We start from the raw sequence: 44,686 nt of genomic DNA, 5'->3' as shown, positions 1-44,686 counted from the left end.
GCCACGTCACCCTCACCTCCCTCGCCCAGGCCTTCTGCACCCTGCTCAGACTCGACCCAAAAGCCCCTGCGCCGGCCTGACCCTCTACGCGGTCCCCCGCGAACTCCAGGCCCTCCTGGCCACCTGGACCGGCGCCTGCTCGATATGCGGCCAACCCGCACCAACCCCCGAACCCCACCACAGGACCTAACAAAGCCCTACTAGAAGACTGCTGAAGATCTCGAAATCGAGCCCGGCTCGTACCTGTTCGACCCGATTGACATGCACCAGCATTCCGGGGTGAGCCGAACGGCCCGGGCAAGATCTTCAGGGCTCTTCCAGGGTCTGTCCGGCGGGTCAGGGCCGGACAGACCCTGGAGACCTGTCCGGCCAGGGGCCCTTCGGCCTCGGGATGCGTCGGGCCCCGCTCCGATGCAGGCTGGGGAGATGGACCACCGGCCCGTGGAGGTGACCTCGTGAGGCCCCACGACGAGCCAAAGGGCTGGGGAGCACTCCAGCCGCCGCCCGGCTACTACTCGGCCGACGGGCTGCCGCCCGACGCCATGCAGCGCGGGCTGATCCTCGACTGGGCGGTCAACCAGCGGATCGCGAGCGGCTGGCGAGTGGAATCACGCTCCGAGACACAGGTCGTCATGGTCCGGGGCCGGCCGTTGAACCATGTACTGCACGCCATCCTGACGGCGTTCACCTGCTTTCTCTGGGGCGCCGTGTGGCTGGTGCTGGCCGTGACCAACAAGGTTGAGAGGGTCTCGCTCACCGTCGACGCCCAGGGCAACATCGTCTCCGTGAACGGCCCCGGATAGTCCGGCCGGTCTCCGGGCTCACGGCCTGGAGCGACCGGTGGACTCGTTGGATTCGGCGGGTGGGGCAACCACCGGAGCCGCCGCACCCCTCGCAGCGGCCGGCCCGCCCCGGTGGCGCCTCCGGAGCGATCGCACCCCTTCGAAGGCGCAGAACACGGCCAGCACCGCCGACGCCCCGTGCACCGGCCAGTCGCCCAGCCGTACGTAGAGCGTCGTACCGGACGCCAGCGGTACATCGAACACGGCCGCGCCGCTGCTATCCGTACCGAGCGGGGCCCCGATGCGCTCGCCCTGCGGGCCGTACACCGCACTGACGCCGGTGAGCGTCGCATGGACCATCGGGCGGCCGTTCTCGGCGGCCCGCAGCGCCCCGAGCGAGGCGTGCTGTTCGGGAGCCCAGCTGTGCTGGAACGTCGCGGTCGACGACTGGGCGATCAGCAGCTGCGCACCGTCCAGGGTCAGCCGTCGGCTCATGTCGGGGAACGCGGTCTCGAAGCAGATCAGCGGCCCGATGCGCAGACCCTTCCCTCCGGCGGCTCCGGGGAGCCACATCGTTACCGGGTGGGTGCCCCGCAGCCGGTCCTCGCCCGCTGCCTTGCCGAGCGACGTGGCCCACCCGAGCACCGAACGGGCCGGGATGTACTCGCCGAACGGCACCAGCCGCATCTTGTCGTACCGGTCCCCGGTCAGTCCGTCCGGACCCACCAGTACCGCGGACTTGAAGATCCCCGTCCGACCCGATCCGCCGGTCTGCCGGGCGTCCATGTTGACCAGCACATCCGCGCCCACCCGACGCGAGAGGGCCGCGATCCGGGCGGTGATGTCCGGGTGCCGGGAGAGATCCACACCGACACTGCTCTCGCCCCACACCACCAGATCGAGATCGCGTCCCGCCAGTTCGCCGGTCAGCCGCTCACTGACGGCGAGCCGACGCTCCACGCTGTGGGGACCCGCGATCACACCCGGCTGCACGACGGCGATCCTGGCCACGCCCGACCGCCCGGGCTGCGGTGCCCACTGCGCCATCGCCCCCACGGCCAGGGCGCACACCACGATGCCGGCGATGGCGACCGTACGGGCGGTGGCGGCCACGAACAGCAGGGCGACGGCGGTGTTCACCGTGACTACCAGAAGGCTCACCAGCCACACTCCGCCGACGGATGCCACGCGGAGTGCCGGAGCCACCTCCCACTGGCTCGCGCCGAGCAGCCCCCAGGGGCCGCCGAGGCCCTCCCAGGAGCGGGCCAGCTCGATCATCAGCCAGCCGCACGGCACGACGACGACCGCGGCCATGGCTGCTGCGACGGAAACCGGCGCGCGCAGTACCCGGAAGGCCAGCAGACCCCACGGCGCCCACAGCAGACCGAGCAGGGCCGCCAGGACCACGATGAAAACATGGAGGCTCGGCATCAGCCAGTGATGCACGGCCAGCAGGTAGCCGACCCCGCCGAGCCAGCCGTCGAGTGCCGCCCGGCGTCCCGTACCGGCGGACCGGATCAGCAGCAGCCACGGCACCAGACCGACATAGGCGAGCCACCACAGGGAAGGAGCCGGGAACGCGAGCGCGGGCAGCGCACCGGCGAGCAGTGCGACGCAGCCGCGCCACCGGCCGGACCGCAGCATCCGCTCCCACTGCTCGCGCCGACCGGCCGGAATCCGCATGCCGAGCCTCCTCGTCCCGCTGATCAGCAGTGTCCCCCCTGGGCACGCGTTCCGCAGTTCTTTCCCGGCGAGGGAGGGCGGAAGCGCCGGTGGGCGGGCTCAGGAGGGGGTGAGCGAGTCAGCTGTGCCGCGCCATTTCTCGTGCACGGTCACGGTCCGGATCCGCCAGCCGTTCCCCGTACGCGACAGCGTGAAGGCGTACCGCCCGCCGGAGACGAAGTTCGGCGCGGTCGCCCCCGCCCCGGAGCTGTCTTGGCCGCCCGCCGTGCTGTCCAGCCGCATCGGGTTGAGGTAGTCGGCCCGCACTTCGGCCCGGTCGCCCGGGTAGCCGCCCAGGTCCTGGATGTCGAGCCGGCGGTTGACGATCAGGTGCTGGCGTACGGGGAAGAGCCGCATGGTCTCCGCGAGCCACTGGGCGACCTCGGCGGCAGGTCCTTCGATACCGCCCGCGCTGCGGTAGTCGGCGCGGCCGTCCGGGGTGAACAGGGCCCGGTAGTCCACCCATTCGCCGTCGTCCACCGCCATCGCATAGCCGGTGATCACTGCATCGATGGAAAGCTGGTCCATCACGGTCGAGAGATCCACGCGCTGCGTCATCGGGTCAGTCTCTGCCCGCCGGCGTCCGAGGCCAAGGGGTGTGCACGCACGACGGGCCGGTACAACCGTCAGCAGGGCACCACGGCCACCGGGCCGAGCGCATGCGTGAGCGTGGTCTGTGCGACGGGGGAGAGCCCGAGCCCGAGGGACTCACCGCCCTTGCGCCGCCCGATCACGGTCAGCGCCGCGGTTGCCGAGGCCGTGACCAGAGTACGTGCGGCGGAGCCGCCGACCGGTTCCCTGACGACCTCGACCTGCGGGTACTTCTCCCGCCAGCCGGCGGTGAGTTCTGCGAGGGTCCGCTCGGCCGCACCTGCCGCCGCGGCCCGGTCGAAGACCGGGCCGCCGGACAGCATCGAGGAGAACATCGTCCAGCCGTGCACGATCCGCAGTCGCGCACCGGGCCGGGAAGCGGCCGTCGCGAAGGCGAATTCCAGCACCGCTTCACTGCTCTCGTCGGCGGCCACGCCCGCGACAATGTCGGGAAACGCTTCGGCAGCCTCCCCTTCGTCCTCGTCCGACGGTCCGTTGTGGATGACGACGACGGGGCACTGGGCCATTGAGGCGGTCGCCAGACTGTTGGAGCCGAGCATCAGGGACCGGAAACCGCCCAGACCGCGCGAGCCGACGACCACCAGCGACGCATCACGGCTCAGCGAGGTGAGTGCCGCCGAGGGGAAGTCCAGCGGTGCGAGCGTCGACGGGTGAAGATCCGGAACGATCTCGGACACCCTTCGTACGGACTGTGTGAGCAGTTCCTCGGCCTCGCGCTGCTGTGTCTCCTGACCGCTGCGCCGGTTCGGCGTCCGGGCGTGCACGATCACCAGCGGGAGTCCCCGGCGGACGGCCTCGCGGGCGGCCCAGTCGAGTGCCTCACGGCTGTGCGACGAGCCGTCGACGGCTGCGATCACGGGAAGCTCGGTGATGGTCATCATTTCCCTCCGGGTTCAGGCTGTACATGTCCCAGGCTGGTACGCGCACACGTCTTGTGGCAGGGCCTTTCGGCCTCATCTGCCCGGGAAGATCCGGGCAGATGCCACGCGTAACATGCCGCGCCCTGACGCACTTCCACACAGGCGTCGATCGCTCGGCCGACCGCCCGGTCGACCGGATCACCGGACAGGCGGCGACCTGCGCGTTCGCGGTGCCCGAGTTCGTCATCTCCGTGGGCCTGCTGCTCGTCCTGTCCCTGTGGACGGGCCGGCTGCCCGCCGTCACGCTCACCGGCGCCGATGGCGACCCCGCCACCTGGACCATGCTGATCATGCCGGTCCTGGCCCTCGTCATCCCACAAACGGGTTGGAACACCTGCATCGTGCGCGGTGCGCTAGCCGACCAGGCTGCCATCCCGCACGTGGAGGCCGCCCACTTCGACGGCCTTCCGATTCGCCCCCCAGCCCGGCCATCGCCGCTCTCACCATCAGCGCCAACCTCGCCTCGGCTTCCCTCGTCCCTCGCTCCGCACCCAAGGAGGTGACCAGCTCATGAGCCAGACCCCTCACGCGGCCGCCCCCCGGGACTCCGGGTGGGCAGACGAACCGGGTACAGCCCGGAGCCGACGTGCCCCTGGCGAGCGTCACCGACCTCGAAATACGCGTCCCCGACGGCCCGTCCTGCTCCGGTCCGCCAGCCCGAACATCCGCGCCGGGCAGACCACAGCTCTGACGGGGGCCTCGGGGTCGGGCAAGGCGACGCTGCTACGCGCTCCTCGGCCACCTTCCGGCCGGTGCCGCCATCACCGCCGGAACCCTGAACATCCTTGGCCACCACGGTCGTACGGGCTGCCGCGGCGTGCTGTGCGGCGCTCGTCGTCGGGGCACCGGCGTGGGCGGTCGTCCCGTACTGACCGATGGGGGTGCGCCACCCGCTCCTTGACGTTCCCCTCCGGGCAAGCCCCAGCGTGTGCCTGCGGAATCACCGGGACGTACACACGTCCCGTCCCCAGGAGCGGAAGAGGCCCGGATGGAATCGCGTTGTGTCGTCCTCGACATCGGTGGAGTGCTGGAGATGACTCCGCCAACGGGATGGGACGTGGCGTGGGAGCAGCGGCTCGGCCTCGCGCCCGGGTCCATGCATCAGCGGCTGGGAGGCGTCTGGGATGCGGGGAGCACAGGAGCGATCACCGAGCACGAGGTACGTGCACGGGTCGCGGCGGACCTCGGTCTGGGGCCGGCGCAGACCGAGGCATTGATGGCCGACTTGTGGGACGAGTACCTCGGCAGCCCCAACGAAGAGCTGATCGACCATGTGCGGACCCTCGCCTCCCGCTGCAGGCTCGGCATCCTGAGCAACAGCTTTGTCGGAGCCAGGGAACGGGAGGAGAAGCTGTACGGCTTCGGTGATCTGGTGGACGACATCGTCTACTCGCACGAGATCGGCATCTGCAAGCCCGAAGCGGGCGCGTTCGAAGTGACGTGTGCCCGCTTGGGGGTGAAGCCCGCGGACTGTCTCTTCATCGACGATTTCGCGGTCAACGTCACCGCGGCGGAAGCGGCCGGTATGCGGGGGCTCCTGTTCGAGTCCAACGCGCGGACGATCAAAGGCATAGAGACGCACCTGACGCACCGGTGCGGGCAGTGAGGCTTCCGGCCCGCTGCGATTGTCAGTGCCGGATGCGATCCTGCTCCCATGGACGAGCTGATGCGGCAGCGGCGCGTGTACGGCGCCGACCACGACGATCCCGACCCGGGGCCCCAGCCGGGTCACTCCTACCGGGAATTGGTGGGCGGCCCGCTCGACGGGCTGCTCCTCGATGTGACCGGCTGGACGGAGACGGCACTGCGCGAGGGGGCAGCGCTGAACACGGAGATCGGGCGGTTCGGCCCGGGCGGCCGAGCGGAGTACGGCCCCAGGGACGGCGACTTCGACCGGTGGGACTGGCAGGGCGACACACCCTGACCCTCACCGCACGCCACCTTGTCGAGGTGGTGTGGCGGTGGCCGGCGCCGAGCGCGCTGCACGGAGCGCGATGAATGAGACCTGCCAGGACTAATCGCGTGAATCGCTCGATACTGGAACCATGGCACAGAAGACGTCTCGACCGCATGCCCCGCCGACCCTCTCCGTCAAGGGCCGGGACGTACGGATACGCACCATCGGGATCGTGGTACTGATCGGTATTGCGATCTGGTTCATCGCCGCGAACACCGAATCGGTCGGCATCCGGCTGTGGGTACCCACCATCACCCTGCCGCTCTGGGCGGTACTGACCGTGACCCTGCTGGTCGGGCTGGTGATAGGCGGGCTGCTGGCCCACCGCAGGGCGAAGCGCTGAGCCGGCGGACGGGGCGCCGGGCCTCGCGGGCACGCGCACGTAGCGCCAGCCCGCAGACTTGTCCGCGTGCGGGCTCAGCACCCCTGCCGCCACCAGCGCGAACAGGAGCAGCCCGAGAAGCACGCGGTGGATGACGAACGGCATCCGTCGTCGGCCGACCGGGGCCGCAGGGCGATCAGGGCGAGCCAGGTCCGATCGGCCCGACTGGCCCCGCGTGGACCCGAGCGGCAGCTCTCGTGCCGACGGTGAAGACGGCGTCGGCTCGCGAGGCCCCACGGGTGCCCCGGGCACGGACGGCCAGTCCGTCATCGGCCCGAAGGGAGACACCGGTCCTGCCGGCCCGTCAGGCACGGACGGCAAGAGCGGTATGGACGGCGCCGACAGGCAGACCGCTCCGGACGGTTACTCTCTCCAGGCCCCACCGGATGATCCGGATGCCCTGGTATGCCGCCGGACTGGTGCCGAGACACCGTCCCCGGACCAGTCGCGCGACCTGCTCGGCCTGGGGGCTCTCACAGCTACCGCCATGTACAGGAGACTTGATGGCTGATATTCCGCCGCGGCAGACAGAGCGGCGCCTCGACGACAGCGCCGCCGACATGGGGACGCTCGTCGGCCTCGGACTCGTCGAGGAGCAGCCGAAGCCGCAGTACGCCGGGCTGTTCCTCGAACCCGACATCCCGCCGGCCGCAGAGGACGCCGCCTGAGCACGGATGCCCCCGCCGCCCATTCTGGGTGGCGGGGGCATCGTCGTGTCCGAGGCCAGCGGCTGCAGCAGCGCTGACTACGGACCGGTCTCCTCAAATTTGACCGCGGTGAATTCGACCGGCTGTCCGCGCAGCGCCACCCCTGGGCTCGGGGACTGGGCGCAGACCTGCCAGTTGCTCTCCATCAGCACGATGCGGTCTCCGGCCGCGTCGGTCACTGTGATCGAGGTACCCGAGTCGAGGGCGCCGCGGGCCGCCTTCACGGACTTGCCGGCCAGGTTCGGCATCTTGCCGTCCTCGACCTCTGGCTCCCTCTGATCTTTTGCTGGGCAGTTCTCTTCAAGCTCGACGGCCCCGAAGCCGAGCTCGGTGTCGACCGGGATGTTCTTTCCTGGCGCGTAGTTCTGGGAGCACACCTTCCAGTTCCGGTCTTCGGTGGCCGGGATGGGCTGGACAGGCGGCTCCATGTCCGCGAGCAGTTCCAGGAGGTAGGCGCGTCGCTGGATGCAGGGGAGGCTTCGGCAGTCTCCGATCACGGGGTCCGGGTGTTGCAGAACGTCCCGGCAGGAAGCGCGCAGGTTCGCGGATTCTCGGACGGGGGGAAGCCGGAACCCGCGCGTCGGATGGCTGTTGAGGGCCTTCGGCGCGCGGGTCGGGTGGCGCGGGGCTGCCGCTATTCGTCGTGGAGTTCGGCTCGAACGCGGCGTGAGGGTTGGAAGCTGTAGAGGCCGAGGACGTCTGGTGGTTCGGCCAAGCCGGGGCCGCCGTTGCTGACCCAGGTGGTGATGTCTGCGGCGGCGCCGGGGTCGTTGACCTGGCCGAGCCAGACCGGGCGGCCTCCGGCCTTTCGTCCTTCGGCGGAGGGCTGGACGACGATGACGTTGGCGCGCTCGCACGCGTCGAGGCAGTCGGTGCGGCGGACCATGGCCACTGTGGCCAGCGCGGAGCGCAGGTCGGTGAGTTGGGCTTCGTGGTCGAGGTGGGGGACCTTGGCGGGGGTGCCGCAGCAGCATCCGCGGCAGACGGTGACGGTGCAGCGGGCACCGGTCGCCCTGGTTGCGGCGGCGGTGCGGCGGGTGCGTTTACTCAAGGGACGTCCTTACGGAGGGCGTTGGTCCAAGCCTGCTCGCGCAGGAGGCGCAGACCGTTGAGGCCGACGATGACGGTGGAGCCTTCGTGGCCGGCGACGCCGAGCGGCAGCGGGAGGGTGGCGATCAGGTCCCAGGCCACCAGTGCGGTGATGAAGATCCCGGCGATGACCAGATTCTGCACGACGAGGCGGCGGGCCTTGCGTGAGAGGGACACGATCGCGGGGATGGTGGCGAGTTCGTCGCGGACCACGACGGCGTCGGCGGTCTCCAGCGCAAGGTCGGAGCCTGCCTTGCCCATCGCGATGCCGGTGTGTGCGGCGGCCAGCGCGGGTGCGTCGTTGACGCCGTCGCCGATCATCAGTACCCGTCGGCCCTCCGCTTCCCACGCCTGGACAGCGCTCACCTTGTCTTGCGGGAGCAGCCCGGCGCGGACATCGGTGATGCCGACCTCGGCAGCGAGATGACGTGCGCCGCGTTCGTTGTCGCCGGTCAGCAAGACCGGGGCCCGGCCGGTCAGTTCGGTAAGCGCGGCCACCGTCGCCTTCGCGTCCGGGCGGAGCCGGTCGGCGATGCCCAGCACCCCGACCGGGTTGCTGTCGCGCAGGACGAGGACCGCGGTGCGGCCCTCGTCTTCGAGCGCCTGCACCGCGATGCCGATGTCCAGGCCGCCTGTAGGGGCGAGGCGGGTCGGGGAACCGACCTGGATGGTGCGTCCGTCGATGGTGGCGGTGACGCCTGCGCCGGGGGCAGAGGTGAAATCGCTTGCCTCGGCGAGGGTGAGGCTCCGCTCGCGGGCGGCCTGGACGACGGCGCGCGCCAGCGGGTGCTCGCTGGGGTGCTCGGCCGCTGCCGCCAGCGCCAGCAGCCCCTCATCGTCCAGGCCCGAACCGGGCTGGGGACGGATGTTGGTGACACGAGGGGTGCCCTCGGTCAGGGTGCCGGTCTTGTCCAGCGCCACCGCGTCGACCTGGCCCAGGCGCTCCATCACGACCGCCGACTTCGTCAGCACGCCGTGGCGGCCCCCGTTCGCGATCGCGGACAGCAGCGGCGGCATCGTGGACAGCACCACCGCGCACGGTGAAGCGACGATCATGAACGTCATCGCGCGCAGAAGGGCGGGCTGAAGAGCGGAGCCGAACGCGAGCGGGATCGCGAAGACGGCCAGCGTGGCGATGACCATGCCGATCGAGTACCGCTGCTCGATCTTCTCGATGAACAGCTGTGTGGGGGCCTTGGTCTCGGAGGCTTCCTCGACCATCTTCACGATCCGGGCGATCGCCGAGTCCGCCGGGTCACGCTCGACGCGGACCCGCAGGGCGCCGGTGCCATTGACGGTGCCGGCGAACACCTCGTCCCCCACCTGCTTGGCCACCGGGAGCGGTTCGCCGGTGATGGTGGCCTGGTCGACGTCGCTGGCCCCATCGAGGACCTGGCCGTCGGCGCCGACCCGCTCGCCAGGCCGCACCAGGATGGTGTCGCCCACTGTGAGGGAGTCGGCCGGGATGCTCTCCTCCCCGCCGCCGGGCAGGAGCCGGGTCGCGGTGGTCGGCGCGAGGTCGAGCAGGCCGCGCACCGAGTCGGCGGTGCGGGTGGTCGCGACGGCCTCCAGGGCTCCGGAGGTGGCGAAGATGACGATCAGGAGTGCGCCGTCGAGGACCTGGCCGATGGCGGCGGCGCCGAGCGCCGCGACGACCATGAGCAGATCCACGTCCAAGGTCTTGTCCCTGAGGGTCTTCAGGCCCTCCCAACCCGGCTCCCAGCCGCCGGCGACGTAGACGGCCGCATACAGCGGGATCCACAGCCAGGCCGGGGCACCGACAAGATCCAGCGGAAGAGCGATCAGGAACAGCACCAGAGCGACCAGCGCCCACCGGGACTCCGGTAGCGCCAGGATGCGCGTACGCCGCTTCGGCGCCGCCGGACGCGGCCCGGCAGCGGCCGGTGCGGGCCGCTGGTCCAGGATTGAAGACATGACAAAACAACCCTTCACGGGCGGACGGGGCAACACATTCACCATACAGGAACATCTGAACAGATCTTCATGTGTCGCCGGTATGATGGCTCCATGGGCCATGGAACCGACACCGCCAGCAGCGCCACCACCCGCGAGCGCCTTGATGCCGTCGGTACCGCCGACGTCGCCGCCACCCTCCAGGCCCTCGCCACACCCTCCCGGCTCCACATCCTGGCCCACCTCCAGGAAGGCCCCTGCTCGGTCGGCGACCTCGCCGCCGCCGTCGACATGGAACCCTCCGCCTGCTCCCACCAGCTCCGCCTGCTGCGCAACCTCGGCCTGGTCTCCGGCGAACGCCACGGCCGCTCGATCATCTACGCCCTCTACGACAACCACGTCGCCGAACTCCTCGACCAGGCCCTCTACCACGTAGAACACCTGCGCATGGGAATCCGCGACACCCCTGCCGCTGTCGCCGACGAGACGTCGGCCGGGCTGTAGCGGACCGGCGCCGCAGCTGGATGCCCTCGCCGAACAAGGGGGTCTCGCAGGGCGCCAGGTCGGTGCGTACCCGGATGAGGCGGACCGGGTGCCTCCACCGTCCCGATGGATCCAAGGACACGTCCACAGCGACCTCGGCGACGATGACTGGTTCGCCCAGCCGCACTTGGAGCTGCTGTCGCGAGCCCCACCAGGCAGGGAAGGTCCATCCGGTCCACGGATGAGCCGGGTGGCCGGGCTGGAGTTCGGCTGCCAGGGCTTGGCGGGGGGCCCGGTTCAAAAAACGGTGGTGCGGCCGGCGAACCGCAACTGGCCGTTTGTGTCGAAGCGTCCGAGCAGAGCCGTGGTCTGGGCGGACACTGTGCCGGTGACCGCGCCGGTGACGGTTTCGGTGCTGTGCCGGGAACACTGGTGGAGCGTTCGTATTCGACAGACGCAGTGTTCGGGCAACCAGGCGGTGACAGGATCGCCAACGGCTACCGCCCGGCCCGCTACGACTCGGCCGTGGCCCGCCTGCAGGAGAGCCCGTCGGAGGGCCACGAAGTGGTCGACGAGGATGTCGCCGAGCTCTGCCTGTTCTGGCATGTCGACCTCAAAGTCCTGGGCCGCTACGCCTTTTGTGCCTCCGATCCGGCCGGGGCCCTGCGGCCCCGGCGCGATCCGGCTGCTTCCGGCCTGGACGAAGATGACCAGGCGTCGGAGAGCCTGGGGCGCCGGTGATGAGCACGCTCTGCCCGCTCTGGAAGCGTGCACGGGTGAGGGCGCCGTGTTCGGTGAGCAGGCTAGTGGGCAGGGCGGAGGCTTCGTCGTATCCGAGGCTTTCGGGGATGGGCATGACGTGCCGGTGGTCGGCCAGGATGTACTGGGCGAAGGCTCCCCGGGTGGTGCCCATGACACGGTCGCCGATGCGGACGTTCTCGGCGCCTGGCCCGGTGGCGGCGATGTCGTCGGCGAATTCGTAGCCGGCCAGGTACTCGGTTCTCTGGCCGGCGGCCGGGGCGAAGGAGCTGTCGAGCTGCTGCACGCCGGCGTTGTTGAGGGAGACAGCGTGGGCGCGGACCAGAACCTGGCCCGGGCCGGGTTCTGGTACGGGCACCTCACGGGTCTCCTGGTGCGGGGCGGTGCCGCCGAAGAGTGCGGCCATCATCGGGGTCACGTCTCGGTGAACTCGTCACCCGCAGCGAGGAATTCCGCACCGCCTGGGCCAAGCACACGTGCGCCTCCACCACACCGGCCGCAAGTCCTTCCGCCACCCCGCCGTCGGCGTCCTCACCCTGGACTTCAACGCCATGGAACCGCCCGCGCAGCCCGGCATGACCCTCACCGCATACACCGCTGCGCCTGGCACCCCCGACCGCGACGCCCTGCAGCTCCTCGCCGGCTGGGCCGCCACCGAGAACACTTCGCCCACGGGCAGCCACGGCACCGGCGACCGGCAGAACCGCTGAACACGGTGCTGTGATCGCCCAGCGCCTGATGCGCGAGTTCTGCGGGAGACCCCGGGCTGATCACGTTTCCCCAGGTCGCCGTTGGCTCGTTCAAGATCCAGTGGAGTTCCCGTTGCCGAGTGCCCAAGCCTCGATGTCGCGGTAGTGGATCGGTCCGCGGCTGCGGCCGACGTTGCTGCCGACCAGGTGCAGACGTTCGGCAGGCCATCGGCGGCCGGTGAATCCGGCGAACCCTTCGGCGATATCTGCTGCCGAGGACCGATCTCCTCGGCGGGCACGGGCCAATGTCAGATGGGGGCGCAGGGGTCGGTCCTCGAAGGCGACACCGCAGCTCTTGACTACGGCACGCACATCGGCGGCGAGCATGTGCAGGTCATCGAGGTCTCCGTCGATTCCGCTCCACAGCACCCGGTCGTCGAAGTTTCCGCTGCCGCGCAGCGCCAAAGAGAATGGTTGGTGGTCCGCTGCGAGTCTGGCGAGAGGCGGGCGCAGGAGCGGGACGGTCTCGGCCGGTAGCTCCCCGAGGAACGCCAGGGTGATGTGCCAGTCCTCGATGCGGTTCCACCGCATGTGAGGGTGTGTTTCATAGGCGGGGCGCAGCTCCCGGGCCAGTTCTTCTTTCGCGTGGTCGGGCGGGGCGAGGGCGATGAACACGCGAACGGTCGCGGGCTGAGTCTGTTCGTTCACACCGGACTTCGTACCGCATCCGGGTGGTTGACGCGAAGGCCCAGGTAATGCGGGAGAGGCGCTCGCGGTCGCGATGGACCCGGAAAGACCAGCGGCAACCTACGACGCCCTCAAAGCAGCGCTTCCAGCCCGAGAGGGCTGGAAATGTCGGTCAGAAGCAGAAACGCCTGGACGCTGCTCCAGGTCTACCCGCAACTGACCATGATGGCGCCGGCACACCACGTCGCGGCCGCGTGAGCCGTTCGGGCCGGGTTCAGCAGTCGTAGCGGTGGGTGTACGGGGTGTCCGGGCAGGTGCGGCAGACGAAGAAGTACATGCCGCCGATGTCGCCCAGGCCCATGTCGTGTCCGAACGCGTCGAGGGCGGCGGGATACGCCTCGGCCCGCCAGGACGGGGTCGCGGCCTGGTCCTGGCGGGGGTTCCGGTCGTCCAGGGGGAGCCAGCGACCCATGCCCGGTTCGGTCGCGGTGACGCTGAGCAGGTGTTCCATGCGTGTGCCGCAGCCCGCGCAGTCGGGCCAGTCCGGCGGCTGGGTCCACCCCGGGTAGCCGCCGACCTTGCTCTGCTGTCCTGCTGCATGTGCCCTGACGGCATGGGGTCTCCTGCTGCTGGTGGTCGTACGTCACCGACCCTGGCCCTCGCCCCCGACAGCGGTCCCGCCCGCGCCTCCCGCCGCCCTGCATCCGGCCCGTGGGCGACGGGCTGAATCCACTTCGGCTTCGAGAGGCCCGACACCATCCGCACGGCGGACATGCCGCTCCTTGCGTCACGGCAGATCGCCGCCTGCAGATCGCCTTTGAACTTGGGCAGGACCTGGGCACCTCGTCGTGCAGTGCACAACCATGGTTCCGAAGCAAGCACCGAGGAACGGCGCCACTGACGATCAGCCGGAGCCGCGCGGGTCAAGCCGCTGCGACAACATCTGCCCGGACTACGGCCGCCCACTCCACCAGCAGCTCCCGGTACCGGCCCTCACCCTCCGGCGACAGGGGGCCGGCCGCCCACAGCGCGCGGATGTCCGCGTTCACCGCGGTGGGGGAGCGCACAGGGGTGGCAGGCGAGGGGCTGATCGGCATGGGAACAGGCTACGGGGCAGGACTGACAGCGCCATAGGATCGCCGCATGATCCGTGCGGTAGCCCTCGACATCGGTGAAACCCTCGTCCGCGATGACCGCTACTGGGCATCATGGGCCGACTGGCTCGACATCCCGCGGCACACCGTCTCGGCGCTCGTCGGCGCCGTCGTCGCCACCGGGCAGGACAACACCGAAGCCTTGCGGCTCATCCGCCCCGGAATCGACGTCGCCGCCGAATATGCGGCACGGGAAGCAGCCGGCCGCGGAGAGCGGCTCGATGAGACGGACCTGTACCCGGACGTCCGGCCCGCCCTCGCCGCTCTACGCAAGCAGGGCGTTCGTGTCGTCATCGCCGGAAATCAGACCGTTAAGGCTGGGAAGCTGCTGCGGGAACTCGACCTGCCGTGCGACGCACTCGCCACGTCAGGAGAGTGGGGCGCGGCCAAGCCGTCCGCCGAGTTCTTCGCACGAGTCCTTGAGGCTGCCCAGGCCGACGCCATGGAAACTCTGTACGTCGGCGACCACCCCGCCAACGACGTGATTCCCGCTGCTGCAGCCGGATTGCGGACCGCGCATCTGCGCCGCGGCCCATGGGGTTACCTGTGGGCGGAGAGCCCCGAGGCGGCAGCGGCTGACTGGCGCATCTCCAGCCTCCACGACCTGCTCGACATCACCCGCGGCTGACGGCTGACCGCAGTGGCCTCACCCGTAGTTGTGGGGGTGAGGCCGTTCTCGTACCGACACCACGAGCGCCGGGTACGGTTCCAGGTATTGCCTTGAACGGAGCCGCACGCTCGTTGCCCGCGACTGGACGCCGCCGGGCACGATGCCGGCAGGTGTCGCGTGTCGCTGTCATTCGTTGATCGGTCTGACCAGGGCCCGGCCGCAGTCCACCCCTCCAGGTGACGGCCTCGCCCTGGTTCAGTCATGTAGGAGATCGAATGGGGGGCGAGTGGGGGACGATCACGTCGAGCGGGTTCGAAATGCCTCTGACTCGCTCTAGTAATCTCCGGTTCGAAGCCAGTGCTGAGGCCTGCAATGAGCTCCGGCTAGCCCGCCGACTCGCCCGCGTGCGGGCTCAGTACCCCTGCCGTCACCAGCGCGAACAGGAGCAGCCCGAGAAGCACGCGGTAGATGACGAACGGCATGAAGCTCTTGGTCGTGATGAACTTCATGAACCAGGCGATAACGGCATAGCCCACGCCGAATGCGATGAACGTCGCGAAGATCGTCGGACCCCACGACACATGCCCCTCGCCCGCGTCCTTGAGCTCGAAGACACCCGAGGCGAGCACCGCCGGGATCGCGAGCAGGAAGGAGTAACGGGCCGCCGCCTCGCGGGTGTACCCCATCAGCAGACCGCCACTGATGGTGGCGCCGGAGCGGGAGACACCCGGGATCAGGGCCATCGCCTGGCAGAAGCCGAAGATCAGGCCGTCCTTGACGCCGAGCTCCTTCAGCGTCTTGCGTTCCTTGGCGGCCCGGTGCCTGCCACCTGCCTCGTCGCGGGCGGCGAGACGGTCGGCGATGCCGAGGACGATGCCCATGACGATCAGGGTGGTGGCGATCAGTCGCAGATCGCGGAAAGGCCCCTCGATCTGGTCCTTGAACGTCACGCCGAGCACACCGATGGGGATGGAGCCGACGATGACCAGCCAGCCCATCTGCGCGTCGTGGTCGCTGCGCATCGACCGGTTGGTCAGCGAGCGGAACCAGGCCGAGACGATCCGGACGATGTCCTTGCGGAAGTAGATGAGGACTGCCGCCTCCGTGCCGATCTGGGTGATGGCGGTGAACGCCGCACCCGGGTCGTGCCAGCCGGCGAACGCTGCGGTGAGCCGCAGATGTGCGCTGGAGGAGATCGGCAGGAACTCGGTCAGTCCCTGAACGAGGCCCAGGACGAACGATTCGAACCAGCTCATGGGGCTTTGGCCATCCCGGAGGTGATCGTGCATCGACCGACGGCAGTAAGGCTGTCGGCAACGTGCGCATTGCGGTCAAATGAGGGCAGGGCCGTGCCTGGCCCGGAGATCTTCGGTCGGTCGCGGGCAGGGTATCGCCCTCAGATGAACAGCGATACGCGTACCCCCGCGCCCGCCCACCGCCCCGGTGTCCGCTCCCACGCGTACCGGATCACTCGGCGGCGAGGCGGTGGCGCTTGCGCCAGGCGACGACGGCCGCGCCGAGCCCCGTCAGCACGATGAAGCCCATCGCGGCCAGGAACGCGGGCGACGTCGGTGACGAGGCCTCGCTGCCCGCGACGACATACGCGGCGGTGTTCGGGACCGAGCCGAGCCCGGTGGCCATCAGGAACGGCGGATACCCCATGCGCGAGACGGCCGCGCAGTAGTTGGCCGCCGCGAACGGCACACCGGGGAACAGCCGCAGCGCCAGCATCGAGCGGAAACCGTGCCGGCTCAGCTGACCGTCCGCCGCCTTGAGCCAGCGCCCGCGCAGCAGCGTACGGAGCGCGTCCTGCCCGAGCACCCTGCCCAGCCCGAACGAGATGCCCGCGCCGAGCACCGTACCCGCCAGCGCGGCGGCCAGCCCCGCCTGCGAACCGAAGAGCGCACCGGCGGCGAGATTGAGCAGTGGCCGCGGTACGAAGGCCACGGTGCACACGCCGTACACGACACCGAACAGCACGACTGCGGCGGCGCCACCGCTCAGCTGGGCAGGCCGGCCGGTGGCGAGCAACCGTTGGGGTTCGAGGAACAGCGTCGTCGCCGCGGCGGCCACCAGCACGGCCACGAGCAGCGAGAACCGGGACCAGGGCGAGAGCAGCGCCCTCGTGCAGCGCACGGCGAGGCCGCCTGTGGGCCGGGCGGCGGGGACGGGGTCGAGCATGCGGGGAGACTAACCGACGTCCGGGTGTGATCGCCGTAATGTGCACGGTACGAGCCAGGCGGCCGATATCGCTCCCGCGTGCTGCCGGCGTCCCGCGGACCAGGCATCTGTGACGGCGGGGAGGAACCCGGACTCCCGTGTCCGGCTTGAGGTGCCCGCCGGAAAACCGTTCGACGTGGCCGTGCCGGTCGGCCATGATCGGACCCATGTTCCGGTACGCCTTCCTCGCAGCGCAGTCCGCAGTCGCGGACGCGCCGAAGGCTGCCGTGAACCCCGTCACCGCAGCGGCACTTGTCGCAGCGGCAGCGTTCTTTGCTGCCGCAGCGCCCATCGGCGGCGCACGAAGCTGACCCTCCCCCGACAGTCCGGCGGACCCCGTAAGGGGAGGGTCGGCGAGGCCCTGGGGTCTTCTCTCTCAGCTTCGAATTCCAAGGAATGAGCCATGCCCAAGACGGCATACGTGCGCACCAAGCCGCACCTCAACATCGGCACCATGGGCCACGTCGACCACGGCAAGACCACCCTGACCGCCGCCATCACCAAGGTCCTCAGCGACCGCGGAACCGGCACGTTCGTCCCGTTCGACCGGATCGACCGTGCGCCGGAGGAGACCCGGCGCGGCATCACCATCAACATCGCGCACGTCGAGTACGAGACCGACACCCGTCACTACGCGCATGTCGACATGCCGGGACACGCCGACTACATCAAGAACATGGTCACCGGAGCCGCCCAGCTCGACGGGGCGATCCTCGTCGTCTCCGCGCTCGACGGGATCATGCCGCAGACCGCCGAGCACGTTCTGCTCGCCCGTCAGGTGGGCGTCGACCACATCGTCGTCGCCCTCAACAAGGCGGACGCCGTCGACGACGGCGAGGACACGGTGCTGACCGACCTGGTCGAGCTGGAGGTCCGCGAGCTGCTCTCCGCGCACGGCTACGGCGGCGACGGTGTCCCCGTCGTACGGGTGTCGGGCCTGAAGGCCCTGGAGGGCGACCCGCGGTGGACCGCGGCCGTCGAGGCGCTGCTGGACGCCGTCGACACGTATGTGCCGATGCCGGTCCGCTACACCGACGCTCCGTTCCTGCTGTCGGTGGAGAACATCCTGACCATCACCGGCCGGGGCACCGTCGTCACCGGAGCCGTCGAGCGCGGCACTGTGCGGGTCGGTGACCGGGTGTCGGTGCTGGGCCCGGACATCGAAACGGTCGTCATCGGACTGGAGACCTTCGGGAAGCCGATGGAGTCGGCGGAGGCCGGCGACAACGTGGCCCTGCTGCTGCGTGGGGTGGAGCGCGACCGAGTGCGTCGCGGCCATGTGGTCGCGGCGCCCGGCAGCGTGACGCCGAGCCGCCGTTTCACCGCGCAGGTGTATGTCCTGTCGGCGCGGGAGGGCGGCCGGACCACCCCGGTGACCACCGGCTACCGGCCGCAGTTCTACATCCGCACCGCGGACGTCGTGGGCGACGTCGACCTCGGTGCGGTGGCGGTGGCTCGACCCGGGGACACGGTCGACGTGACCGTCGAGCTGGGTCGTGACGTCCCGCTGGAGACCGGACTCGGCTTCGCGATCCGCGAGGGCGGCCGCACCGTCGGCGCGGGCACCGTCACCGGACTGCTCTGAGCCGTGTCGCACCAGGGGCCCGCCTCCCGTACCCCACGGGAGGCGGGCCCGGTGCCGTGAGCGAGACTGACGGTATGACAGAAACTGCACTGGTGCTCGGTGCCGGCGGCGTCACGGGCGGCGCCTGGGAGACCGGAATTCTGTACGGGCTCGCAAAGGCGGGCGTGGACCTGTCCACCGCCGACCTGATCATCGGCAGTTCGGCGGGCGCGGTGGTCGGCGCGCAGTTGGCCTCCGGACTGCTCGGCCTTCCGGAACTGTACGAACTCCAGCTCGCCGATCCGCAGGGCATGACCGGCGGCAAACTCGGCGCGCTGACCCTTCTGCGCTATGCGGGGGCCGTGCTGTCCGCACGTACTCCCGAGGCATACGGGCGGAAGCTGGCCCGGATCGCGAAGGACGCCCACCTCCGCATCACGGCGGAGGAACGGCGCGCGGCGATCGCCGGGCGTCTCCTGTCGCCCGACTGGCCCGGGCGTCCCCTGCGCATCACCGCGGTCGACGCGGCCACCGGTGAGCTCCACACGTTCGACAAGGACAGCGGAGTGCCGCTCGTGGACGCCGTCACCGCGAGCTCCGCCGTCCCGGCCGTATGGCCCGTCGCCACCTTCCAGGAACGGTCCTGGATCGACGGCGGGGTGCACTCCCCGGCCAACGCCCATCTCGCCGCAGGCTGCGGGCGCGTCGTCGTCCTCGCTCCGACGGCCAGTGGCAACAACGTCATCGTCTCGCCGCGCTCGCAGGCGGCCGAGCTGGCTGCGAAGGGCGCCCGTGTGGAGGTCATCACCCCGGATGCGGCGGCGAAGAAGGCATTCGGCCGCAACTCCCTCGACCCCAGCCGCCGGGCCGCGGCGGCCCGTGCCGGGCTCGCCCAGTCGGCGGCGCACACCGAAGCCGTCGCCGCGGTCGTGAGCAGCTGATCGGGCACCCCACAATGGGGGAGTGAACGAGTCAATACCTGTCATCCGGGACGTGGACCAGGGCACCGCCAGACTCCTGCCCGACGTGGACCGGGACAGGGCCTGGCTGCTCACCGTCGACGGTGCACCCCAGTCGTACGTCGATCTCGACGCGCCGGACCACCTCGAATTCGAGTACGCGCGACGGCTCGCCCATGTCGTGGACTGCGCCGCGGCACCGGGCGTACCGCTGGACGTACTCCATCTCGGCGGTGGTGCGCTCACCCTGCCCCGCTATGTCGCCGCGGCCAGGCCGGGCTCCCGCCAGGACGTCGCCGAGGCCGACCTCGGGCTCCTCGCCCTGGTCACCGAGCATCTGCCGGTCCCCGACGGCAGCGGGATCACCGTGCACGGCGCGGACGCGCGCAGCCGGCTGGAGCAGACCCCGCCCGGCTCCGTCGACGTCCTGATCGCGGATGTCTTCGGCGGCTCGCGAGTGCCCGCCCACCTCACCACCTTCGAGTACGCACAGGCTGCCCGCCGGGCGCTGCGCGACGGCGGAATCTACGCCGCCAACCTCGCGGACGGCGCACCCTTCGGCTTCCTCCGCTCCCAACTGGCCACCTTCGCGGGCGTCTTCGAGGAGCTCGCACTGATCGCCGAACCGGCGGTGCTGCGCGGCCGGCGCTTCGGCAACGTCGTCCTTGTCGCGTCCCGAAGGCCCATCGACACGGCCACGCTGACCCGCCGCTGCGCCGCCGACGCCTTTCCCGCCAGGGTCGAGCACGGGCCCGCGCTGGACCGGCTCGTCAAAGCCGCCCGGCCGGTCAGGGACGGCGAGGCGGTCGCCTCACCCGAGCCGCCCGACGGAGCCTTCAGCATCGGCTGAGGCCGGCCCCTGCGCCTTGGCCGTCACCACCTCGGTGGTGACGGTGGCACGGGTCAGATTGCGTACCTCGGGTACGAACAGCACGGCGCCGGTGACCAGTACGATCAGCCCCGCGCAGCCCCACAGGGCCTCACCGCGCCCGACCAGGGCCTCCACCGGACCGGCGAGCGCGGTGGCGACCGGCATCATCGCCACCGAGCCGAACCAGTCGTACGCCGAGACGCGCGACAGCTTCTCCTCCGGGATCTCCTGATGCATGGCCGTCATCCACGAGACCCCGAACACCTCGATGGCGACCCCGCTGACGAACATCACCACGCAGAGCCCGGCCACCGGCAGCGGCACCGCGAGTCCCGCCGACGGCAGGGCCAGCGGGAAGACACAGAGGGTTCCGGCCAGCAGCAGCCGGCGGGGCTTCCAGCGCATCATCAAGAACGCCCCGCCCAGCGTGCCGACCCCGAACGCGGCGAGCGCGAAGCCCCAGGGGCGGGCGCCACCGAGCTCGTCCCTGGCGACCAGCGGCCCGTACACCGACTCGGCGGCCCCCACAGCGGCGACCACGACCGAGAACTGCGCCACGATGCTCCACAGCCAGGGGCGGCCGATGAACTCCTTCCAGCCGTCCCGCAGATCGGCGAGCAGGCCGCCGCCCGGTGCGCGCGACGGAATGTGGCTGACATCCAGGAAGGCGCGCAGCGCACCCGCCACCGCGAAGGACGCGGCATCGATGGCCAGCACCCAGCCCGGGTCCATCGCCGCGATCATGGCGCCGCCGAGCGCCGCCCCGCCGATCGCCGCGCCCTGCATGGACATCCGGAAGAGGGCGAAGGCGCGGCTCGCCTGCTCACGGCTGACGCTCGACATCAGCATGCCCTCGGCCGCCGGGTTGAAGAACGCCTGCCCGGTGCCGCACAACGCGGTGAGCAGCATCATCTGCCACAGCTTCGGATCGCCGGCCAGGACCAGCCAGGCGAAGGCGGCCTGCGAGACGCAGTTGAGGGCGTTCGCCGCGACCATCACCCGGTGGCGCGGCAGCCGGTCCGCGATCGCCCCTCCGATCAGCAGGAAGAGCACCAGCGGTGCGGTCCTGGCGGCGGCCACCAGACCGACGTCGCCGCCGTCACCGCCCGACTCCAGAACCGCGAACGCCGCCGCGATCAGCGCGCCATGGGTGCCCAGGCCCGTGATGATCGCGGCGGCGGTCAGCAGACGGTAATTGCGGCCGGGGCGGCTCATCAGGGGTGCGGGGGCGGAAGCGGCAGTCACCAAGGGACTATCGCCGCTGCGACCCCGCCCTGCCAAATGCTTTCCCGGAGGCGGTGAGGACGGTCAGGATGACGGGGCGACGTCCACCAGCCGCACGGTGCTCAGGATCTGCTGAATCGTCGTGTCCGGCAACTCGTCCTTGACGGAATCGGCTCCGTACAGGACCCAGGACGCGAAGTCGCCCTTCTTGTTCTTGAAGGTGAAGGCGATCGTCTTGCCGTCGCTGTCACACTTCTTCCGCTTCGTGACATTGGGAGCGGTGGCCGTGACGACTTGGCCGGTCAGACCCGACTTGGTGGTGTACTGCTTGGCCGGCGTGAACTTGATGGTGCTCTGCGGCATGTGCTGCGCGTACGCGGCCCACGCCCAGGTGCCTGCCTCGCTGTGGGCGTTCTTGGCGGCGTCGGTGGCGCCCTGGGCTCCCCTGGTACCGGCACTGGCGAGGCTTACGTCTTCCGCGATGCCGTTCTTGTCGGGCTCTTTCACGCACCACTTCTTCTGGTAGAACGACGGCGCGGAGAAGCCGATGAGGGGCGAGCCGTCACCCTTCTTTTCGTCCTTGAAGAACGAGGCATGGCCCGGGCTGCCGACCTCCCAGTCGCCGGGCACGTCGAACTGTGTGCCCCACTTGGGATTGGTGACGACCTTCCAGCCCGCGATCAGGGGTTTGGCGTCCCCGTCGGTGCCGCGCGTGTTCTCCTCGGGCGAGGACGCGGAACCGGACGGTTTGGCGGGCGCCGACGAGTTCTTGTCGTCGGCGACGCCCTTGCCCTTGTTGCCGTCCTTGTTCATCACGACGACACCGGTGACCACGGCAGCCACGACGACGGCGGTGGCCGCGACGATCGCGATGGCGGTGGTCTTCGTCTTGCTGCCGTCGGGCTGCGGACCACCGGACGGACCGGGGACCGCGTACTGCGACACGGTCGGCTGCTGGTACGGGTTCGGCTGCGGGTAGCCGGGCTGCTGGCCCTGCTGCTGATACCCCGGCTGCTGTCCGGGCTGTCCCTGCTGCTGATATCCCGGCTGCTGATAGGGATTCGGCTGTTGGTACCCCGGCTGCTGATACGGGTTCTGATTCTGGTCCTGCGGGTTCTGCTCGCCCCCGGGCGGCTGCTGTCCTGGCCACATGGCGAGTAACGATAGAGGGGCGGTGGCCGGTCTGCTACGCCCGCCCCCGTGAGCGGACGGTGAAGGAAGCGACCAGTGGACGAAGCATGGGGATCCGGAGATGGCCAAACCGATCTACTCGTGAGTAACATTTCGTCATGAGCGCTGAACAGATGACCGTCGGCGAGATGCTCGCCGCGACGGTTCCGATGGCCCGGACCCTCAAGCTCGAGTTCCTGGAGACGACCGCCGAGCGTGCGGTGGTCCGTCTGCCGGACCAGGCCGACTACCACAACCACATCGGCGGACCCCACGCCGGCGCGATGTTCACGCTCGCGGAATCGGCGAGCGGCGCGATCGTCATCGCCGCCTTCGGCGACCAGCTGTCGCGTGCCGTGCCGCTGGCGGTGAGGGCGGAGATCGGTTACAAGAAGCTGGCCATGGGCGTCGTCACCGCGACGGCGACCCTCGGCCGCCCGGTGGCCGATGTCGTCGCCGAGCTCGACGAGGGCAAGCGGCCCGAGTTCCCCGTGATCATCGAGATCCAGCGTGCGGACGGTGCGGTGACCGGTGAGATGACGGTCATCTGGACGCTGCGTCCGAACGCCTGATACAGGACGGTTCCGTGAAGGGCCGCCGCGCACCCCATGAGGGGGCGTGGCGGCTTTTCGCGCTGTTCGGGCAGTTGGCGGGACAGGTAGCATTCCCGCCGTGCGCCGAGGAGTTGGCCGGCGGGCAACGGGACATCAGTACGGGAGGAACCGGCGTTGCACATCCAGGAATGGCTGGAGACCGTCCCCGCGGTCAGCGTTTACGTCCTGGTGGGCGTCGTCATCGGGCTGGAGAGCCTCGGAATTCCGCTGCCTGGCGAGATCGTCCTGGTCAGCGCGGCGCTGCTGGCCGCCGGGCACGACGGAATCAACCCCTGGATCCTCGGGGCCTGGGCCTCGGCGGGCGCGGTCATCGGCGACTCGATCGGATACGCCATCGGCCGCAAGGGCGGACGGCCGCTGCTCGCCCGGCTCGGCGGGAAGTTCCCCAAGCACTTCGGCGAGAGTCAGATCGCAACGGCGGAGCGGTCGTTCCAGAAGTGGGGCATGTGGGCGGTGTTCTTCGGCCGCTTCGTCGCACTGCTGCGGATCTTCGCGGGACCGCTGGCCGGCGTCCTGCACATGCCGTACTGGAAGTTCCTGATCGCCAACCTGCTCGGCGGCATTGTCTGGGCCGGTGGTACCACGGCCGTCGTCTACTCGGTGGGAGTCGTCGCCGAGGACTGGCTCAAGCGGTTCTCCTACCTCGGCCTGGTCGTCGCGGTGCTGATCGGTGTGACCTCGATGCTGGTGCTGAAGAACCGGGCCAAGAAGGCGGCGGCACAGGGGCCGGTCGTCTCCGCGCCCGACACGGGGACGGTACCGGTGGCGGACTGACCGGTCGTACCGCCGCGACCGACTGACCGGGGACGGTGCGGGCGCGCGGAAACGGCCGACGCTTCCGTTCGTCCGACCGCCCCAGCCCCTTTGGTTCCGTCGCGTTCCGCTCAGCTCTCGTGTGCCTGGCGGTGTGCCTTGGCCAGCTCCACATAGCCCACCGCGTTGAACTTGATCCCTTCCAGCTCCTCCTCGGTCAGCTGCCGCTTGACCTTGGCGGGTACGCCGGCGACGAGCGAGCCCGGGGGCACCTGCATCCCCTGCGGGACCAGCGCCTGTGTCGCGATCAGTGAACCGGCACCGATGCGGGCACCGTTGAGAACGGTGGACCCCATGCCGACCAGAACGTCGTCCTCGATGGTGCAGCCGTGGAGTACGGCGTTGTGCCCGACCGAGACGCGCTCGCCGACCGTGACGGGGAACCCGGGGTCGACATGGACGCTGCAGTTGTCCTGGATGTTGCTGTCGGCGCCGATGGCGATGGGACCGCAGTCGGCACGCAGTACTGCGTGGTACCAGACGCTGGAACCCGCGGCCATCGTGATCTCACCGATCACGACCGATGTCGGTGCGGTGAAGGCCTCCGCATCGATGTCCGGCTCCTTGCCGCCCATTCCCGTGATCAACGCCTGCTCTGCCATCGCCCGTTCCTCCGTGCCCCGGTGCTGTGCGGTCGCGGTCGTCCGATCGCAGCAGCTCGCTCGCCGCTGTTCGATCGCGTCAGGGGAACGGTATGCGACGGGCGGTGGAGCGCCGCCGAGTGGGGTGAACATCACAGGCCGCCGCGGTGATCACGCCGGGCGCCGCCGACTACCGTGTGCGAGTGCCCAAGAACAGGAACGCGTTCTCTTCCCTCGCCGCCTGGCGGCGGCGCGCCCTGTCCCGGGCGGTCCACCGCGGCTGGCGCTGGGTGCAGGAGTCGGGTGCGGTCACTGCTGAACACCCCGGCCGGCTGCGCTTCGGCCGGATCGGCGCAGGCACCCGCCTGGCCTTCCCGCAGGGCACGGTCTTCGGGGAGTCGTGGATCGAGCTCGGTGCCCACTGCGTGATCGGTGAACAGGTCACGCTGACGGCCGGACTCATGCCCGGCCTGGACCTCGGATCCGAGCCGATCCTGACCCTGGGGGACGGAGTGGTGCTCGGCCGCGGCAGCCATGTCGTCGCCGACACCAAGGTGACCATCGGCTCGGACACGTACTGCGGGCCGTATGTCTACATCACGTCCACGAACCACAGTTACGACGATCCGCACGAGCCGGTCGGCAGACAGTGGCCCCGAATGGAGCCGGTCGCCATCGGGCCGGGCTGCTGGATCGGCACCGGGGCGGTGATCCTGCCCGGGGCCACGCTCGGGCGCAACGCGGTGGTCGCCGCGGGCGCGGTGGTACGGGGTGAGGTGCCCGACCACGCGGTGGTGGCCGGTGCTCCCGCCCGTGTCGTACGCAGTTGGGATCCGGAGAAGGGCTGGCAGCCGCCGCTGCGCACCCCTGCTCCGGTGCCGATCCCGTCGGGCGTCACGCCCGAGCAGCTGCTGGCCCTGGCGGAACCGGGCGAGACATCGGGCCCGTCCGGCGACTGACGGGCGGTAGGTGCCGGATACTCAGCCGGTTGCCAGCAGCACCGTGCCCACCAGGGCGAGACCGGCCCCGGCCGCCTGCACCCCGCGCAGCCGTTCCTTGAGTACTCCGCGCGCGGCCAGGGCCGTGACGACCGGATAGAGCGAGGCGAGTACGGCGGCCACGGTGACCGGGCCGTGCTGTGCGGCTATCGAGTACGTGCCGTTGGCCGCGACATCCGCGAGCCCGACGAACACCAGGGCAGGCAGCGCGGCCAGCACCACGGCGGCCCCGCCCTCCTCCGGCAGCGCGCGTGCCCCGCGGCGCACCGATATGTACAGGGCGCTGCCGCCCACCGCGATATTGGTGAGGCGCTGGACGAAGAGCGCCAGGAACAGACCGGTCACCGTCGTGGACGCCTCCGCGATCAGGGACATCACCGAACCGAAGCCGAACGCGGCCACCAGGGTCAGCAGCACCGCCCGGCGCTGTACCGGCGCCCCGCGCAACTGCGGACCACCGGCGAGGACGATGCCCACCACGGCGACGCCGACCCCCGCGAACTGCAGCAGCCCCGGCCGCTCCCCGACGATGAGCCCGACGCTCACCGGCACGGCGACACCCAGCGATCCGAGCGGGGAGACGACGCCCATCGGGCCGAGCGCCAGGGCCTTGTAGAAGCTCAGCATCGCAACCGGTCCGACGGCGCCCGCCGCGACAGCGAACCAGAGCTGCGGGCCCGCCTCGCTCCAGCCGCCGGTCGCGATCACGATGGCGCCGAGCACCACGGCCGCAGCGGTCTGCGAGACGACGACCACGGTGAGCGCGGGCGTACGTCGCGTGACCAGCCCGCCGCCGAAGTCGGCCAGCCCCCAGAGCAGGCTGGTGGCCAGGGCGAACAGTGCTGTCATTGCATGCCTCGCAGTACAGTGCGATGAACGGTTGGGTGCACCACACCGTAGTGCAGTATTTTCGACCCTGTCATCCAAAATATTGGACGGAATGTGTCTGACCTCGATCAGCTCACCCAGTCGCTCGCGCGCAATCTCAAGCGCTGGAGGGGGGAACGCGGCTTCACTCTGGACGCACTCGCCGCCCGTGCCGGGGTCAGCCGCGGCATGATCATCCAGATCGAGCAGGCTCGCACCAACCCGAGCGTCGGCACCACGGTCAAGCTCGCCGACGCGCTGGGTGTCAGCATCACGACACTGCTCGACTACGAGCAGGGCTCACCGGTCCGGCTGGTGCCCGAGAGTCAGGCGGTGCGCATGTGGTCCACGGAGGCGGGCAGTTCCACCACGCTGCTCGTCGGTACGGAGGCCAGAGGGCCGCTCGAACTCTGGTCATGGCGCCTGATGCCGGGCGACAGCAGCGCCTCCGACCCGCACCCCGAGGGCACGGTCGAGCTGCTCCACGTCACCGCGGGCGAGCTCACCCTGATCGTCGACGGAACCCCATACTCCGTACCTGCCGGCGGGTCCGCCACGTTCGAGGCGCATCACCCGCACGCCTACCGCAACGACGGCTCCGAACCGACCGAGGTCACCATGGCGGTCTCCATCCCGCCCGTACGGTGAGACGGTCAACCGGCCGCCTTCGAGACGCTGTTAGCGTTGCGTGCATGCGCGCACCCATCGGATCCTTCGAGAATGCCTGCCCGGCGGTCGACCGCCTCGACCTGCTCGCCGAGGCCGTCGCCGCAGCCGTGAGCGAAGGCTGGGGCGGTGTCCCCGCCGCGCAGATCATCCACGTCGACACGGATCCGGCCATCGCCGACACGGCGGTCTTCGTCGAGCACCACGGTGCGGAACTGCTCGACCGGTCGGCCAACTGCGTCGTGGTGGCGGGCAAGCGCGGCGGCGTGGTGACACTGGCGGCCTGCCTCGTCCTCTCCCACTCCCGTGTCGACGTGAACGGTGCGGTCCGCAAGCACCTGGGCGCACGCAAGGCGTCCTTCGCCCCGATGGACACGGCAGTCGGTGAGACAGGCATGGAGTACGGCGGAATCACGCCGATCGGACTCCCGGCCTCTTGGCCGCTGCTGATCGATCCCGCCGTCGTCGACGAGGAATGGGTACTGATCGGCAGCGGCAGCCGGCGGGGCAAGCTGATCGTCCCGGGCAAGGCGCTGGCGGCGCTGCCGGGCGCGGTGGTCGTCGAGGGTCTGGGCGTCAGGGGCTGAGGTTCTCAGCCATGCGCTCGGCAGAGGGTCTGAACAGGCACTCCGCCCCGATGTGACGGCAGCCAGCGGGCCGCGAAGTCGACGGCCTCGGTGAAGCGGAAGAGCCGACTCGTCGACGACCCCACCGGGCCGATGCGGACAGCCGCACCGTTGTCCGAGCGGGCGAAGTCCGCCCCCAGGGCCGCGAAGTCGCTGTCGTCCAGCGCGACGTCCTCGTACTCCCACCACTGGCGCCGGCCCCCGGCCGTCACCACGCAGCGATAGGTGCGTCGGGGCGGGGCGGGCACCCGGTACTCGCCGAGATGGAACGCGGTGCAGGTGTCGAACCCGGTGCCCAGCAGGAGCACCTGGGCCCGCAGGTCGTAGAGCCGGGCCAACGGGGAGTCCTCGCCGAGATGGCAGTCGGGGCGGTGGTGCGCCACCAGTTTCCGGGCCGAGGGGCCGAGCGCGGCGAAGGATGTCTGGGGGTGGACGCTGCGCGCCGCCCCCTCGGTGAGCCGAACGGCCTCCGCGAGGCGGCCCATCGACGGTGCGGCCGACGTCGCCGGGTCGAAGGGCGGCATGCTCGCCCGTACGGCGTCCCGGGCCCGGTCGGTGAGACCGCGCACCCGGTCGAGGTAGTGCGGGGAGGTGTCGGAGTTCTCCGGGGTGAAGGCCGGGACGACGAGGGTGCCGTGCCCGCCGAGGGCGTCCCGTAACGCAGCGACCACTGCCCGGACCCCGCCGCTCACTGATCCCACCGCACGCGTCGACGCATGCACCAGGAGGACGCCGTTGCGCTCCACTCCCAGCTCGGACAGTTGCCCCGCAAGCGCGGTTCGGCTGTGGCGGACGGTCGGCGCAGTCGTAGTACTCACAGCGGGTCATTCTCCCAGCCGGGCGCCGGGTGTGACACCACGCACATTCGGACGAGCGGCGGGGGTGCTGCGGCTACCGGCTCAGCGCGGGAATCTCGATGGCCGGGCAGCGGTCCATGACCATGTCGACCCCGGCCGCCCGCGTGCGGTCGTACGCCTCGGTGTCGACCACGCCGAGCTGGAACCAGACCGCCTTCGCGCCCGCCGCCACCGCATCGTCGGCCACGGCGCCCGCAAGCTCACTGTTGACGAAGACGTCCACCACATCGACCGGGAACGGTATGTCGGCCAGCGAGGCGTAGCCGTCCTCGCCATGGACCCGCTCCGCCTTCGGGTGCACCGGGACCACTCGCTTGCCGAAGCGCTGAAGCACCTCGGCGACGCCGTAGGCCGCGCGCGACGGGTTGTCGGACAGGCCCACCACCGCCCAGGTCTCGCCCGTGTCCCGGAGAATCCTGCGGATCGTCTCTGCGTCTGCGTACATGACCGGGACAACGGGCAGTGGCCCCGGACCATTCCCGGCCGGGGCATAGGGTAGGCGGATGCAGGAGCAGTACCGGACAGTCGCCCGAGCGGGCGTGCACGAGACCGAGATCAACAGGTCGCGCTTCATCTGCGCGCTCGCCCCCGCCGCCACCGAGCAGGAGGCGCAGGACTTCGTCGCACGCGTCCGCAGGGAGCATCCGACCGCCACCCACAACTGCTTCGCCTACGTGATCGGCGCCGACGCCTCCGTGCAGAAGGCGAGCGACGACGGAGAGCCCGGTGGCACCGCGGGCGTACCCATGCTGCAGATGTTGACACGCCGTGAGATGCGGTACGTCGTCGCCGTCGTCACCCGCTACTACGGCGGCGTGAAGCTCGGTGCGGGCGGACTGATCCGGGCGTACGGGGGAGTGGTCGGGGAGGCCCTCGACGAACTCGGCACCATCACCCGGCAGCGGTTCCGCCTTGCCACGATCACCGTCGGCCATGAGCGCGCGGGCAAGCTGGAGAACGACTTGCGAGCCACCGGGCGGAGTGTCCGAGAGGTCCGCTACGCGGAGGCCGTCGTCATCGAGATCGGGCTGCCGGACGCCGATGTCGACGGATTCCGCGGCTGGCTGGCGGACGCGACAGCGGGCGAGGCCGAGCTGGAACTGGGCGGCGAGGCGTACGGGGACGCCTGACCGGGTCTCCACGTCCCCACAGACGTCCCGGGGGCCCCGGGTGCTGCCGGGGCCTGATCTACCGCACGGGACAATGCGCGCGTGACCCAACTCCTGACCAGCAGTGATCTCTTGGCCGTCCTCGATCCGGAAGCCTCGCTGAAGGCCCTGCGAGAGGGCTTCTGCCAAGCCGGTTCCTCGACGGTCACGGGGCAGCGCGTGCGCACGGATCTGACCTTCCCGGGCACGGCGACGGCCCTGATACCCGGGCTGCTGCCGGGCATTGATGCGTACACCGTCAAGGTCAATGCCAAATTTCCGGGTGCCCGGCCGGCGCTGCGCGGTGTGATCTGTCTGCACAACGGCCGGGACGGCGAACTCCTCGCAATCCTCGACTCCGCCACCGTCACAGCATGGCGGACCGGACTGGCCGCTGCCCTCGGCACCCATGTCATCGCCGCTCCCGACCCTGCGGGCGAAGCGGTGCTGGGCGTCGTCGGCGCGGGCGCACAGGCCGAGATCATGGTCCGCGGGCTGCGGAGCCTGCGGGGCTACCGCGATCTCGTGGTACACGACACCGACCCGGAACGCGCAGCGGAATTCGCCGCCCGGCACCACGGCCGGGTCCTCGGCTCCGCGACCGGAATCGCTGCGGCCGCGGATGTCGTCCTGCTCTCCACCTGGTCACGCACACCTCTGCTGAGCCTTGCCGACAGCCGCCCCGGACAGCACTTCACCACGCTCGGCGCCGATGAACCCGGCAAGCAGGAACTCTCCGCCGACCTGCTCGCCGCTGCCCTCCTCGTCGTCGACGACCGTGAGCAGGCCGGGGCGATGGGCGCTCTCGCCGCAGCGGGGCCGGCCACCGCCGCGGCCGCCGCGGCCCCGACCCCGACACATGCGTCCGTCGCCGCTTCCGTCCGCAGCGACACAGACACACGCACCCGCCCCACCGGGCCGTCCGCGGTCGGCCGCGACACCCTCCACCTCGTCGACCGCGCCCGCCGGGACCTGTGGGTGCCGGACACGGCTCGTGAGCTGATGGTCGGCATGTTCTACCCCGCGCTTCCCGGCACCGGTGCGCCGGCGCCGTACGCCACGGTCCAGGAGGCCCGGCTGTTCCTAAGAAGCCATGGGTTGGAAGGCGTCCTCCCCGCCGAGACCCTGAGCGCCACGGCCACCAGCGGCCGCGTCGGCGCCCGGCCCGCCCGCGGCCCGTGCTGCCGCACCGGCCGGGATGCGGCCTTGAAGCCCTTCCGGGCCAGGCACAAGGCCCGCCCCGCGGTTACCACCCGGAGCGATCCGAGCCGCTCCTCTCCGACCCGAACCGACCCGACCAGCGTCGGCTCATGACCAAAGCTTGTTCCGGGGCGGGCGAGTGGTGTCCCGTCAAGGAGTAGATGTGGCGACGGGCCCACCGGACCCGGAACGGGGCGCGGAGGTTGGTCTCTCCACGCGGGGCGAAGGCACCGACCGTGAACGAGTGGGCCGGTCGTGACCGGCGATGGGTGGGGAGAGCGCCGAGCTGAGCTGTGCCGGTCCTGAGCATCGACCGTGGCCGTGTTGCCGGGCGGGCGGCTGTCGGGACGGCCTTTGACCGGTGACGCCCGGGTGATCGTGCCCATGTGACAGGCTCGTGTGCATGAGACCCGACCTGGTACTCGTCCGCGAGCTGATCGAGGAATCGCCGGTGATCAGTGCCCGGCTAGGTGCCGGCGTGCCGACCGCGTGGATCCGCGCGGCCGAGTCCGTCGTGGGCACGCTGCCGCCCTCGTACCGGTGGTGGCTGACGGAGTACGGCAGCGGCACGTCTGCCGGTGCGCGGATAGCGACTGTCCCTTCACCCGGGACGCGTTCCGGTGAGGACGACGACATCACCGGCGGATGGCGCCTCGACGGGGGCCGGCTCTGCTTCTGTGTCGAGCCCGATGGCGGTGACACCTACCACTTCGCGCTCGACCGGCAGGCGGGCGGGGAGTACGCGGTGGTCCGCCGCGACCGCGTCAGCGGCCAAGAAGAGCTGGTGGCGGACACCTTCGCGGGCTTCCTGACCGTTCAGGTGGCCCTGCGCAACGGATTCGGTGCCGGGCTCACGTCCGCACTGGCCCGGCTCTGGCGGTCGACGCCGGGGGTCCTGCTGCCCAACGGCGTGCTGATCTATGGCCCACACACCATCATCGAACGCAACGAGACCTACCAAGTAGGCGAATACGCGCCGGACTGGGTCCTCATCGGGGACGACAGCGGAGGCAGTGGCCTGTTCATGCGGCGTCACCCCTGTGACCGAACGACGGTCTATCTCCTCGATCTCGGGGCCGGCGAGCGGGACATCGACAGCTGCGGCGTGAGCGAAAAGCTGACCGACAACCTCCTCGACTGGCTACGCGCGACGGGATCCGAGAGGGCCGCGCGACCACAGAAGGCGCCAGAGAATCCTGAGCGACCGGTCAGACCGCGAAGCTGCCCCCGCCCTGTCTGTTCCGGTGGGTAGGGTTGATCGTCACGTGATCGATCACATGTGCGGGGTTGCAGAAGGGGTCATGGATGTCCGCGGAGGAGTTTCCCGCTGTCGGCACGCGATGGGCAGCCCGGTCCGGCGCAGGGGAGGGCGGTGGAGAGTCCCTGATGCGGGAAGACGTCATGACGGCCGGGACGGGCCTGCGGGTCTACCCCGAGCCTGCGGACGTGTTCGTCGCCGACCAGGTCGAACTGGCCTGGCACCTGCACCCGTTGATCTCCATCGATCTTGCCCAGGTGAACCCGGCCTGGCACGGCTGGATCCACCTGGTCAGCCCGCTGGAACCGGCGGAGGGATACCTCGGTGACCACACCCCGGATTTCCACTCGGCCCTGCAGACAGCCAACTGGCTCGGGTTCGCGATGGACGGCGACCGCTACCGCCTGCTCGGCGACGTGCGCTACTTCGTGCGGGCGACAACCCCCGAGGAAGTACCCGAGCCCTGGGAAGGATTCCGCGCCCGGCTCGATGAGCACTGCGAGCGACAGGAACGCAGCTACCGCGCTCAGCGGGATACCTTCCGCCGTGAGGGCGAACTACTCAGGCTCGACGACGAGGGTTCCCCGTTGTACGGGGTGCGCGACCCGGTGGCGCTGCTGGATCAGCTCGGCGGCCATGCGGACGCCCACAGCAACTGGGTCGATCCCGACCTGTTCCGCCTTGAGCACGACGACGACCAGGCGTGGCCGGTCAGCCCAGCCGGAAACCGGTTCCAGTTCGTGGCGGCGGTGCCGGGCTGGCACTACCGACGCAGCGGCGCCGACCAGATTCTGCTGTTCTTCGAACCCATCGACCGGCTGGCCCTGCTGACCTTCGACTGGAGCTGAGGCCCCGGCGAATTCGACTACGAGCCCTATTCCGCGTTCCTGTCCGCCGAGGAGACACCGCGTGGCTACGAGCCTGGACGGACCATGGTGAGCTGAACGGCGACGCCTTCCGTGTCTTTGGTCAGGACGGCAGCGGTGGCTACGCGGCCTTCTGGCTGGTCCGTCCGGGACGACCCCTCGTCGACCAGCCCGTCGTGTTCCTCGCCCCTATGGGGTGCGGGTCGGCCGCGTGGCTCGCCGCTGCGGCCGCTGGGGTCGAGCTCGTCGAGTGAGGAGTGCAGCCCATCGATCGGTGCACGCGCTGCCGGCCGTGCGGTGCGGACCGTCACCAGTTCCCAGCGGACGTCCGTCTGCTCGGACCAGTCCTCGTCCAGTCCGATGCCCAGTAGCCCCGGATCGTCGATCAACTGGCAGACGTTGTAAATGAGGTCATGCTGCATCTGTCGCACCACATCGGTCAGATCGTCCGGATTCACGCCGCACGCCAGGATCCGGTGCAGCGCCGCCGCCGATGCGCTGCCAGGAACGCGCCCCTGCTCGTGGCCTCCTGACCGGGACTCGATCCACGACGGGGAGCCGTCGGTGTAGGCATCCTCGTCGACAACCATGTTCCACATGGCGGTAAGGAACGACTGACGTGCCTGTGCCTGCCAGCCATCGGGATGGGGGTCTTCGACTTCGGCCATGCACCAACACTGCCAGCCGTCGGTGGGGGCGCCGCCGACGGGTAGAAGGGTTGCGCCATCGCTTCCCGCTTCCCGCTGTCACCTGGAATTGCGGCTGCTGGATCGTGCGAGGGCTTCCGGGCGGAGGATGTCGTCGAGGTCGGCCTGCATCAGGAGTCCCTGGGTCAGGACGATGTCGGCGATGGTGCGTCCGGTGACGAGCGCTTTCTGCGCCTGGTCGAGGTGCCCGCTCCGCCCTGGATGACATCCACGACGAACTGGTCGTGCAGCTTGCCGGAGCGGATTTCTTCGCAGGCGACGACGATCGCGTCGGCCTTGTGCGCGTCGAGGAGCCCCAGGCCGCGGTTGGCCAGAGCGGCGGCCTGCCTGACGGCGGCCAGGCCGTCGGCGTCCGTCACTAATTCCACCGCCGGCACGGCCGCACGCACCGCCGACCACAGCGGCGCGAGCCTGCCGCACCCGTACCAGGCGCGCAGCGGGCGGGACCAGCCGGCTGCTCCAGGCGGGCGCCGTCACTCCCGCGAATCCAAGGGGCCCGCAGACGACTGCCGGCACGGCCGACAGTGCGCTCTCGGCACCGTTCTCAGCTCCCGTGGCCAGCACGTCAAGCATGTCGTTGATGTTGCTTGTGGTCCACAGGAGTCCGACCGCGGCGCCGGCCGGCATCGGTCGCAGCCCGACGCGAAGGGGGCCGGGTCGCACGTGCCTGGCGCAGCGGCCGGTCAGCAGCCCGAACACGGTCGGACACCAGCAGAAGTGGGCGGTGAGCAGGGCGATGCAGGCGACCAGGAAGAACCGTCCGTTGCCGTGGGCGGTAATGAGGTTGCCCACCCGGGTGGTGTCAGCGGCGACATACGCGAGGACGCTCAGCAGGAGCGTTCCAGCGGTGACGGCCGCCTGCCGTCGAACCCCGGCCCGGGCACGATCGGGTGGCCCGATCGTGTGCGACGGCATGGCCAGGCAGCCGACGGCGGTCGGCTCCAACTGCTTGCCGACCAGCGTGACGGAACCGAGGACCGGCCCGGCGCTGCTGGTTGCGGCCGGCGCCGCCGGAGCCGTGACGGCCAACGCGAGCCCCGGGCACAGGCCGCAGGCGTACACGCAGCGCAGTGCCGGATCCGATCGACGGCCGCGGTCGGACATGAGCGCTTGAGCCGGCGGATGTGCACGTCAGTTGGCGGGACTGAATACCCGAGAAGACTAGGGCCAGGGATAGGTCGGATCCTCGGTGATCTTCACCTGCTGGGGGGTGTTTCTGGGGAAGGTCCAGATGCGGCCCAGGGTGCTGGTGGCGGTCACCGTGGTTGCGTCCAAGGTGACTTCGGTGAACGGATTGGACGAGCAGGAGACCGCGATCCATTCCAGGGTGTGGTGGTCATCGTCCCGAGTCAGGGCGACCCAGCCGATACTGCCGTGGTCCGATGATTCACCTGCCAGGGCACGGCTTCCGGCGTAGGTGCATGACGCGAACGTCGTATCAACGTTTATCCAGTCACTGGGGGTCCACGCGGTGGCCCGTAGGAGTTGCCACCACTGCCAGTCCTCGGCTCGCATGTCATGGAGGCGGTCTGCGGGGGAGAGCCGCATGAGTCGCATGACCGACAGGGATCCGTCGGAGAACATGATGAAGTCTCCGTGGGGCGCCTCCCGGACGCGCCAACGATCGCGGATCAGGTCGGCGTTGGGTGTCGCGTCGGGGGAGTTCACACCCGCAATGATGACATCGAGGAACGGCGCGAGGAGAGGGCTGCATCAGTCAGCCACCCGTCGGCCCACCAGAACTCGAACCAGAGGCGGCCCACCCCCTCCGCAACGCCGTAAGGGCAACGCTCCCGCCCATTGCGAGAAAGAGGTATTGGTAGAACTGTCCAACCGGGAAACTGCGTAACCGGCCTGGACGCCGGGAGAGCAACTTGAGTGAGATGGTGTGATGTCGAGCGGTGTCGGTGCCCGCAGCAGCAGGCGAGGGGGCAGGCGGATGGTCAGTCGTGGAAGCGGGGGGCTTCCCTGCGTCGGCGGCCCACCTCGCCGGCGGCGTCACAGCCCTCGACGGCTCGCCTGACACCAGGGCTCAGCGGGGGCACCCCACACAATGGGAGCAGCCTCCAGCAAGTCCGTATCGCTGACGGCTCGTTGCTCGTCGTACCAGATGGCGGCCAGTCGGACATCGAAGGGGAACTCGACGTTCGTGCCGTCCGCGAAGGAGATCATCACGTGCGTGTCGGGGCCGTCCGGATGGTTGTCCAGCCATTGCACGTGGCTGATGATCGGAGTGAGTGCTCCGCCCGGGCCTACGAGTCGGTAGCCCTCCTCGACGCCTTGGGACGACCTGGAGATCAGTACGGGCTGGCGGCGGGCAGCTCGCTCGTCCCGGTAGTACTTCGCGGCCATGCCTTCAGATTATCCGAGTCATCGGCCGGTAACCGGTGAAGGACGACGGTCCGCACTCGAGTTGTGGCCAGTTGGCCTGCCACGAAACGATCCCGCCTCGGATGGACGGGGTAGACCGGCATCGACCGATTCAATTACGTCAGGAAGCCGATGAGTGCGAAGCCCGCAGGTCCACGCAATCTGCTCAGATACCTCACGATCACATCCATCACCATGATCGTTGTGGGGCTGTGCAGTTTCTCCGCGATCGTGATATTCATCATACCGAACCACACCGAGGTGATATCTGCCTTGAAGAGCCGCGGGGTTCAGACCCGCGCGACTGTCACGAGATGCCAGCAAACCCTCCACGACGAAAACGGTAGCGAACTGTCTGTCACCTGCTGGGTACGCTTTACCCCGTCCGGCGGGAGTTCCGTTGAATCGCCGCTGAAATTCAAGACGCATCAGGTGAGGGACGGCTACACCATGGTGGTTGTGTACGATCCGAAGGATGCCGGCACGGTCGCCCTTCCCTCGGACCTCGGCTACTGGAATACCCTCGCCAGGAACACTCTCGATTTGCTTTTGCTGCTCATCTCAGCGGCAATGGTGCCTCTGGGAATCGCGGGTATCGCCCTGCGGAGGCTTTTCGGACGCTTCACGAAGCGGTACACGGAAAATTTCGATGAAATTGACCCGGCCGCCAATCAACGCCTCGGTCCGGTCGTCGCCCAGGCCATGGCTCGGGCCTGGACTCGGCGCAAACCTTCCGGAAAGTGAGCACTCGTCCGGCACGTGGATGCCGAGCATGCGCTGTTCGTCCGGCAGTGGCCGTGACTCGCACACCATCGATTCCTGAGCAGGCGCGGGTTTCTGTCACAACAGCGCTTTCATCGAAACGTGCCTCGCGATCGGACCGCATAGCCCCACCCGGAATTACACGTCGAAGCTCATTAGTTGGATTCCTCGGGCTCAGGCTTCAGGCGCGTACTCCTCCGGATTCGCCGAAATCTCGGCGATGGGTCCTTCGGGGAATTCTTCAAAACTCGCTGCGATGTAGCTCATCTCATCCGGATCGTGCGTGTACGCGATGATCTGGTAGGGTGCGCCTTTCTTCGCAGGGGAATAATCCCGTATCAGGGTTCCTGCCCCCTCGTCGAACTCGGCGAAGGGTGGTCAGTCGTCATTGAACCAGCCTGCTTGGATTCGAGGATCCTGAGGCCTCGGATCGATATAATCCATGTATCGAGGGGCATTTTGCTTCATGGGCTGTCGCCTTCCGGCCGCTTCCTCGACGGAGAGGAAAACGTAGCCGCTCTCATAGCCGGGCCTGGTGAACACTGGCATCCAGGCCGGTCCACCGTTCGCCTCCAGCCATGCGGCCCGCAGCCCCGGCTCCACCGAGGAATCGAGATCCCGCTCGATTGCATGAATCTGGAAAGCAGTTGCTGGTGGAGCAAGCTCGAGGCGGCCTTCGCGCGTCCGGTAGATCTCTGCCAGAAAACCCCGGTAGGGTACTGAAGTCCATCGAGGAATTTCCCTCACTCACAGTCGGTCGATTCACATGCTTCTGCGAAGCTTTGTACACCGCTTCGGCAATCTGTTGACGGACGGTATCCGGCAGGACAGCGCGGACCGGACTGGGCGCTCGCCCCGAGATCTCGGCGGAAGGGCCATGCCCCCGGCTTGCTGCCGCGCGTCCCGCGAGCGCCTCCGCCACCGCTGAACCATCCGCGCCAGGTCGACTGGAGCCGCTCGGTCGGTATCCGGCAGGCGCGGGCCAGTGGCGTTCGACGCCGATGGAGTCCAGTTCGGTGGTGAGCTGGTCGAGGAGCATCTCGTTCTCCCTGACGTGGTGCGGTTCGGTGCCCCGGCGCAGGCAGTGGGCGGCCAGGTGGCCGACGTCCCAGCCGTCCGGACAGGGGTTGCCGGGATATCCGCCGGCTGGCCGCCCGGGCCGGGCGGCCAGCCGGCGCGCCCCGCGTCTACTACGAACTGACCGGCGTCCCGGACGTCTGAGCTCCGGCCGCTTCCGCACGCATGCTCATCAGGGAGGCGAGGTCCTGGACTCGGACTATCGCACCGACTTCAAGAGTGCTGTCAAGAAGGCGGGCTATGGGGATGAGCCGTGGACAGCACACACGCTGCGGCACTTCTTTGCCAGTGGCGCCATCGCGGGTGGGGTTTCACTCTTGGAAGTTTCGCGCTCGTTGGGCCACTCGACGATCCAGATCACCGCTGACATCTATGGCCAGCTCACCCCGGACGCCGGTGGCAGACTGAGGTCCGTGATGGATCAGGTGCTCACCGGCGCTAGCGTAGTTGGTGATGGTGGCGGGGCCGGTGCGGGTTCGGTGCTGGTTCTGAGAACGGAGTGAGGGGAAACGTGCAGGTCGGAGCGTCACATTGAGAATTCTGCACACGTCGGACTGGCACCTGGGGCGGTCGTTCCACCGGGTATCCCTGCTCGAAGCCCAGGCCGCGTACCTGGATCACTTGGTGGCGACGGTGCGCGAGCACGAGGTCGACGTGGTCCTCGTCGCGGGTGATGTGTACGACAGGGCCGTCCCGCCGCTGTCCGCGGTCGAGCTCTTCGACGATGCACTGCACCGGCTCGCCGCCGCCGGTGTGCCAACCGTGATGATCTCCGGGAACCATGACTCCGCACGCAGGCTGGGCGTCGGCGCAGGCCTGATCGGGCGGGCCGGCATCCATCTGCGTACCGACCCCGCCCGCTGCGCCACCCCCGTCGTCCTGCGCGACGCATACGGCGACGTGGCGTTCTACGGACTGCCCTACCTGGAACCGGCCCTGGTGAAGGATGTCTTCAAGGCGGAGCGCGCCGGGCACGAGGCGGTGCTGAGCGCAGCCATGGAACGGGTACGCGCCGACCTCGCGAGCCGCCCGGGCACCACCCGGTCCGTGGTGCTCGCCCACGCCTTCGTCGCGGGCGGCGAGCCCAGCGACAGCGAGCGCGACATCACCGTCGGCGGGGTGGCCGCCGTACCCGCCGGAGTCTTCGACGGCGTCGACTACGTGGCGCTCGGGCATCTGCACGGCTGCCAGACCGTCACCGATCGGGTCCGCTACTCGGGCTCGCCGCTCGCGTACTCCTTCTCCGAGGTCGCCCACAGCAAGACGATGTGGCTGATCGACCTCGACGCCTCGGGAACGGTCGCCGCCGAGCGCATCGACTGCCCGGTGCCCCGTCCGCTCGCCAGACTCCGCGGCCGCCTCGACACCCTCATCGACGACCCCGCGCTGGAGCAGCACCGGGATTCCTGGGTGGAGGCCACACTCACCGACCCGGTGCGCCCGGTCGAGCCCATGGCCCGCCTCGTCGAGCGGTTCCCGCACACACTCAGTCTCGTATTCGAACCCGACCGGGCCCCCGACGACCCGCTCGCCTCGTACGCACAGCGCCTCAAGGGGCGCGACGACCAGCAGATCGCGGAGGACTTCGTGGCACATGTGCGGGGCGGGTCCGCAGCGGACGAGCGGGAGCGAACAGTGCTGCGCGGCGCCTTCGATCACGTGCGGGTGGACGACAGCGTGCGCGAGGTGAACCACCGTTGAGACTCCACAGGCTCGGCCTCACCGCCTTCGGGCCGTTCGGCGCCACCCAGGACATCGACTTCGACGCGCTCTCCTCGGCCGGGCTCTTTCTGCTGCACGGGCCGACCGGCGCCGGGAAGACCTCGGTCCTCGACGCCGTCTGCTACGGCCTGTACGGCGCGGTGCCCGGCGCCCGCCAGAGCCCCGGCACCTCGCTGCGCAGCGACCACGCCCCGGCAGACCTCCCCACCGAGGTCAAGCTGGAACTGACCGTCGGCGGCCGGCGCCTCGAAGTCACCCGGCGCCCCGCACAGCCCCGCCCCAAGAAGAAGGGCAAGGGCTTCACGACGGAGAAGGCCCAGAGCTGGCTGCGGGAGTACGACCCCGACGACGGCTGGCAGCCGCTGAGCCGCTCGCACCAGGAGATCGGCGAGGAGATCACCCAGCTCATCGGGATGAGCCGGGACCAGTTCTGCCAGGTGGTGCTCCTGCCGCAGGGCGACTTCGCACGCTTCCTGCGTGCCGATGCCGAGGCGCGCGGCAAACTGCTCGGCAGGCTCTTCGACACCCGCCGGTTCGCCGCAGTCGAGGAGCGTCTGGCCGAGCTGCGCCGTACCGCCGAAACGCAGGTCGGGGCCGGGGACGAACGCATCATCGCGGTTGCCCAGCGGATCGCCCAGGCCGCCGGGCCGGCAGCGTGTGAATCGCCGCTGCCCGACGTCCAGCCCGGCGAACCGGGGCTCGCCGACGGTGTGCTGGAGTGGGCCGCGACTGCCCGCAGCAGCGCCCGGGAGCGGCTCGACATCGCCGAGTCCCTACTGGCCATGGCCGAAGGCCGGCAGTCGGCCGCACGCCTGGCCCTCGACCGCGAGCGCGAACTCACCGGGCTCCAGCAGCGATACGCGGAGACGCGGCGCCGCGCCGCCGCAATCGAAGCCGGCCGTCCCGACCACGACCGACACCACGAACGGCTCGCTCGGGCCCGCAAGGCGGACCTCGTCGCCCCCGCACTGGAGCTGCGCGACGATGCCGAGCGCGCCTACCGCACGGCCCGTGAGGACCGTGACCGCGCCCGTGCACTGCTGCCCGGCACCCTGGCCGACGCCGGTGCCGAACAACTGGCGGAACTGGAGCGAAGGCTGCGGCAGGAGCTCGGCGGGCTCGACGCCGCGAAGCGCGCCGAGCGGCGCAGCGCGGAGATCGACGCCGAGCGGGCCGGACTGGAGCGCCAGGCCCGGGCCGACGACGAACTGATCCACGAGGCGAGAGGCTGGCTGGCCGGCTGGGAATCAACACGCCACGACCTGCGGGCACTCATCGAGGAGGCCCAGGAGGCCGCCACTCGCGCCGAACAGCTCGCCGGCCGGCTGGAGCCGGCCCGCGCACGGCTGGAAGCGGCCCGCCGCCGCGACGCTCTGGCCATTCAGGCGTCGGCCGCCGCCGAGCGGCTGGCCGCGGCCCGTGAGCAGGCCTCGGACGCCCACGAGTCATGGCTGGAGCTTCGCGAACGACGACTGCGCGACATCGCCGCGGAGTTGGCTGCGGAGCTGGTGGACGGCGAGGACTGCAAGGTATGCGGCTCGGCCGATCACCCCAAGCCCGCCCGCGCGGCCGACGGGCATGTCGACCGGGCCACCGAGGAGAGGGCTCTCGAAGCGTACCGGCGGGCCGAGGAGGCGCGCACGGGGGCGGACCGGGAGCTCGGAGTCGTACGCGAGAAGCACATGGCAGCCCGTGTCGCCGCACAGTCGGCCGTGCCGCGGCCGAGGGACGGCGCCGATCCGGCTGTGTCCGGGCGGATGGCCGGGGCCGTTGCTGCCGAGTCGGCCGCGTCCGGGACGGCAGCCGGGATTGTTGCCGCTGAGCCGGCTGCGCGGCAGCCGGTGGCCGGGGCCGAGGTGGTCGCCACCGATGCGGCCGGCTCCGAGCAAGCTCTTCCCGGTGCTGCCACCGACCCCGTCGCCGACCCCACCGTCGCCGAACTCGGCGCACTCGTCGACCGGTTGACTGGCATGCACGCAGAGGCGCACCGGACCGCCGCCGGCATGCACGCGGCGCGCGAGGCCCTCGCAACCGCCGAGCGGGAACAGGCCGAGCGCCTTGAGAGCCGGCAGCTGGCCGAGCGCCGGGTCGCGGCCCGCACTTCCCTGCGGGAAGGTCTGGACCGTGAACAGGCCTATCTGGAAGTCGAGTTGGCGACCGCCCGCGGAGAGTCCGGCAGCGTCGCCGAGCACGCCGAACTGCTGGAGCGCCGAGTCGGTCTGCTCGTCGCGGCCGCCGCGGCGGTACGGGAGGAGGAGACGGCCGCACAGCGCCGTAAGGAGGCCGACGGCCGGCTCGCGGACGCCGCGTTCCGAGCCGGGTTCGACACCCCGCAGGCCGCGGCAGCGACCCTCCTCACCGATGCCGAACAGCGCGAACTCCAGCGCCTCATCGACGCCTGGCAGTCCGAGGCGGCCGCCGTCGCCGACCGTCTCGCCGAGACCGCGACCCGAGCAGCCGCCGACGGCCCGCGAGCAGAGGTTGACGTCGCACAGGCCGCATACGACACGGCCGAGCGGCAGTTGCGGGACGCCTCCGCGGCGCTGGCCGCCGCACGCGAGCGCTGCGCCGAGCTCGACCGGCTGTCGCGCAGCGCCGCGGACCAGGTGCGCAGGCTCGGTCCGCTGCGCGAGGAGTACGACCGGGTGGCACGGCTGGCAGGGCTCACCGCTGGTACTTCCGCGGACAACGAACGCAAGATGCGGCTGGAGTCGTACGTGCTTGCGGCCCGGCTCGAACAGGTTGCCGCAGCCGCCACCGCACGGCTGCAGCGTATGTCGTCCGGCCGCTACACGCTGGTCCACTCCGATGCCCGCACCGGAGGCCGCAGGTCGGGCCTCGGCCTGCATGTCGTCGATGCGTGGACCGGCCGCGAGCGCGATACGGCGACACTCTCGGGCGGCGAGACGTTCTTCGCCTCGCTCGCCCTCGCGCTCGGCCTCGCCGATGTCGTCACCGACGAGGCGGGCGGCGTACGGCTGGACACCCTCTTCATCGACGAGGGCTTCGGCAGCCTGGACGACCAGACCCTCGACGAGGTGCTCGACGTACTGGACTCGCTGCGCGAGCGGGACCGCAGCGTCGGCATCGTCAGTCATGTCGCCGATCTGCGCCGCCGTATCCCCGCACAGCTCGAAGTGGTGAAGGAGAGGCACGGATCGGCGGTACGGCACCGCACCACGGGCGAGGTCAGCGGCTGATGGCGCGCCGGGGGAGCGGCGAGGAGTAGACGACGCTCGTGGTCACGGAGCCGAGGGTACCGATCTTCCCCGAGACCTCCTCCAGGTGACTCATCGAGCGTGCGGTGACCTTCAGCACGAAGCAATCGTCGCCGGTGACATGGTGGGCCTCCACGATCTCGGGTGTCGTGTCGAGCAGATCGTGGAACGGCTTGTAATTGCCGTTCGGATAGCGCAGCCGTACGAGAGCGAGAATCGGCAGCCCGAGCCGCTCCGGGTCGACCACCGCGGCGTAACCGCTGATCACCCCGGCCTCTTCCAGCCTGCGCACCCGTTCGGTCACGGCGCTCGGGGACATCGCCACGGCCCGCGCCAACTCGGCGAACGTCGCGCGCCCTTCACGTTGCAGGACATCGAGGATGCGCCAGTCGGTGGCATCCGGGGAATAGTCGGTCATGTTCAGGAGACAACAGGGAAATCCCTGGCAGATCAAGAGTTGTGCCGGGGATCTCGTCTTCCCGGGAAGGATCACCGGTCGTAGATTTTTGGACATGACATCGCAGCTCACCGCGACCGTGCCCAACCCCGTCCTCCGCGTCCCGACGGCCTCCCCGGCTGCGGCAGCCGCCTACTTCGGCGCTTTGCTCGCCTTCCACGCCGACATCTCCGATGTCGCCGCCGCGCTCGCGGCCGACGGCGACCCCGGTTTCGTACTCCTCGACTCGCGCTCCACCGAATCCTGGGACCAGGGCCATGTCCCCGGCGCTGTCCACCTGCCGACTGCCCTCATTCCCCAGCAGGCCCGGAACCTTCTCGACCCGGCCGTCCCCGTGGTCACGTACTGCTGGGGCCCCGGCTGCAACGGCGGAACACGCGCCGCGCTGGCACTCGCGGAACTCGGCTACCAGGTCAAGGAGATGCTTGGCGGCTTCGAGTACTGGGTGCGCGAGGGTTTCGAGTTCGAGACCTGGGAGGGGCGCGAGCGGCGCGACGCCGACCCGCTCACCGCACCGGTCGACCCCGACGACTGCGGCTGCTGACCGGCCTGGCCCGATGAATGCCCCCTCCCGGCCGCTCCCGCCGGGACGTTCCGCCAGGAGTGCCGAGAGCAGGAGGGGGAGGGGGCGAGAGGCGGGTCAGAGCTTGGACAGCTCGTCCACGAGATCGTCGAGTCCGAGCGGCCCCTGCGACAGAGCGGCCATGTGCCAGGCCTTGGCGTCGAACGCGTCACCGTGTGCCTTGCGGGCGTTCTCCCGGCCGAGCAGCCAGGCGCGTTCGCCCAGCTTGTAGCCGATCGCCTGCCCCGGCATCGAGAGGTAGCGCGTGAGTTCGCTCTCCACGAAGTCGGCCGGACGGCCGCTGTGGTTGCCGAAGAACTCCTGGGCCAGGTCCGGGGTCCACCGCTCGCCGGGGTGGAACGGGGAGTCCGCCGGAATCTCCATCTCCGCGTGCATACCGATGTCCACGATCACCCGGCAGGCCCGCATCATCTGCGCGTCCAGATAGCCGAGACGGCGCTCGGCGTCCGGCAGGAAGCCCAGCTCGTCCATGAGCCGCTCCGCGTACAGCGCCCAGCCCTCGGCATTGGCGCTGACACCGCCGATCGACGCCTGGTAGCGGGAGAGGCTGTCGGCGACATGCGTCCACTGGGCGATCTGCAGATGGTGGCCCGGGACACCCTCGTGGTACCAGGTGGAGACCAGGTCGTACACCGGGAAGCGGGTCTCGCCCATGGTGGGCAGCCAGGTGCGGCCGGGGCGCGAGAAGTCCTCGGACGGGCCCGTGTAGTACGGGGCAGCGGCGCCGCCGGGCGGGGCGATGCGGGACTCCACCTTCCGTACCCGCTCGGCGAGTTCGAAGTGCGTGCCGTCGAGCGCCTCGATCGCTTCGTCCATCAGGC

General features: G+C 69.9%; 50 protein-coding genes and 3 pseudogenes (1 of these 53 only partly in view). 27 read left to right on the top strand and 26 right to left on the bottom strand.

The features are described from left to right. The first annotated feature begins 455 nt into the window (after positions 1-455). Entirely contained in the window at positions 456-803 is a 348-nt protein-coding gene (locus ACIPEK_RS31590; RefSeq protein ID WP_402003037.1) for a hypothetical protein, read from the top strand. An 18-nt stretch (positions 804-821) separates the two neighbouring features. On the opposite strand, the gene lnt is transcribed toward ACIPEK_RS31590, so the two are convergent. The 3 genes from lnt to ACIPEK_RS31575 form a co-directional block, all read right to left on the bottom strand. Next, a complete protein-coding gene (gene lnt / locus ACIPEK_RS31585; protein WP_402003034.1) occupies positions 822-2,465 on the bottom strand; it encodes an apolipoprotein N-acyltransferase in 1,644 nt (547 codons plus the stop codon). A gap of 99 nt (positions 2,466-2,564) precedes the next feature. After that, positions 2,565-3,062, bottom strand: a complete 498-nt coding sequence (locus tag ACIPEK_RS31580; RefSeq protein ID WP_402003031.1) for a nuclear transport factor 2 family protein — start codon at positions 3,060-3,062, stop codon at positions 2,565-2,567. Positions 3,063-3,130: 68 nt separating this feature from the next. Continuing rightward, a complete protein-coding gene (locus tag ACIPEK_RS31575; protein ID WP_402003028.1) occupies positions 3,131-3,994 on the bottom strand; it encodes a universal stress protein in 864 nt (287 codons plus the stop codon). A gap of 101 nt (positions 3,995-4,095) precedes the next feature. Between ACIPEK_RS31575 and ACIPEK_RS31570 the strand changes: the two genes are divergently transcribed. From ACIPEK_RS31570 to ACIPEK_RS31550, 5 genes are all read left to right on the top strand, one after another. Next, the gene (locus tag ACIPEK_RS31570; protein ID WP_402003025.1) at positions 4,096-4,539 is read left to right on the top strand and encodes a hypothetical protein; all 444 of its coding nucleotides are present in this window, start codon (positions 4,096-4,098) and stop codon (positions 4,537-4,539) included. A 485-nt stretch (positions 4,540-5,024) separates the two neighbouring features. Continuing rightward, the gene (locus tag ACIPEK_RS31565) at positions 5,025-5,642 is read left to right on the top strand and encodes an HAD family hydrolase (protein WP_402003022.1); all 618 of its coding nucleotides are present in this window, start codon (positions 5,025-5,027) and stop codon (positions 5,640-5,642) included. A gap of 48 nt (positions 5,643-5,690) precedes the next feature. Beyond that, positions 5,691-5,960, top strand: coding sequence for a hypothetical protein (locus ACIPEK_RS31560; protein WP_383078122.1), 270 nt, complete (start codon positions 5,691-5,693; stop codon positions 5,958-5,960). A 121-nt stretch (positions 5,961-6,081) separates the two neighbouring features. Beyond that, a complete protein-coding gene (locus tag ACIPEK_RS31555) occupies positions 6,082-6,336 on the top strand; it encodes a LapA family protein (RefSeq protein ID WP_383078120.1) in 255 nt (84 codons plus the stop codon). Positions 6,337-6,878: 542 nt separating this feature from the next. Next, a complete protein-coding gene (locus ACIPEK_RS31550; protein ID WP_383078118.1) occupies positions 6,879-7,043 on the top strand; it encodes a hypothetical protein in 165 nt (54 codons plus the stop codon). Between the two features lie 77 nt (positions 7,044-7,120). Here ACIPEK_RS31550 and ACIPEK_RS31545 read toward each other — a convergent pair whose 3' ends face one another. From ACIPEK_RS31545 to ACIPEK_RS31535, 3 genes are all read right to left on the bottom strand, one after another. After that, complete coding sequence (locus ACIPEK_RS31545) at positions 7,121-7,579, bottom strand: hypothetical protein (protein WP_402003018.1); 459 nt, start codon at positions 7,577-7,579, stop codon at positions 7,121-7,123. A gap of 137 nt (positions 7,580-7,716) precedes the next feature. After that, a complete protein-coding gene (locus ACIPEK_RS31540) occupies positions 7,717-8,133 on the bottom strand; it encodes a (2Fe-2S) ferredoxin domain-containing protein (RefSeq protein ID WP_402003015.1) in 417 nt (138 codons plus the stop codon). Then, complete coding sequence (locus tag ACIPEK_RS31535) at positions 8,130-10,106, bottom strand: heavy metal translocating P-type ATPase (RefSeq protein WP_402003012.1); 1,977 nt, start codon at positions 10,104-10,106, stop codon at positions 8,130-8,132. Before ACIPEK_RS31535 ends, ACIPEK_RS31540 begins: the two co-directional genes overlap by 4 nt. Positions 10,107-10,199: 93 nt before the next feature. On the opposite strand from ACIPEK_RS31535, the gene ACIPEK_RS31530 reads away from it, so the two are divergent. After that, on the top strand, positions 10,200-10,589 hold the full coding sequence (locus tag ACIPEK_RS31530) for an ArsR/SmtB family transcription factor (RefSeq protein WP_383078113.1): 390 nt from the start codon (positions 10,200-10,202) through the stop codon (positions 10,587-10,589). Positions 10,590-10,865: 276 nt separating this feature from the next. Here ACIPEK_RS31530 and ACIPEK_RS31525 read toward each other — a convergent pair whose 3' ends face one another. Together ACIPEK_RS31525 and ACIPEK_RS31520 are read right to left on the bottom strand one after the other, a co-directional pair. Further along, a complete protein-coding gene (locus ACIPEK_RS31525; RefSeq protein WP_402003008.1) occupies positions 10,866-11,174 on the bottom strand; it encodes a hypothetical protein in 309 nt (102 codons plus the stop codon). A 7-nt stretch (positions 11,175-11,181) separates the two neighbouring features. Then, entirely contained in the window at positions 11,182-11,736 is a 555-nt protein-coding gene (locus tag ACIPEK_RS31520; RefSeq protein WP_402003052.1) for an alcohol dehydrogenase catalytic domain-containing protein, read from the bottom strand. Between the two features lie 11 nt (positions 11,737-11,747). Here ACIPEK_RS31520 and ACIPEK_RS31515 point away from each other — a divergent pair. Then, positions 11,748-12,037 (top strand): annotated as a pseudogene (locus ACIPEK_RS31515) (transcriptional regulator); the annotation flags it as partial. 90 nt (positions 12,038-12,127) lie between these two features. Here ACIPEK_RS31515 and thpR read toward each other — a convergent pair. The 3 genes from thpR to ACIPEK_RS31500 form a co-directional block, all read right to left on the bottom strand. Beyond that, positions 12,128-12,724, bottom strand: coding sequence for an RNA 2',3'-cyclic phosphodiesterase (thpR, locus tag ACIPEK_RS31510; RefSeq protein ID WP_402003006.1), 597 nt, complete (start codon positions 12,722-12,724; stop codon positions 12,128-12,130). A 253-nt stretch (positions 12,725-12,977) separates the two neighbouring features. Then, a complete protein-coding gene (locus ACIPEK_RS31505; protein ID WP_402003003.1) occupies positions 12,978-13,214 on the bottom strand; it encodes a hypothetical protein in 237 nt (78 codons plus the stop codon). A 412-nt stretch (positions 13,215-13,626) separates the two neighbouring features. Next, entirely contained in the window at positions 13,627-13,800 is a 174-nt protein-coding gene (locus ACIPEK_RS31500; RefSeq protein WP_402003000.1) for a hypothetical protein, read from the bottom strand. 46 nt (positions 13,801-13,846) lie between these two features. Here ACIPEK_RS31500 and ACIPEK_RS31495 point away from each other — a divergent pair, with 46 nt between their 5' ends. After that, complete coding sequence (locus ACIPEK_RS31495; RefSeq protein WP_402002997.1) at positions 13,847-14,485, top strand: HAD family hydrolase; 639 nt, start codon at positions 13,847-13,849, stop codon at positions 14,483-14,485. Between the two features lie 365 nt (positions 14,486-14,850). Here ACIPEK_RS31495 and ACIPEK_RS31490 read toward each other — a convergent pair whose 3' ends face one another. Then, positions 14,851-15,723, bottom strand: coding sequence for an undecaprenyl-diphosphate phosphatase (locus tag ACIPEK_RS31490; RefSeq protein ID WP_383078105.1), 873 nt, complete (start codon positions 15,721-15,723; stop codon positions 14,851-14,853). A 211-nt stretch (positions 15,724-15,934) separates the two neighbouring features. Continuing rightward, complete coding sequence (locus tag ACIPEK_RS31485; protein ID WP_402002994.1) at positions 15,935-16,648, bottom strand: TVP38/TMEM64 family protein; 714 nt, start codon at positions 16,646-16,648, stop codon at positions 15,935-15,937. 206 nt (positions 16,649-16,854) lie between these two features. Between ACIPEK_RS31485 and ACIPEK_RS31480 the strand changes: the two genes are divergently transcribed. The 4 genes from ACIPEK_RS31480 to ACIPEK_RS31465 all read left to right on the top strand — a co-directional run bounded on the left by ACIPEK_RS31480 (position 16,855) and on the right by ACIPEK_RS31465 (position 20,060). After that, complete coding sequence (locus tag ACIPEK_RS31480; protein ID WP_402002991.1) at positions 16,855-16,998, top strand: hypothetical protein; 144 nt, start codon at positions 16,855-16,857, stop codon at positions 16,996-16,998. Between the two features lie 92 nt (positions 16,999-17,090). Next, positions 17,091-18,272 carry an elongation factor Tu gene (tuf, locus tag ACIPEK_RS31475; RefSeq protein ID WP_402002988.1) on the top strand — a complete coding sequence of 394 codons (1,182 nt, stop codon included), beginning with the start codon at positions 17,091-17,093 and terminating at the stop codon, positions 18,270-18,272. Between the two features lie 74 nt (positions 18,273-18,346). Beyond that, positions 18,347-19,192 (top strand): patatin-like phospholipase family protein, encoded by an 846-nt coding sequence (locus ACIPEK_RS31470; protein WP_402002985.1) that lies wholly within the window; start codon positions 18,347-18,349, stop codon positions 19,190-19,192. 22 nt (positions 19,193-19,214) lie between these two features. Beyond that, positions 19,215-20,060 (top strand): spermidine synthase, encoded by an 846-nt coding sequence (locus ACIPEK_RS31465; RefSeq protein WP_402002982.1) that lies wholly within the window; start codon positions 19,215-19,217, stop codon positions 20,058-20,060. Here the strand turns inward: ACIPEK_RS31465 and ACIPEK_RS31460 are convergent. Continuing rightward, positions 20,022-21,296 (bottom strand): MFS transporter, encoded by a 1,275-nt coding sequence (locus ACIPEK_RS31460; RefSeq protein WP_402003049.1) that lies wholly within the window; start codon positions 21,294-21,296, stop codon positions 20,022-20,024. The two genes, ACIPEK_RS31465 and ACIPEK_RS31460, sit on opposite strands and share 39 nt — an antisense overlap. Before the next feature lie 93 nt (positions 21,297-21,389). Further along, positions 21,390-22,457 carry a hypothetical protein gene (locus ACIPEK_RS31455; protein ID WP_402002980.1) on the bottom strand — a complete coding sequence of 356 codons (1,068 nt, stop codon included), beginning with the start codon at positions 22,455-22,457 and terminating at the stop codon, positions 21,390-21,392. Between the two features lie 152 nt (positions 22,458-22,609). On the opposite strand from ACIPEK_RS31455, the gene ACIPEK_RS31450 reads away from it, so the two are divergent. Next, positions 22,610-23,047 carry a DUF4442 domain-containing protein gene (locus ACIPEK_RS31450; RefSeq protein WP_402003046.1) on the top strand — a complete coding sequence of 146 codons (438 nt, stop codon included), beginning with the start codon at positions 22,610-22,612 and terminating at the stop codon, positions 23,045-23,047. A gap of 156 nt (positions 23,048-23,203) precedes the next feature. Then, entirely contained in the window at positions 23,204-23,863 is a 660-nt protein-coding gene (locus ACIPEK_RS31445; protein WP_383078093.1) for a DedA family protein, read from the top strand. Positions 23,864-23,973: 110 nt separating this feature from the next. Here ACIPEK_RS31445 and ACIPEK_RS31440 read toward each other — a convergent pair whose 3' ends face one another. After that, positions 23,974-24,504 carry a gamma carbonic anhydrase family protein gene (locus tag ACIPEK_RS31440; RefSeq protein WP_402002977.1) on the bottom strand — a complete coding sequence of 177 codons (531 nt, stop codon included), beginning with the start codon at positions 24,502-24,504 and terminating at the stop codon, positions 23,974-23,976. Between the two features lie 182 nt (positions 24,505-24,686). On the opposite strand from ACIPEK_RS31440, the gene ACIPEK_RS31435 reads away from it, so the two are divergent. Continuing rightward, a complete protein-coding gene (locus ACIPEK_RS31435; RefSeq protein ID WP_402002974.1) occupies positions 24,687-25,442 on the top strand; it encodes an acyltransferase in 756 nt (251 codons plus the stop codon). A 21-nt stretch (positions 25,443-25,463) separates the two neighbouring features. On the opposite strand, the gene ACIPEK_RS31430 is transcribed toward ACIPEK_RS31435, so the two are convergent. Then, entirely contained in the window at positions 25,464-26,330 is an 867-nt protein-coding gene (locus ACIPEK_RS31430; protein WP_402002972.1) for an EamA family transporter, read from the bottom strand. Positions 26,331-26,423: 93 nt separating this feature from the next. Between ACIPEK_RS31430 and ACIPEK_RS31425 the strand changes: the two genes are divergently transcribed. Next, positions 26,424-26,996, top strand: coding sequence for a helix-turn-helix domain-containing protein (locus tag ACIPEK_RS31425; protein ID WP_402002969.1), 573 nt, complete (start codon positions 26,424-26,426; stop codon positions 26,994-26,996). A 44-nt stretch (positions 26,997-27,040) separates the two neighbouring features. Further along, the gene (locus ACIPEK_RS31420) at positions 27,041-27,601 is read left to right on the top strand and encodes a YbaK/EbsC family protein (RefSeq protein WP_402002966.1); all 561 of its coding nucleotides are present in this window, start codon (positions 27,041-27,043) and stop codon (positions 27,599-27,601) included. Positions 27,602-27,606: 5 nt separating this feature from the next. Here ACIPEK_RS31420 and ACIPEK_RS31415 read toward each other — a convergent pair whose 3' ends face one another. Then, on the bottom strand, positions 27,607-28,458 hold the full coding sequence (locus ACIPEK_RS31415; RefSeq protein ID WP_402002963.1) for an aminoglycoside N(3)-acetyltransferase: 852 nt from the start codon (positions 28,456-28,458) through the stop codon (positions 27,607-27,609). Positions 28,459-28,531: 73 nt separating this feature from the next. Next, a complete protein-coding gene (locus ACIPEK_RS31410) occupies positions 28,532-28,942 on the bottom strand; it encodes a CoA-binding protein (protein WP_402002960.1) in 411 nt (136 codons plus the stop codon). Positions 28,943-29,000: 58 nt separating this feature from the next. On the opposite strand from ACIPEK_RS31410, the gene ACIPEK_RS31405 reads away from it, so the two are divergent. The 4 genes and pseudogenes from ACIPEK_RS31405 to ACIPEK_RS31390 all read left to right on the top strand — a co-directional run bounded on the left by ACIPEK_RS31405 (position 29,001) and on the right by ACIPEK_RS31390 (position 32,951). Next, complete coding sequence (locus ACIPEK_RS31405; RefSeq protein ID WP_402002957.1) at positions 29,001-29,627, top strand: YigZ family protein; 627 nt, start codon at positions 29,001-29,003, stop codon at positions 29,625-29,627. A gap of 81 nt (positions 29,628-29,708) precedes the next feature. After that, positions 29,709-30,461, top strand: a pseudogene (locus tag ACIPEK_RS31400) (NAD(P)-binding domain-containing protein); the annotation flags it as partial. A 787-nt stretch (positions 30,462-31,248) separates the two neighbouring features. After that, positions 31,249-32,097, top strand: coding sequence for an SMI1/KNR4 family protein (locus tag ACIPEK_RS31395; protein ID WP_402002954.1), 849 nt, complete (start codon positions 31,249-31,251; stop codon positions 32,095-32,097). 134 nt (positions 32,098-32,231) lie between these two features. Further along, a complete protein-coding gene (locus tag ACIPEK_RS31390; protein WP_402002951.1) occupies positions 32,232-32,951 on the top strand; it encodes a hypothetical protein in 720 nt (239 codons plus the stop codon). Between the two features lie 65 nt (positions 32,952-33,016). Here the strand turns inward: ACIPEK_RS31390 and ACIPEK_RS31385 are convergent, their stop codons facing one another. The 4 genes and pseudogenes from ACIPEK_RS31385 to ACIPEK_RS31370 all read right to left on the bottom strand — a co-directional run bounded on the left by ACIPEK_RS31385 (position 33,017) and on the right by ACIPEK_RS31370 (position 36,028). Further along, entirely contained in the window at positions 33,017-33,637 is a 621-nt protein-coding gene (locus ACIPEK_RS31385; protein ID WP_402002948.1) for a hypothetical protein, read from the bottom strand. Positions 33,638-33,852: 215 nt separating this feature from the next. Next, positions 33,853-34,113, bottom strand: a pseudogene (locus ACIPEK_RS31380) (lyase family protein); the annotation flags it as partial. Between the two features lie 724 nt (positions 34,114-34,837). Then, complete coding sequence (locus ACIPEK_RS31375) at positions 34,838-35,344, bottom strand: hypothetical protein (RefSeq protein WP_402002945.1); 507 nt, start codon at positions 35,342-35,344, stop codon at positions 34,838-34,840. 330 nt (positions 35,345-35,674) lie between these two features. Then, positions 35,675-36,028 carry a hypothetical protein gene (locus ACIPEK_RS31370; protein WP_402002942.1) on the bottom strand — a complete coding sequence of 118 codons (354 nt, stop codon included), beginning with the start codon at positions 36,026-36,028 and terminating at the stop codon, positions 35,675-35,677. Positions 36,029-36,178: 150 nt separating this feature from the next. Between ACIPEK_RS31370 and ACIPEK_RS31365 the strand changes: the two genes are divergently transcribed. After that, entirely contained in the window at positions 36,179-36,790 is a 612-nt protein-coding gene (locus tag ACIPEK_RS31365) for a DUF3592 domain-containing protein (RefSeq protein WP_402002939.1), read from the top strand. A gap of 396 nt (positions 36,791-37,186) precedes the next feature. On the opposite strand, the gene ACIPEK_RS31360 is transcribed toward ACIPEK_RS31365, so the two are convergent. Then, positions 37,187-37,555, bottom strand: a complete 369-nt coding sequence (locus tag ACIPEK_RS31360) for a hypothetical protein (RefSeq protein ID WP_402002936.1) — start codon at positions 37,553-37,555, stop codon at positions 37,187-37,189. A gap of 254 nt (positions 37,556-37,809) precedes the next feature. On the opposite strand from ACIPEK_RS31360, the gene ACIPEK_RS31355 reads away from it, so the two are divergent. From ACIPEK_RS31355 to ACIPEK_RS31345, 3 genes are read left to right on the top strand one after another with little or no spacing between them, the layout of a single operon-like run. Beyond that, a complete protein-coding gene (locus ACIPEK_RS31355; protein WP_402002933.1) occupies positions 37,810-38,388 on the top strand; it encodes a tyrosine-type recombinase/integrase in 579 nt (192 codons plus the stop codon). A gap of 28 nt (positions 38,389-38,416) precedes the next feature. After that, a complete protein-coding gene (locus ACIPEK_RS31350; protein WP_402002929.1) occupies positions 38,417-39,586 on the top strand; it encodes an exonuclease SbcCD subunit D in 1,170 nt (389 codons plus the stop codon). Continuing rightward, positions 39,583-42,807 (top strand): AAA family ATPase, encoded by a 3,225-nt coding sequence (locus ACIPEK_RS31345; RefSeq protein ID WP_402002926.1) that lies wholly within the window; start codon positions 39,583-39,585, stop codon positions 42,805-42,807. The genes ACIPEK_RS31350 and ACIPEK_RS31345 overlap by 4 nt, the downstream gene beginning before the upstream one ends. On the opposite strand, the gene ACIPEK_RS31340 is transcribed toward ACIPEK_RS31345, so the two are convergent. Continuing rightward, positions 42,797-43,243, bottom strand: coding sequence for an Lrp/AsnC family transcriptional regulator (locus ACIPEK_RS31340; protein ID WP_402002923.1), 447 nt, complete (start codon positions 43,241-43,243; stop codon positions 42,797-42,799). The genes ACIPEK_RS31345 and ACIPEK_RS31340 overlap by 11 nt on opposite strands. A 94-nt stretch (positions 43,244-43,337) precedes the next feature. Between ACIPEK_RS31340 and ACIPEK_RS31335 the strand changes: the two genes are divergently transcribed. Next, the gene (locus ACIPEK_RS31335) at positions 43,338-43,826 is read left to right on the top strand and encodes a rhodanese-like domain-containing protein (protein WP_402002920.1); all 489 of its coding nucleotides are present in this window, start codon (positions 43,338-43,340) and stop codon (positions 43,824-43,826) included. A 96-nt stretch (positions 43,827-43,922) separates the two neighbouring features. On the opposite strand, the gene ACIPEK_RS31330 is transcribed toward ACIPEK_RS31335, so the two are convergent. Then, positions 43,923-44,686, bottom strand: the 3' portion of a protein-coding gene (locus ACIPEK_RS31330; protein WP_402002917.1) for a DUF885 domain-containing protein. It continues 922 nt past the right edge of the window; 764 of the gene's 1,686 nt are visible here — the last part of the coding sequence; its start codon lies off the right edge, out of view; the stop codon is at positions 43,923-43,925.

Source organism: Streptomyces sp. NPDC088246, assembly GCF_044741025.1.
Classification (GTDB): domain Bacteria; phylum Actinomycetota; class Actinomycetes; order Streptomycetales; family Streptomycetaceae; genus Streptomyces.
The sequence above is the reverse complement of the archived record's forward strand: the minus strand, read 5'-3'. Positions and strand labels throughout refer to the sequence as shown.

Coding starts and splice junctions, on each gene's coding strand:
- ACIPEK_RS31570 (WP_402003025.1), top strand. CDS start 4,096: ATGCCACGCGTAACATGCCGCGCCCTGACGCACTTCCACACAGGCGTC.
- ACIPEK_RS31480 (WP_402002991.1), top strand. CDS start 16,855: ATGTTCCGGTACGCCTTCCTCGCAGCGCAGTCCGCAGTCGCGGACGCG.
- tuf (WP_402002988.1), top strand. CDS start 17,091: ATGCCCAAGACGGCATACGTGCGCACCAAGCCGCACCTCAACATCGGC.
- ACIPEK_RS31395 (WP_402002954.1), top strand. CDS start 31,249: ATGAGACCCGACCTGGTACTCGTCCGCGAGCTGATCGAGGAATCGCCG.
- ACIPEK_RS31500 (WP_402003000.1), bottom strand. CDS start 13,800: ATGCCGATCAGCCCCTCGCCTGCCACCCCTGTGCGCTCCCCCACCGCG.
- lnt (WP_402003034.1), bottom strand. CDS start 2,465: ATGCGGATTCCGGCCGGTCGGCGCGAGCAGTGGGAGCGGATGCTGCGG.
- ACIPEK_RS31530 (WP_383078113.1), top strand. CDS start 10,200: ATGGGCCATGGAACCGACACCGCCAGCAGCGCCACCACCCGCGAGCGC.
- ACIPEK_RS31340 (WP_402002923.1), bottom strand. CDS start 43,243: ATGACCGACTATTCCCCGGATGCCACCGACTGGCGCATCCTCGATGTC.
- ACIPEK_RS31485 (WP_402002994.1), bottom strand. CDS start 16,648: ATGCTCGACCCCGTCCCCGCCGCCCGGCCCACAGGCGGCCTCGCCGTG.
- ACIPEK_RS31460 (WP_402003049.1), bottom strand. CDS start 21,296: ATGAGCCGCCCCGGCCGCAATTACCGTCTGCTGACCGCCGCCGCGATC.
- ACIPEK_RS31370 (WP_402002942.1), bottom strand. CDS start 36,028: ATGGCCGCGAAGTACTACCGGGACGAGCGAGCTGCCCGCCGCCAGCCC.
- ACIPEK_RS31535 (WP_402003012.1), bottom strand. CDS start 10,106: ATGTCTTCAATCCTGGACCAGCGGCCCGCACCGGCCGCTGCCGGGCCG.
- ACIPEK_RS31470 (WP_402002985.1), top strand. CDS start 18,347: ATGACAGAAACTGCACTGGTGCTCGGTGCCGGCGGCGTCACGGGCGGC.
- ACIPEK_RS31575 (WP_402003028.1), bottom strand. CDS start 3,994: ATGACCATCACCGAGCTTCCCGTGATCGCAGCCGTCGACGGCTCGTCG.
- ACIPEK_RS31555 (WP_383078120.1), top strand. CDS start 6,082: ATGGCACAGAAGACGTCTCGACCGCATGCCCCGCCGACCCTCTCCGTC.
- ACIPEK_RS31450 (WP_402003046.1), top strand. CDS start 22,610: ATGACCGTCGGCGAGATGCTCGCCGCGACGGTTCCGATGGCCCGGACC.
- ACIPEK_RS31405 (WP_402002957.1), top strand. CDS start 29,001: ATGCAGGAGCAGTACCGGACAGTCGCCCGAGCGGGCGTGCACGAGACC.
- ACIPEK_RS31410 (WP_402002960.1), bottom strand. CDS start 28,942: ATGTACGCAGACGCAGAGACGATCCGCAGGATTCTCCGGGACACGGGC.
- ACIPEK_RS31385 (WP_402002948.1), bottom strand. CDS start 33,637: ATGGCCGAAGTCGAAGACCCCCATCCCGATGGCTGGCAGGCACAGGCA.
- ACIPEK_RS31430 (WP_402002972.1), bottom strand. CDS start 26,330: ATGACAGCACTGTTCGCCCTGGCCACCAGCCTGCTCTGGGGGCTGGCC.
- ACIPEK_RS31355 (WP_402002933.1), top strand. CDS start 37,810: ATGGAGTCCAGTTCGGTGGTGAGCTGGTCGAGGAGCATCTCGTTCTCC.
- ACIPEK_RS31365 (WP_402002939.1), top strand. CDS start 36,179: ATGAGTGCGAAGCCCGCAGGTCCACGCAATCTGCTCAGATACCTCACG.
- ACIPEK_RS31525 (WP_402003008.1), bottom strand. CDS start 11,174: ATGCCAGAACAGGCAGAGCTCGGCGACATCCTCGTCGACCACTTCGTG.
- ACIPEK_RS31565 (WP_402003022.1), top strand. CDS start 5,025: ATGGAATCGCGTTGTGTCGTCCTCGACATCGGTGGAGTGCTGGAGATG.
- ACIPEK_RS31440 (WP_402002977.1), bottom strand. CDS start 24,504: ATGGCAGAGCAGGCGTTGATCACGGGAATGGGCGGCAAGGAGCCGGAC.
- ACIPEK_RS31560 (WP_383078122.1), top strand. CDS start 5,691: ATGGACGAGCTGATGCGGCAGCGGCGCGTGTACGGCGCCGACCACGAC.
- ACIPEK_RS31580 (WP_402003031.1), bottom strand. CDS start 3,062: ATGACGCAGCGCGTGGATCTCTCGACCGTGATGGACCAGCTTTCCATC.
- ACIPEK_RS31495 (WP_402002997.1), top strand. CDS start 13,847: ATGATCCGTGCGGTAGCCCTCGACATCGGTGAAACCCTCGTCCGCGAT.
- ACIPEK_RS31455 (WP_402002980.1), bottom strand. CDS start 22,457: ATGTGGCCAGGACAGCAGCCGCCCGGGGGCGAGCAGAACCCGCAGGAC.
- ACIPEK_RS31390 (WP_402002951.1), top strand. CDS start 32,232: ATGCGGGAAGACGTCATGACGGCCGGGACGGGCCTGCGGGTCTACCCC.
- ACIPEK_RS31490 (WP_383078105.1), bottom strand. CDS start 15,723: ATGAGCTGGTTCGAATCGTTCGTCCTGGGCCTCGTTCAGGGACTGACC.
- ACIPEK_RS31550 (WP_383078118.1), top strand. CDS start 6,879: ATGGCTGATATTCCGCCGCGGCAGACAGAGCGGCGCCTCGACGACAGC.
- ACIPEK_RS31420 (WP_402002966.1), top strand. CDS start 27,041: ATGCGCGCACCCATCGGATCCTTCGAGAATGCCTGCCCGGCGGTCGAC.
- ACIPEK_RS31505 (WP_402003003.1), bottom strand. CDS start 13,214: ATGGAACACCTGCTCAGCGTCACCGCGACCGAACCGGGCATGGGTCGC.
- ACIPEK_RS31520 (WP_402003052.1), bottom strand. CDS start 11,736: ATGATGGCCGCACTCTTCGGCGGCACCGCCCCGCACCAGGAGACCCGT.
- ACIPEK_RS31335 (WP_402002920.1), top strand. CDS start 43,338: ATGACATCGCAGCTCACCGCGACCGTGCCCAACCCCGTCCTCCGCGTC.